This window comes from Oricola cellulosilytica, from assembly GCF_019966575.1.
Classification (GTDB): Bacteria; Pseudomonadota; Alphaproteobacteria; order Rhizobiales; family Rhizobiaceae; genus Oricola; species Oricola cellulosilytica.
The window spans coordinates 513,758-571,428 of the sequence record NZ_JAINFK010000001.1; the positions used below are offsets into that span (position 1 = coordinate 513,758).

Annotated in this window: 53 protein-coding genes and 1 tRNA gene (1 of these 54 cut by a window edge); 19 read left to right on the forward strand and 35 right to left on the reverse strand. The window is 62.5% G+C overall.

Translation table 11 applies throughout. From position 1 onward, the window contains the following. Positions 1-56: 56 nt before the first annotated feature. From urtE to LC298_RS02425, 8 genes are all read right to left on the reverse strand, one after another. Positions 57-752: an urea ABC transporter ATP-binding subunit UrtE gene (urtE, locus tag LC298_RS02390; RefSeq protein WP_131565003.1), complete on the reverse strand. Its 696-nt coding sequence runs from the start codon at positions 750-752 to the stop codon at positions 57-59. A 9-nt stretch (positions 753-761) separates the two neighbouring features. Continuing rightward, complete coding sequence (urtD, locus tag LC298_RS02395; protein ID WP_131565001.1) at positions 762-1,523, reverse strand: urea ABC transporter ATP-binding protein UrtD; 762 nt, start codon at positions 1,521-1,523, stop codon at positions 762-764. Then, entirely contained in the window at positions 1,520-2,668 is a 1,149-nt protein-coding gene (gene urtC, locus LC298_RS02400) for an urea ABC transporter permease subunit UrtC (RefSeq protein ID WP_131564999.1), read from the reverse strand. The genes urtD and urtC overlap by 4 nt, the downstream gene beginning before the upstream one ends. Further along, the gene (gene urtB / locus LC298_RS02405; protein WP_131564997.1) at positions 2,665-4,284 is read right to left on the reverse strand and encodes an urea ABC transporter permease subunit UrtB; all 1,620 of its coding nucleotides are present in this window, start codon (positions 4,282-4,284) and stop codon (positions 2,665-2,667) included. The genes urtC and urtB overlap by 4 nt, the downstream gene beginning before the upstream one ends. A gap of 87 nt (positions 4,285-4,371) precedes the next feature. Further along, positions 4,372-5,610 (reverse strand): urea ABC transporter substrate-binding protein, encoded by a 1,239-nt coding sequence (gene urtA / locus LC298_RS02410; protein WP_428977526.1) that lies wholly within the window; start codon positions 5,608-5,610, stop codon positions 4,372-4,374. 333 nt (positions 5,611-5,943) lie between these two features. Next, entirely contained in the window at positions 5,944-6,354 is a 411-nt protein-coding gene (locus LC298_RS02415) for a Fur family transcriptional regulator (protein ID WP_131564993.1), read from the reverse strand. Then, the gene (locus tag LC298_RS02420; protein ID WP_131564992.1) at positions 6,351-7,193 is read right to left on the reverse strand and encodes a metal ABC transporter permease; all 843 of its coding nucleotides are present in this window, start codon (positions 7,191-7,193) and stop codon (positions 6,351-6,353) included. The genes LC298_RS02415 and LC298_RS02420 overlap by 4 nt, the downstream gene beginning before the upstream one ends. Further along, positions 7,186-8,034: an ATP-binding cassette domain-containing protein gene (locus LC298_RS02425; protein ID WP_131565858.1), complete on the reverse strand. Its 849-nt coding sequence runs from the start codon at positions 8,032-8,034 to the stop codon at positions 7,186-7,188. Before LC298_RS02425 ends, LC298_RS02420 begins: the two co-directional genes overlap by 8 nt. A 91-nt stretch (positions 8,035-8,125) precedes the next feature. Between LC298_RS02425 and LC298_RS02430 the strand changes: the two genes are divergently transcribed. Then, positions 8,126-9,079, forward strand: a complete 954-nt coding sequence (locus LC298_RS02430; protein ID WP_131564990.1) for a zinc ABC transporter substrate-binding protein — start codon at positions 8,126-8,128, stop codon at positions 9,077-9,079. A gap of 86 nt (positions 9,080-9,165) precedes the next feature. On the opposite strand, the gene LC298_RS02435 is transcribed toward LC298_RS02430, so the two are convergent. From LC298_RS02435 to LC298_RS02465, 7 genes are all read right to left on the reverse strand, one after another. Beyond that, entirely contained in the window at positions 9,166-10,797 is a 1,632-nt protein-coding gene (locus LC298_RS02435) for an alpha-D-glucose phosphate-specific phosphoglucomutase (protein WP_131564989.1), read from the reverse strand. Between the two features lie 10 nt (positions 10,798-10,807). After that, a complete protein-coding gene (gene malQ, locus LC298_RS02440) occupies positions 10,808-12,718 on the reverse strand; it encodes a 4-alpha-glucanotransferase (RefSeq protein WP_131564987.1) in 1,911 nt (636 codons plus the stop codon). Further along, positions 12,715-14,805, reverse strand: coding sequence for a glycogen debranching protein GlgX (glgX, locus tag LC298_RS02445; RefSeq protein WP_131564985.1), 2,091 nt, complete (start codon positions 14,803-14,805; stop codon positions 12,715-12,717). The genes malQ and glgX overlap by 4 nt, the downstream gene beginning before the upstream one ends. Next, positions 14,802-16,235 (reverse strand): glycogen synthase GlgA, encoded by a 1,434-nt coding sequence (glgA, locus tag LC298_RS02450; protein WP_131564983.1) that lies wholly within the window; start codon positions 16,233-16,235, stop codon positions 14,802-14,804. The genes glgX and glgA overlap by 4 nt, the downstream gene beginning before the upstream one ends. After that, positions 16,232-17,494: a glucose-1-phosphate adenylyltransferase gene (gene glgC, locus LC298_RS02455; protein WP_131564982.1), complete on the reverse strand. Its 1,263-nt coding sequence runs from the start codon at positions 17,492-17,494 to the stop codon at positions 16,232-16,234. Before glgC ends, glgA begins: the two co-directional genes overlap by 4 nt. A gap of 19 nt (positions 17,495-17,513) precedes the next feature. Then, positions 17,514-19,712 (reverse strand): 1,4-alpha-glucan branching protein GlgB, encoded by a 2,199-nt coding sequence (gene glgB, locus LC298_RS02460; protein ID WP_199223172.1) that lies wholly within the window; start codon positions 19,710-19,712, stop codon positions 17,514-17,516. A 64-nt stretch (positions 19,713-19,776) separates the two neighbouring features. Beyond that, positions 19,777-22,149 carry a glycogen/starch/alpha-glucan phosphorylase gene (locus LC298_RS02465; RefSeq protein WP_131564980.1) on the reverse strand — a complete coding sequence of 791 codons (2,373 nt, stop codon included), beginning with the start codon at positions 22,147-22,149 and terminating at the stop codon, positions 19,777-19,779. A gap of 240 nt (positions 22,150-22,389) precedes the next feature. On the opposite strand from LC298_RS02465, the gene LC298_RS02470 reads away from it, so the two are divergent. Next, positions 22,390-23,019, forward strand: coding sequence for a ribonuclease D (locus tag LC298_RS02470; protein ID WP_131564978.1), 630 nt, complete (start codon positions 22,390-22,392; stop codon positions 23,017-23,019). Positions 23,020-23,038: 19 nt separating this feature from the next. Continuing rightward, positions 23,039-23,731 (forward strand): HAD family hydrolase, encoded by a 693-nt coding sequence (locus LC298_RS02475; RefSeq protein WP_131564976.1) that lies wholly within the window; start codon positions 23,039-23,041, stop codon positions 23,729-23,731. A 6-nt stretch (positions 23,732-23,737) separates the two neighbouring features. On the opposite strand, the gene LC298_RS02480 is transcribed toward LC298_RS02475, so the two are convergent. Beyond that, entirely contained in the window at positions 23,738-24,079 is a 342-nt protein-coding gene (locus tag LC298_RS02480) for a DUF6665 family protein (protein WP_131564975.1), read from the reverse strand. A 187-nt stretch (positions 24,080-24,266) separates the two neighbouring features. Between LC298_RS02480 and LC298_RS02485 the strand changes: the two genes are divergently transcribed. Next, positions 24,267-25,244, forward strand: a complete 978-nt coding sequence (locus LC298_RS02485; protein ID WP_131564973.1) for an SDR family oxidoreductase — start codon at positions 24,267-24,269, stop codon at positions 25,242-25,244. Between the two features lie 62 nt (positions 25,245-25,306). Here LC298_RS02485 and rpsA read toward each other — a convergent pair whose 3' ends face one another. From rpsA to aroA, 3 genes are all read right to left on the reverse strand, one after another. Next, a complete protein-coding gene (gene rpsA, locus LC298_RS02490) occupies positions 25,307-27,007 on the reverse strand; it encodes a 30S ribosomal protein S1 (protein ID WP_131564971.1) in 1,701 nt (566 codons plus the stop codon). A gap of 139 nt (positions 27,008-27,146) precedes the next feature. After that, positions 27,147-27,782: a (d)CMP kinase gene (cmk, locus tag LC298_RS02495; protein ID WP_131564970.1), complete on the reverse strand. Its 636-nt coding sequence runs from the start codon at positions 27,780-27,782 to the stop codon at positions 27,147-27,149. Then, positions 27,779-29,137, reverse strand: a complete 1,359-nt coding sequence (gene aroA, locus LC298_RS02500; RefSeq protein ID WP_131564968.1) for a 3-phosphoshikimate 1-carboxyvinyltransferase — start codon at positions 29,135-29,137, stop codon at positions 27,779-27,781. Before aroA ends, cmk begins: the two co-directional genes overlap by 4 nt. 265 nt (positions 29,138-29,402) lie before the next feature. On the opposite strand from aroA, the gene LC298_RS02505 reads away from it, so the two are divergent. Continuing rightward, positions 29,403-29,858: a TIGR02300 family protein gene (locus tag LC298_RS02505; protein WP_131564966.1), complete on the forward strand. Its 456-nt coding sequence runs from the start codon at positions 29,403-29,405 to the stop codon at positions 29,856-29,858. Between the two features lie 88 nt (positions 29,859-29,946). Beyond that, positions 29,947-30,022, forward strand: a tRNA-Ala gene (locus LC298_RS02510). Positions 30,023-30,057: 35 nt separating this feature from the next. Here the strand turns inward: LC298_RS02510 and LC298_RS02515 are convergent. The 4 genes from LC298_RS02515 to LC298_RS02530 form a co-directional block, all read right to left on the reverse strand. Continuing rightward, entirely contained in the window at positions 30,058-30,507 is a 450-nt protein-coding gene (locus LC298_RS02515) for a cupredoxin domain-containing protein (protein ID WP_131564964.1), read from the reverse strand. Between the two features lie 343 nt (positions 30,508-30,850). Then, on the reverse strand, positions 30,851-31,417 hold the full coding sequence (locus LC298_RS02520) for a methyl-accepting chemotaxis protein (RefSeq protein WP_131564963.1): 567 nt from the start codon (positions 31,415-31,417) through the stop codon (positions 30,851-30,853). A gap of 4 nt (positions 31,418-31,421) precedes the next feature. Continuing rightward, a complete protein-coding gene (locus LC298_RS02525; protein WP_158284666.1) occupies positions 31,422-32,570 on the reverse strand; it encodes a surface lipoprotein assembly modifier in 1,149 nt (382 codons plus the stop codon). Positions 32,571-32,787: 217 nt separating this feature from the next. Next, positions 32,788-33,828 carry a transferrin-binding protein-like solute binding protein gene (locus LC298_RS02530; RefSeq protein WP_131564959.1) on the reverse strand — a complete coding sequence of 347 codons (1,041 nt, stop codon included), beginning with the start codon at positions 33,826-33,828 and terminating at the stop codon, positions 32,788-32,790. 642 nt (positions 33,829-34,470) lie between these two features. Between LC298_RS02530 and LC298_RS02535 the strand changes: the two genes are divergently transcribed. The 12 genes from LC298_RS02535 (at position 34,471) to LC298_RS02590 (ending at position 47,719) form a co-directional block, all read left to right on the forward strand. Continuing rightward, a complete protein-coding gene (locus LC298_RS02535; RefSeq protein ID WP_131564957.1) occupies positions 34,471-34,824 on the forward strand; it encodes a hypothetical protein in 354 nt (117 codons plus the stop codon). Between the two features lie 171 nt (positions 34,825-34,995). Beyond that, positions 34,996-36,567 carry an AMP-binding protein gene (locus LC298_RS02540; protein ID WP_158284665.1) on the forward strand — a complete coding sequence of 524 codons (1,572 nt, stop codon included), beginning with the start codon at positions 34,996-34,998 and terminating at the stop codon, positions 36,565-36,567. Beyond that, positions 36,564-38,054: a hypothetical protein gene (locus LC298_RS02545; protein ID WP_131564952.1), complete on the forward strand. Its 1,491-nt coding sequence runs from the start codon at positions 36,564-36,566 to the stop codon at positions 38,052-38,054. The genes LC298_RS02540 and LC298_RS02545 overlap by 4 nt, the downstream gene beginning before the upstream one ends. Further along, the gene (locus LC298_RS02550; protein WP_131564951.1) at positions 38,051-38,302 is read left to right on the forward strand and encodes a phosphopantetheine-binding protein; all 252 of its coding nucleotides are present in this window, start codon (positions 38,051-38,053) and stop codon (positions 38,300-38,302) included. The genes LC298_RS02545 and LC298_RS02550 overlap by 4 nt, the downstream gene beginning before the upstream one ends. Before the next feature lie 21 nt (positions 38,303-38,323). After that, positions 38,324-39,382 (forward strand): hypothetical protein, encoded by a 1,059-nt coding sequence (locus LC298_RS02555; RefSeq protein WP_131564949.1) that lies wholly within the window; start codon positions 38,324-38,326, stop codon positions 39,380-39,382. Between the two features lie 153 nt (positions 39,383-39,535). Next, a complete protein-coding gene (locus LC298_RS02560; RefSeq protein WP_131564947.1) occupies positions 39,536-40,576 on the forward strand; it encodes a BMP family protein in 1,041 nt (346 codons plus the stop codon). Beyond that, a complete protein-coding gene (locus tag LC298_RS02565) occupies positions 40,573-42,123 on the forward strand; it encodes an ABC transporter ATP-binding protein (RefSeq protein ID WP_131564946.1) in 1,551 nt (516 codons plus the stop codon). Before LC298_RS02560 ends, LC298_RS02565 begins: the two co-directional genes overlap by 4 nt. Beyond that, positions 42,113-43,162, forward strand: a complete 1,050-nt coding sequence (locus LC298_RS02570; RefSeq protein ID WP_131564944.1) for an ABC transporter permease — start codon at positions 42,113-42,115, stop codon at positions 43,160-43,162. Before LC298_RS02565 ends, LC298_RS02570 begins: the two co-directional genes overlap by 11 nt. Positions 43,163-43,164: 2 nt before the next feature. After that, on the forward strand, positions 43,165-44,106 hold the full coding sequence (locus tag LC298_RS02575) for an ABC transporter permease (RefSeq protein ID WP_131564942.1): 942 nt from the start codon (positions 43,165-43,167) through the stop codon (positions 44,104-44,106). Beyond that, a complete protein-coding gene (locus tag LC298_RS02580) occupies positions 44,103-45,389 on the forward strand; it encodes an amidohydrolase family protein (protein ID WP_131564940.1) in 1,287 nt (428 codons plus the stop codon). Before LC298_RS02575 ends, LC298_RS02580 begins: the two co-directional genes overlap by 4 nt. Before the next feature lie 100 nt (positions 45,390-45,489). Continuing rightward, complete coding sequence (locus LC298_RS02585; RefSeq protein WP_131564939.1) at positions 45,490-46,551, forward strand: sugar phosphate isomerase/epimerase family protein; 1,062 nt, start codon at positions 45,490-45,492, stop codon at positions 46,549-46,551. Positions 46,552-46,564: 13 nt separating this feature from the next. Then, the gene (locus LC298_RS02590) at positions 46,565-47,719 is read left to right on the forward strand and encodes a Gfo/Idh/MocA family protein (protein ID WP_131564937.1); all 1,155 of its coding nucleotides are present in this window, start codon (positions 46,565-46,567) and stop codon (positions 47,717-47,719) included. A gap of 15 nt (positions 47,720-47,734) precedes the next feature. Here the strand turns inward: LC298_RS02590 and LC298_RS02595 are convergent, their stop codons facing one another. The 11 genes from LC298_RS02595 to LC298_RS02645 form a co-directional block, all read right to left on the reverse strand. Further along, positions 47,735-48,070: a hypothetical protein gene (locus LC298_RS02595; protein ID WP_131564935.1), complete on the reverse strand. Its 336-nt coding sequence runs from the start codon at positions 48,068-48,070 to the stop codon at positions 47,735-47,737. Beyond that, complete coding sequence (locus LC298_RS02600) at positions 48,054-48,590, reverse strand: chemotaxis protein CheD (RefSeq protein ID WP_131564933.1); 537 nt, start codon at positions 48,588-48,590, stop codon at positions 48,054-48,056. The genes LC298_RS02595 and LC298_RS02600 overlap by 17 nt, the downstream gene beginning before the upstream one ends. Next, a complete protein-coding gene (locus LC298_RS02605) occupies positions 48,587-48,976 on the reverse strand; it encodes a response regulator (protein WP_131564931.1) in 390 nt (129 codons plus the stop codon). The genes LC298_RS02600 and LC298_RS02605 overlap by 4 nt, the downstream gene beginning before the upstream one ends. Then, the gene (locus tag LC298_RS02610) at positions 48,963-50,009 is read right to left on the reverse strand and encodes a protein-glutamate methylesterase/protein-glutamine glutaminase (protein WP_131564930.1); all 1,047 of its coding nucleotides are present in this window, start codon (positions 50,007-50,009) and stop codon (positions 48,963-48,965) included. Before LC298_RS02610 ends, LC298_RS02605 begins: the two co-directional genes overlap by 14 nt. Beyond that, entirely contained in the window at positions 50,006-50,884 is an 879-nt protein-coding gene (locus LC298_RS02615; protein WP_131564928.1) for a CheR family methyltransferase, read from the reverse strand. The genes LC298_RS02610 and LC298_RS02615 overlap by 4 nt, the downstream gene beginning before the upstream one ends. Further along, the gene (locus tag LC298_RS02620; protein ID WP_158284664.1) at positions 50,881-51,057 is read right to left on the reverse strand and encodes a hypothetical protein; all 177 of its coding nucleotides are present in this window, start codon (positions 51,055-51,057) and stop codon (positions 50,881-50,883) included. The genes LC298_RS02615 and LC298_RS02620 overlap by 4 nt, the downstream gene beginning before the upstream one ends. Before the next feature lie 5 nt (positions 51,058-51,062). Then, positions 51,063-53,228 carry a chemotaxis protein CheA gene (locus LC298_RS02625; RefSeq protein WP_131564926.1) on the reverse strand — a complete coding sequence of 722 codons (2,166 nt, stop codon included), beginning with the start codon at positions 53,226-53,228 and terminating at the stop codon, positions 51,063-51,065. An 18-nt stretch (positions 53,229-53,246) separates the two neighbouring features. Then, positions 53,247-53,612 carry a response regulator gene (locus LC298_RS02630; RefSeq protein ID WP_131564924.1) on the reverse strand — a complete coding sequence of 122 codons (366 nt, stop codon included), beginning with the start codon at positions 53,610-53,612 and terminating at the stop codon, positions 53,247-53,249. Further along, positions 53,605-53,943, reverse strand: a complete 339-nt coding sequence (locus LC298_RS02635; protein ID WP_131564922.1) for an STAS domain-containing protein — start codon at positions 53,941-53,943, stop codon at positions 53,605-53,607. The genes LC298_RS02630 and LC298_RS02635 overlap by 8 nt, the downstream gene beginning before the upstream one ends. A gap of 3 nt (positions 53,944-53,946) precedes the next feature. Beyond that, positions 53,947-55,866: a methyl-accepting chemotaxis protein gene (locus tag LC298_RS02640; protein ID WP_223385503.1), complete on the reverse strand. Its 1,920-nt coding sequence runs from the start codon at positions 55,864-55,866 to the stop codon at positions 53,947-53,949. A 216-nt stretch (positions 55,867-56,082) separates the two neighbouring features. Next, positions 56,083-56,913: a helix-turn-helix transcriptional regulator gene (locus LC298_RS02645; protein ID WP_223385504.1), complete on the reverse strand. Its 831-nt coding sequence runs from the start codon at positions 56,911-56,913 to the stop codon at positions 56,083-56,085. Between the two features lie 230 nt (positions 56,914-57,143). Here LC298_RS02645 and LC298_RS02650 point away from each other — a divergent pair, with 230 nt between their 5' ends. After that, a complete protein-coding gene (locus LC298_RS02650) occupies positions 57,144-57,551 on the forward strand; it encodes a hypothetical protein (protein ID WP_131564918.1) in 408 nt (135 codons plus the stop codon). Between the two features lie 39 nt (positions 57,552-57,590). Here the strand turns inward: LC298_RS02650 and LC298_RS02655 are convergent, their stop codons facing one another. Next, on the reverse strand, positions 57,591-57,671 hold the 3' end of the coding sequence (locus LC298_RS02655) for a hypothetical protein (protein ID WP_131564916.1). 381 nt of this gene lie beyond the right edge of the window; the window shows 81 of its 462 coding nt (coding positions 382-462); the start codon falls outside the window, past its right edge; its stop codon occupies positions 57,591-57,593.

Genomic DNA, 57,671 nt, shown 5'->3' on the forward strand with positions numbered 1-57,671 from the left:
GGGAACGCGTGTCGGGCCAGTCCCGCCGATTGAGGGCCACCGCGCTCCGGTCAAGATCAGACCGTGAGATGCGCGCGGACGTCGGCCCGGTCGAGCGATGCAGCGTCGCCCGAATGGACCACTGCGCCCCGATCCATGACATAGACGTAGTCCGCCAGTTCTCGGCAGAAATCGAGGTACTGCTCGACGAGAAGGATCGCGATTCCCTGACTGTCGCGCAGGAAGCGTATCGCCCGGCCGATATCCTTGATGATGGACGGTTGAATGCCTTCCGTCGGCTCGTCGAGAAGCAGAAGTTGCGGGCGTGTGACCAATGCCCGGCCGATGGCCAATTGCTGCTGCTGGCCGCCGGAAAGATCGCCGCCCCTGCGCCCGAGCATGTCTTTCAGTACCGGGAAGAGTTCGAAGATGTAATTCGGCACCACGCGTTCGGAGCGTTTGAGACCAGCATAGCCTGTCTCGAGATTTTCCCGCACAGTGAGGAGAGGGAATATCTCCCTGCCTTGTGGAACGTACCCGATTCCGCCGCGCCCGCGATCATGGGACGGCATTTTTCCAAGCGTTCTCCCGTCAAGGCGTATCGCTCCATTCGAGGGAGCCTGATGCCCGACAATGGCACGCAGCAGCGATGTTTTCCCGACGCCATTGCGCCCGAGGAGGCAGGTGATCGCGCCAGGCGCAACGTCAAGCGAAACGCCCCGCAGTGCCTGTGCTGCCCCATAGTGAAGGGAGAGGTTTTCGATCGTCAGCATGACAGCAACCTAGCGCCCCAGATAGACTTCCACGACGCGCGGATCAGACGAGACATGTTCGAGTGTCCCGTCGGACAGGACGGAGCCCTCGTGAAGGCATGTCACGCGAACGTCCAGCTCCCGTACGAAGCCCATATCATGCTCTATCACGACCACGGAGTGACCCTCGGCAATGTCGCGCAACAGCCGCGCCGTTTCTTCGGTCTCCGCATCCGTCATTCCGGCGACCGGCTCATCGACGAGAAGCAGCATCGGGTTCTGGGCAAGCAGCATGCCGATTTCCAACCACTGCTTTTGGCCATGCGAGAGGCTGGACGCCATCTGGCCGCGCAGATGCGCGAGTCGGGTAACGTCCAGCACCTCTCGTATGCGGCCTTCCCCCGTCCGCGAGCTGTTGTGAAAGAGCATCGGTAGGACACCCCGAGGCCCGGACAGCGCCAGTGCAATATTGTCCTCGACCGTATGGCTTTCGAACACCGTCGGCTTCTGGAACTTGCGGCCGATACCCATCATCGCAATGTCCGCCTCGTCATGCTTTGTCAGGTCGTTCGAACCGTCGAATATGACGTCGCCCGCGTCTGGCCGCGTCTTGCCGGTGACGATGTCCATCATCGTCGTCTTGCCGGCGCCGTTCGGTCCGATGATCGCCCGCATCTCGCCGTGGTTGAGAACGAAGGAAAGGTTGTTGATCGCCTTGAAGCCGTCAAAGGAAACGGAGACGCCGTCCAGATACAGGAGCGAATTGGTGACATCCGTGGATACAGTGGTCATGCGTTCTGCTCCCGGACGGCGTCCGCCCGAACCTTGGCGTCGGTCGCGCGCGAACGTTTCGGCCAATGTCGGGAGATCATGCCGACAATCCCTTTCGGCATGAAAAGCGTGACCGCGACGAACAGACCACCAAGGGCGAACAACCACAGTTCGGGCAGCGCGCCGGTGAACCAGCTCTTGCCAGCGTTTACGACCAGCGCGCCGACGATCGGGCCGATGATCGTTCCGCGTCCGCCGACCGCCGTCCAGACGACCAGCTCGATGGAATTGGCCGGCGCGAACTCGCCCGGATTGATGATGCCGACCTGGGGCACGTATAGGGCGCCGGCGACGCCCGCCATCATCGCGGAGACAGTGAATGCGAATAGCTTCACCCTCTCCGGACGGTAACCGAGAAACCGTGTGCGTGCCTCCGCATCGCGCACGGCGATCATCAGCTTGCCGAAATGCGAGCCGGTGATTGCGGCAGTGATCAGCACGCCCAGCGCTAGGGTAACAGCGCTTGCGGCAAAAAGAGCCGCCCGCGTCTCGTCGGCCTGGACCGAGACACCCAGAATATCCTTGAAGTCGGTCAGGCCATTGTTGCCGCCAAATCCCATGTCGTTTCGGAAGAAGGCAAGCATCAGCGCATAGGTCATCGCTTGGGTGATGATCGACAGATAAACTCCGGTCACGCGGCTACGGAAGGCGAACCAACCGAAGGCGAAGGCAAGCAGACCGGGAACCGCAACGACCATGAGAGCGGCGAACCAGAACTGGTCGAAACCGTGCCAGTACCAGGGCAGCTCCTTCCAGTTCAGGAAGACCATGAAATCCGGCAGTTCCGGATGGCCGTAAACGCCGCGCGAGCCGATCTGGCGCATCAGATACATGCCCATTGCGTAACCGCCGAGCGCGAAGAACGCGCCATGTCCGAGCGAAAGTATCCCGCAAAAGCCCCATACGAGATCAAGCGCCAATGCCAGCAGCGCATAATTCAGATACTTGCCGAGCAACGCCACCGCATAGTTCGGGACGTGAAGAGGGTGGGACGGCGCGAAGAGGAGGTTGGCGACCGGAACGAAGATTGCCACGGAAAGAATGAGCGCGAGCGTGACTGCGATCCGGCGATCCAGCCCGCCCTGAAGGAAGCGGGCCGCGATCATGCTTCCACCGCCCGGCCGCGCAGCGCGAAGAGGCCGCGCGGTCGCTTCTGGATAAAGAAGATGATGAGTACGAGAATTAATATCTTGCCGAGCACCGCTCCGGCGTAGGGTTCGAGCAGCTTGTTGACGACGCCGAGCGACATCGCCCCGACCAGCGTGCCCCAGAGATTGCCGACACCCCCGAACACGACCACGAGGAACGAGTCGATGATGTAGGACTGGCCGAGATTTGGCGAGACGTTGTCGATCTGGGACAGCGCCACGCCGGCAATGCCCGCCACGCCGGAGCCAAGCGCGAATGTCATCGCGTCGATCCAGGGCGCGCGGATTCCCATGGCAGAGGCCATCCGGCGGTTCTGCGTGACCGCGCGCATCTGCAAGCCGAGCATCGTCCGGTTCATCGCCCACAGGAGGACGGCGAACACCGCCATCGCGAATAACAGGATGTAGAGACGGTTCCAGGTAATCATCATTTGGCCCAGTTCGAACGCGCCGGACATCCAGGAAGGATTAGAAACCTCGCGATTGGATGGGCCGAAAATCGAGCGTACGGCCTGCTGGAGGATCAGCGAGACCCCCCATGTCGCGAGAAGCGTCTCGAGCGGGCGACCGTAGAGGAACCGGATCACGCCCCGCTCGATCAGCATACCGACGAGGGCAGCCGCGAGAAATGCCAGCGGCAGTGCGATCGGCAGCGACCAGTCGAGTAGACCAGGCGCGGACCGGCGGATCACTTCCTGAACGGCGAAGGTCGTGTAGGCACCGATCATTACCATCTCGCCATGGGCCATATTGATGACGCCCATGACTCCGAAGGTGATGGCAAGACCGATGGCCGCCAGAAGCAGGACCGAACCCAGCGAGAGGCCATACCAGAAATTCTGAGCTATCGACCAGCGGGCGAGTGACCCCTCGATCCGTTCCATAGCCGCCGCAGCCTGCAGCTCCAGTGCCCCGGTCGCGCCGGTCCTGAACTGCGAGAGCAAGCCGAGCGCCTCGCGCGTGCCCAGCGCCGCTACCGCTCCGACAGCTTCGGATTTTTCAGCATTGGAGCGATCCGACAGCAGGAGCGATGCAGCGCGGGCGACCTCCATTCCGCGCCTGACATCGGCATTGGTTTCCCGTTCCAGCGCGGCCTCCACCGCTTCGAGCGCATCGGGATCGGGGTTGGCGAAAAGCGTTTCGGCGGCGCGCATGCGCACGGCGGGGTCGGCGGCGGTCAGCGTCAACGCCCCGATCGCATCGCGAACCGTGCGGCGAAGACGATTGTTGACGCGGATCTTCTTCAAAGAGGCCCCGCCAGCCTCGCCCGCGGTGTCGCCATTCACCGGATCGATCAGACGCACGGAAGCGGCCGATCCCCGCACGATGAAGACACCGCCGTCCGCCTCCCGCACCTTCAGGTCGCCCTCGCCCAGGGCCGCAAGCACGCGCGTTGCCCGCGGATCGCCGAGGACGACAAGCGCGTCGATGACTGCGCCAATCTGCTGGAATCCCTCGGCGGTCGCGAAGCCGGCCACGGCGCCGCGAAGCGCCTCGTCGTCCTGCGCGCGTGCCGAGAGGCCGGAAAGAACGAGAAAAACGAGGCAAGCAATGAAAGACGCTATCCGTCGCATCAGCAACCGCTCACTGTTCGAAAATCGCGGGAAGGAGGCAGGGCTGCGGGCGGCGCGGAACCGCCCGCAGCTATCGGCCAAAGCCACTCAGTTGCCCACTTGGGCCGTGCCGAGACATCTGTTCGTCTCGGTGTTGAAGTTGCCGCATTTGAGATCGACCCAGTCCGCCTTGAGCGGTTTGGATTCCGGCAGGTAGTCCGACCAGGCGTCGCCCGGCACCAGCCCCCCGGTTTCCCAGACCGTCTCGAACTGACCATCGTCCTGGATTTCGCCCACCAGAACGGGCTTGGTGATATGGTGGTTGGCGAGCATGACCGACGTGCCACCGGTGAGGTTTGGCGCCTCGGTGCCCGGCAACGCTTCGATTACCGCGTCCGCATCGGTCGTCCCGGCGGCCTGGACCGCCTTCACCCACATGTTGAAGCCGATGTAGTGGGCCTCCATGGGATCGTTCGTCACCCGGTTCTCGTCGCCGATGAAAGCATGCCAGGTGTCGATGAACTCGGCGTTGGCCTCGCTTTCTGCGGACATGAAGTAGTTCCATGCCGCGAGATGGCCGACAAGCGGCTCGGTATCGAGACCGGCCAGTTCCTCCTCGCCGACCGAGAAGGCGACCACGGGTATGTCCTCGGCCTTGACGCCCTGATTTGCAAGTTCCTTGTAGAACGGAACGTTGGCGTCGCCATTGATGGTGGAGACGACAGCCGTCTTCTTCCCGGCGGCGCCGAATGTCTTCACATCAGACACGATCGTCTGCCAGTCGGAATGGCCGAACGGCGTGTAGTTGATCATGATGTCCTCGGGCGCGACGCCCTTCGACTTGAGATAGGCTTCGAGGATCTTGTTGGTCGTGCGCGGATAGACATAGTCCGTTCCGGCAAGCACCCAGCGCTCGACACCTTCCTCTTCCATCAGATAGTCGACGGCGGGGATCGCCTGCTGGTTCGGCGCGGCGCCCGTATAAAATACGTTACGCTGGCTTTCCTCGCCCTCGTACTGGACAGGATAGAACAGGATCGAGTTCAGTTCCTCGAAGACCGGAAGAACGGACTTGCGCGAAACGGAGGTCCATGCGCCGAATACGGCGGCCACTTTCTCCGCCTCTATCAGTTCTCGCGCTTTCTCGGCGAAAAGCGGCCAGTCGGACGCGGGATCGACAACCACCGGCTCGAGTTTCCTGCCGAGCAAGCCGCCCTTCTTGTTTTGCTCCTCGATGAGCATCAACATCGCATCCTTGAGCGTCGTCTCGGAGATCGCCATCGTGCCGGAGAGGGAATGGAGAATACCGACCTTGATGGGTTCCTCCTGCGCGCTGACAGGCGTCATCGCAGTCGCGGCCGCAAGTGCAGCGAGAGCTGCAATGGATATCGTGCGTTTGGGGAATTTCATGAAGCCCTCCTGTGGCATTTCCTTTGCACTGCAGCATGAGAAAAGCACGTGCCGTGCCAGCCGGGGCGAGACCTTGGCACGAGGAGGGAACGTCGCGTATTTTCAATGTCTTGACTCGCGACGCTAGTGGCAGGATCGATGCGCCGCATCCATGTGCACCGCAACGCAATTAGGCACCACGGCGTTCAAAACGGCTAATTTTTAGACGCAAAATATTTTTGCTTAATTATTAATCATACTGACGAGCCGAGGCGACGCCGGCTGCTTCGGTCAGTTGTTGCGGCACGCCGCACAGGTCCCGCGAAGTTCTACCGTCGACCTCGTCAACGCAAAGCCGGTTCCCGAGGCGAGTGCGCCGAGTTCGCGTCCCAATTTCTCGTCGGCGATCTCGGACACATGCCCGCACGTCTCGCAGATGGCGAACGCCATTGTTTCATGGGACTCGCATTCGGGATGGCTGCAGGCGACGAAAGCATTGAGGCTTTCGAGTCTGTGTACCATGCCGAACTCGACCAGCTTCTCCAACGCACGGTAGACCTGCAGCGGCGCCCGGAAGCCTTCGTCCCGGAGCCGGTCGAGTATGGTATACGCGCTGAGCGGCGCGTCAGAGCCCGACAGCGTGTCGAAGACCAGGGTCTGGTTCCTGGTCAAATCGGGATGGGAATCGACTTGGCCGCTCATTTCCCGGCTGCTCCTCTTTCAGACATTGGAGTGCTATTTTTCTTGACCGACGCCAGACGAGCGAGAGGCGTGAGGCTCGCCACGAACAGGCCCAGAGCCGCGACCACGATGCTCGGCCCCGACGGCGTGTCCCATTCCAGAGAGCCGAACAGACCGCCGGCGACCGACAGCGCTCCGAATACCGCCGCGAGCACCGCCATATGCTCGGGTCCGCGCACGAAACGCCTCGCGGCAGCAGCAGGTATGATCAGCATCGCGGTGATAAGGAGCACCCCGACAATCTTCAGCGCGATGGCGATAACGACCGCCATCAGCAGCATGAACACCACGTCGGCACGGTCCGGGTTCATCCCCTCCGCTTCGGCCAGTTCCCGGCTAACCGTCGCCGCGAAGAGCGGATGCCAGATCATCGCCAACACAGCGATGACGAGCGAGCCGCCCAGATAGATCACAAGGATGTCGGCCCGGGAGACCGCCAGGATGTCGCCGAACAGAAGGCCCATCAGGTCGATCCGCACCCAAGTCATGAAGGCAAGCACGACGAGCCCCAGCGCCAGCGCTGAATGGGATAGAAGGCCCAGCAGCGCATCCGATGACAGCGTCGCCCGCCGCTGCAGGGCCACGAGCGCAAGCGACACGCAAACCGAAACCGCAAAGACCGCCAGCGTCGTGTCGACTTCGAAGAGAAACGCCAGCGCCACCCCGAGCAGCGCCGCATGAGAGAGCGTGTCGCCGAAATAGGCGAGACGCCGCCAGACAACGAAACATCCAAGCGGGCCGGCAACCAGTGCCACCCCGACGCCCGCAACCAATGCGCGGATGAAGAAGTCATCAAGCATCGCCGGCTCCCGTCGCGTCATGGCGACCTCGATCCCGATCCTCCCCCTGATGCTGACCGTCGCCGGGATGGCAGTGATCGGTGATCGTGCCGTCGGCGTGGCGTACCCTGCCATCGGGGAGATGGGTATGGTCGTGCTGGTGCTCGTAGACGGCCAGTGCCGGGCCGTCGCGCGCGCCGAACAGCTGCTTGTAGGCGTCGCTCGATGCCACCGCCGTCGGCGTGCCCTCACAACAGACGTGGCCGTTCAAGCAGATGACCCGATCGGTCGCAGCCATCACCACATGAAGATCGTGGGAAATCAGAAGCACTCCGCAACGCAGTTCATCGCGGAGGCGGCCAATCAGTTCGTAGAGCGCGATTTCGCTGGAGAAGTCGACGCCCTGCACCGGTTCGTCCAGCACGAGCAGATCCGGTCGGCGGGCGATCGCTCGCGCCAGCATAACCCGCTGGAACTCGCCGCCGGAAAGATTACGCACCTCCGCGCGGCGAAGATGCCCGATCCCGGTGCGGGCAACGGCAGCCTCGATGTCGTCCCGTGCGACCCTCGCGATCAGCCGCAGGAAGCGCTCAACCGACAGGGGCAAGGTCCAGTCGACCGATAACTTCTGCGGCACGTAGCCCACACGCAGTCCATCGCGCCGTCTGGCGATGCCGTGGTCCGGCTTCAAGATCCCGAGAGCCAGCTTCGCGGTCGTGGACTTGCCGGACCCGTTCGGTCCGATCAGCGTGACGATTTCGCCTGGCCGGACCGAAAGATCGACCCCGCGCACGAGCCAGCGCCCATCGCGCCTTATGCCGGCATTGTCGAGAGAGACGAGTGGTTCGGCCGGTTTGAGCATGTTCATTTCGCATCGAGGTGTCTTGCGGCCCGGTATCGCACACGTTATACCATTACACAAATGTGTAATACTATAACATGACGGAAAAATCATGCCCGGTTTACGTACGCTGGTCGCAGCGGTCATCGCCCTTTTCCTCCCTTATGCAACTGCATCCGCAGAGGTGGCGGTCGCCACGTCCATCAAGCCGGTTCACTCCCTTGTCGCTGCGGTCATGGAAGGCGTGGGCACACCCGCCCTGCTCGTCGACGGCGCTGGATCTCCGCACTCGTACAGCCTGAAGCCCTCGCAAGCGGCGGCACTTGAAAATGCCGAAGTCATATTCTGGGTTGGTCCCGCCCTCGAGAGCTTTCTCGCCAAGCCCCTTGCCACGATCGCGGCAGAGGCCCGGGTGACCGAACTGATGGAGGTTGAAGGCCAGACTCTTCTGGGCTTTCGCGAAGGCGGTGAGTTTGAAAGTCATGACGATGCCGAAGGCCCAGAACACAGTGCCAACGATCCGGACATGCATGCAGAGGAGGGCGCCTTCAATCCTCACATCTGGCTCGACCCCAGGAACGCGATCGTGCTCGTCGAACAGATAGAAACCGTGCTTTCCGAGGTCGATCCCGAACAAGCGACCCAATACCAGGCAAATGCCAATAAGATCGTGGCGAAGCTGGAATCGCTCACTGAGGAGATCGGCGAGATGCTGGAGGCGGCCCGCGAAGGTAAATTCATCGTCTTCCACGACGCCTATCGCTACTTCGAGGAGCGCTTCGATATCCATGCGACCGGTTCCGTCACGGTCAGCCCGGAGGTTGCACCTGGTGCGGCGCGCATCGCGGAAATCAAGGGCAGAATCCGCGAAACCGAGACTGTCTGCGTCTTTTCCGAGCCTCAGTTCGAGCCAAAACTCATCGCGACGCTGATCGCGGACACAAACGCCAAATCCGGCGTCCTCGACCCCCTAGGCGCCGGTCTGGCGGATGGACCTGAGCTCTATTTCGAGCTGATGCGAAATATGGCGACCACACTTGTCGACTGCCTGGCAGACCGGGGATAGCGGAGCCCGAGGGTCCGCGATCACGATGTACCGGCCGACCGGCTCCATCAAGTGGGATAGCCCCGAGCCTCCAACACCGCTCCTCGCTATGTACGGACATCGGGCTCGCTGCGCCCGGTGTGCTCACGGATGCCCGCGATGGCCTCTGCGGCGGCGATGACATCGCCGAGCGCCTCTTGCGCGTCGCGGTTCATGCGCGCCGGATCGGTCTCAACCGTTTCCAAATAAACGCGAAGCGTCGCACCGACGGTGCCGGTGCCGGAAAGCCGGAAAACGGCGCGAGACCCATCCGAAAAACCAATCCGAATGCCCTGGCCTTCCGAACGCGAGCCGTCGATCGGGTCGTCATAGGCGAATTCGTCTGCCGCCTCGACTGTCCGTCCCGAAAACGTCTTTCCGGGCAGTTCGGCCAGGCTGTTTCGAAGCACGGTCATCATTCCGCCCGCGCGGTTCGCATCGACGCCCTCATAATCGTGCCGGGAATAGTAATTGCGCCCGTAAGTGCGCCAGTGCTCGTTCATGATCTCGGCGACCGGCTGCTTGCGCGCCGCAAGAATGTTGAGCCACAAAAGAACGGCCCAAAGCCCATCCTTCTCGCGGACATGGTCGGAGCCCGTTCCCGCGCTCTCCTCGCCGCAGAGCGTCGCTTTTCCGGCATCGAGAAGGTTGCCGAAGAATTTCCAGCCGGTCGGCGTCTCGTAGCAATCGAGCCCTTTGGCCTCCGCCACGCGATCGAGGGCCCGGCTCGTCGGCATGGAACGCGCGACTCCCTTCAGTCCGCCGGCGTATCCCGGCGCCAGATGCGCATTGGCGGCCAGCACGGCGAGACTGTCGGACGGGGTCACATAGAGCCCACGCCCAACGACCATGTTGCGGTCGCCGTCGCCGTCGGAGGCCGCGCCGAAATCGGGCGCGTCATCGCCGAACATGGCGTCCATCAAATCCTTCGCCCAGATCGGGTTCGGATCGGGATGGCCGCCGCCGAAATCCGGCAACGGAACCGCGTTCACCACACTCCCGAAAGACGCGCCCAGATCGCCCTCCAGAAGCGCCTTCGCATAGGGGCCCGTCACCGCGTGCATGGCGTCGAACCTGATCGAGAACCCGGATGCGAGAAGCGATCGGATTGCGCCGAAGTCGAACAGCTCGCGCATGAGGGCCGCGTAGTCCGCAACGGGATCCACGATCTCGATCTCCATGCCGGCAAGTTCCGTCACTCCCGGCTTCGATAGATCTACATCTTGGGTTTCGATGATCTCGTAGGAGCTGATCGATTTGGTCGCCTCGAAAATACGGTTGGTGACGTCCTCCGGCGCCGGGCCGCCGTTCGGCGTATTGAACTTGACGCCGAAATCCTCATCAGCGCCGCCGGGATTGTGGCTTGCTGACATGATGATGCCGCCATCGGTCTTGCGCATGCGGATGAGGTTGGAGGCGGCCGGCGTCGACAACAGCGCACTTTGCCCGACAATAATCTTCCGGGCGCCGGACGCGGCGGCCATGCGCAGGATCACCTGCGCGGCACGGTCGTTGAAGTAGCGTCCGTCGCCACCCAAAACGAGCGTCTTCCCGGCGACACCGCCGATCCCCTGCCAGATCGCCTCGATGAAGTTTTCGAGATAATGCGCGCCCATGAAGACCCGCGTCTTCTTTCGCAGGCCAGACGTGCCCGGCTTCTGGTCGTCGATGGGTTCGGATTGAATCGTGATGCGCTGCATGGCCTCTCTCCTATCGTCCGGCCTTCTTCATTATCTCCGCCGTGACGGCGAGACGATCGTCGTCGGCGAATTCGGACGCCTTCAGCGGCAGTCTTCTTCGCCAATTCGGATGCTCCAGCACGGTGCCAGGCAGGTTCGCCTGCTCCTCCAGCCCGAAGATATCCTCGATTTGGGCGGCTGCCAGAACCGAGGAAGTTCTTGCCAGGAAACGATGCATCGCCTCGGCCTTCCCGTCTGAGCTTCCCACAACGGCGTCAAAAGCGGAAACGTCGGCCTGTCGCTGCGCCATTTCGGTTTCCGGGAAAGCGCTTCGCGCGCCGGAGAGCCGGTGACGCCACGCGATATCGGCGCCCTTCCGCCAGCCGCGCCATGTCGGCAGATCGTGCGACCCGAACGAGGCAAGCGCGTGCTCCGCATAATCATCCGGCGGGAGGAATGCTGCCGAATCCTCCCACTCGCGCTCGAACATGGCGACCCGGCACCCGAGGATGCCGGAGGCCTCGAGATCGGCCCGAAGCCCTTCCGGGATATTGCCGAGGTCCTCGCCCACAATGCTGGCGCCGGCACGAGCAGCCTCGATCCGGACAACCGCCAGCATCGCCTTCTTGGGCATGTTCACATATAGACCGGGCAATCCGTCCGGCGACCAAAAGGTCCGCTCAAAGCCGAGAATGTGATCGACCCGCAAGAGCCCGCAGAAGGTCAGTTGCCGGCGAAGCGTTTCGGCGAGAACGGCAAATCCGTCCCGAACCAGCGCCCGCGGCGACAGCGGCGTGACCCCCCACACCTGCCCATCAGGAGAAAACGCGTCGGGCGGTGCGCCAAGCGAAACACCCCGCGCGAACATTGCCGGATCCATCCAGGTCTCTGCGCCGGCCGGGTGCGTGCCCACGGCGAGATCGAGATACAGTCCGTGGCGCATTCCGGCCTCGCACGCGGCGCGATGGGCGTCGGAAAGCTGGGTCTCCGCCTGCCACTGCAGCCAAGCGTGGAAGCGCACATCCTCGGCATGCTTCGCGACGAAACGGCTGACGGCGGGACTTGCGATGTCGCGGTATTCGGCGGGCCAGTCCGGCCAGTAAGGCCCGAACGCGTCGGAAAGCACCTGATGAGCCGAAAAACGCGACATTAGCGCGCCGCGCTCGTGCAGCCACTGCTTGAAGTCGTGTTTCTCGCCGCCTTCGCGCCAGCCGGCGAACCGCTTTTCCTGAGCGGCGCGCTTCGAGACCAGAGCCGTCTCATAGTCGACTAACGGCTTGTCAGAACACACCGGTTCGCCGGTGATCCCGATATGGGAAGTATTGAAATGCCTGCGGCTGGACGGCGCGTAGGGGCTGAAATTGAGCGGATCCAGCGGGAAACCGGAATGGACGGGATTTACGCCGACGAAGGATGCGCCCCGCGAGGCCAGGGCCCGCGCCGCCCGTTCGAGATCGCGATATGTGCCGATGCCGCCCCCATGTTCCGGAAGAAGGCCATAAAGCGGAAGGGTGACGCCCCAGGCGCGGTCCGGGGTTGGCAACCGGTCCGGGACGGCCAGAAGGGTGGTCTCGTGACCGTCCTCGAGCGTCAGCCGATGCCGCCCGACGGGCAGTGCGTCGAGAGCGACTTCGCGTTCGGCGCGCCCTTCGCGGATTTCACCGCTCTCGAGTTCGAGGCGCCATTGACCGGCGTCCCCGCCAGTTGCCGGCAGCCGGAGAGGTTCGCCGTCGCGCACTACGATCCATGCAGCAAGTCTTCGCCGCGCCTCCTCGGCGTCGAGCGCTACCAGTTGCTCGCCCGCCTCTGCGTCGGTCGCCGCACGGAACCCAAGCGCCGCGAGGACCGCCCGCCTGCTCTCGACCGGCGCCTCGCACATACAGCCGGCGCCGTCCTTGAACCGCCAGACCAATCCGGCCCTCGCGGCAAGGGCATCGATCACTCCGGCGTCTCCAGCACCAGGAGCACGACGGAGTCCGCGGCGACCGAAAGTGTGCCGGATTCGATCTTCGCCGGCTCGCGGTTCGGCTCGGCGGTATCCAGATGCACACACCACTTCTGGCCTTCGGGTGTGCCCGGCACCACCACGTCCGCTTCCGGCCCTGCATTGAACACCGCGAAGAGCGCATATTCGAGAGCCGCGTATGGCGGCGTGCCGGACGCGGTGCGGAGCTCGACGCAAAGGAGCTTCAATTCAGGATCGTTCCAGTCGTCCTCGCGCATGGGATCGCCATCTGCTCTGCGCCAAAACAGGTCTTCCTTCCCGTCCAGCGCCCGTTCCCGGCTGTGCAGGAAGAGCTTTTGCCGCAAAACCGGATGCTTCTTGCGGAACGCGATCAGCCGCCGCGTGAATTGAAGAAACGCGTCATCGGCGCTTTCCCAATCAATCCAGCTCGTCTCGTTGTCCTGGCAATAGGCGTTGTTGTTGCCGCCCTGGGTGTGTCCGACTTCGTCTCCGGCGAGAATCATGGGCGTTCCCTGCGCCAGCAGCAGCGTCGCCATCATGTTGCGCCGCCGGCGCGCGCGCGCAGCGTTCACCGCCTCGTCGCCGGTCTCGCCTTCTTCGCCCATATTGTCGGAGAAGTTCTCGCTGTGGCCGTCGGCGTTCTCCTCGCCGTTCGCCTCGTTGTGTTTCTCGTTATAGGAAACGACGTCCCGCAGCGTGAAACCGTCATGGGCGGCGATGAAGTTGACCGAGGCCGTTGCCGGGCGTCCCGAATGATCGAACTGCAGGGCCGACCCGGTCAACCTGTCGGCAAGATCGGGCGTCATGCCGGGATCGCCGCGCCAGAACCGCCGAATACCGTCGCGGAAACGGTCGTTCCACTCCAGAAAAGGCGGCGGAAAGGCCCCGAGCTGATAGCCGCCCGGCCCAATATCCCACGGTTCGGCGATAAGCTTGGTCCTTGCCAGCGTCGGATCCTGCCGGATGGCGTCGAAGAATGCCGCGCCGCGATCGAAGCCTGCGTCGGTTCGCCCCAGGGTCGAACATAGATCGAAGCGAAACCCGTCGACATGCATGATTTCGGCCCAATACCGCAGGGAGTCCATGACCATCCGCAGAACCATGGGATGATCGACATTCAGCGTGTTTCCGGTGCCCGTATCGTTGATATAGAAACGCGGGTCCTCCGCGAGCCGGTAATAGCTGCGATTGTCAAGCCCGCGGAAAGCAAGGGTCGGGCCGAGTTCGCTGCCTTCGCATGTGTGGTTGTAGACCACGTCCATCAGCACTTCGATGCCGGCGGCGTGAAATCTGGCGACCATCGCCTGAAATTCGGCGATATCACCCTCGTGCAGATAACGCGGGTCAGGCGCAAAGAAGCCCAGTGTCTGGTATCCCCAATAGTTCGTCAGACCCTTTTCGACAAGAAACCGGTCGTTGAGAAAGGCCTGGGACGGAAGCAACTCGATCGCGGTGATGCCAAGCTTGACGAGATGGTCCAGCATCGGCTCCGACGATAGACCGAGGAACGTTCCTTGCGGGGCGGCGTCGGGATGGCGCATCGTCATACCCTTCACATGCGCCTCATAGATCACGGTGTCCGCGATCGCCCTATCGGGGGATACACCTTCGCCCCAGGAAAAGGCGGGATCAACGACCACCGACTTTGGCATGCAGGGTGCGCTATCGCGCGTGTCGAAACTGAGGTCGCCGCGCTTGGAAGCGACGTCATAGCCCATCAGAGCGTCCGACCAGTCGGGATGGCCGGTGAGCCGCTTTGCATAGGGGTCGATCAGCAGCTTGTTCGGGTTGAATCGGTGACCCTCGGCCGGCTGATAGGGCCCGTGGGCGCGGTAACCGTACAACTGTCCCGGACGGAGACCGGGAACATATCCGTGCCACACGTCGCCGTCGCGCTCGGGCAGGTCGATCCGCGCGACTTCCTTTTCACCCTGGTCGTCGAAGAGGCAAAGTGTCATTCGGTGCGCATGTTCGGAGAACACCGCGAAGTTGACGCCGTCGCCATCGAAGGTCGCGCCGACGGGCGCCGCCCTGCCGGCGGCGATCTCGAACTCGTTTGTCATTCAACTGATCCGATTTTTTCGTAGAGCGCGGCATATCGGGGTGCGGAAGCTCCCCAGCCGACATGCTGTTTCATAGCCTTGCGCTGCATCCGGCTCCACACCTTTCTTTGGGCGAAAAGGTCGCACAGACGCGTCATCGCGCCGGTCAGTTCCTGGGCCGTCACGGGATAAAACTGGATGCCTGTTGCGACACCCGCCGAGAGTGCCGCATCGTTTGCATTGATGACCGTGTCGGCCAGTCCGCCGGTCAGCGCCACCACCGGAACGGTTCCGTAACGAAGGCCGTAAAGCTGGGTCAGTCCGCAAGGCTCGAACCGCGAGGGGATGACGATCGCATCGCCGCCGCCGATCATGCGATGCGAAAGCGCCTCGTCATAGCCGATCCGCACACCGACATTGGGGTAATCCCTGGCGGCCTCGAGCCAGGCCGTCTCCAGTGCCTTGTCGCCTGATCCGAGAAGCGCCAGCCTGCCGCCACGGCCGCAGTAGGCGGGCAGCGCCTCTAGAAGCAGATCGAGGCCCTTTTGTTCGGTCAGGCGCGAGACGACCACCGCCAGCGGCCCGTCACCGGGCGGCAGATCAAATTCTTCGGCAAGTGCGAGCGTATTGGCGGCCTTGCGCTTCGGCGTTCTGTAGCCGGCTATCTCCTTGTCGGTCTCGGGGTTCCAGACAGTTTCGTCGATGCCGTTCAGTATCCCGACCAGATCGGCCGCACGCGCGCGCAGCACGCCATCCAGCCCCATGCCGAATTGCGGGCGCATGAGTTCGCGGGCGTAGGTCGGACTGACCGTGGAAAGCATATCGGCATAGACCAGCCCGGCCTTTAGCGCGTTGATCTTGCCGTAATATTCGAAGCCTTCGTGGGTGAAGCCCCACTCGGGAAGATTCAAGGCTTCGAGTTTCTCCGCAGGTGCAAGTCCGTGAAAGGCGATGTTGTGGACCGTCAGCAAGGTCGCCACCTCTCCGGTGGCTCCCAGGGCGCGCAGATAGACGGGAACAAGCGCCGCCTGCCAGTCATGCAGGTGCAGCACCTCTGGTTTCCATCCCGCCGCCCCGTCAACCGCAATTTCCGCCGCGACCCGGCTCAGCGCCGCGAAACGCTCCGGATTGTCGGGCCAGTCGAGACCGTCCGGCCCGAGATAGATCGAGCCGGGACGGTCAAAGAGATGCGGCGCGTCCAGGACAAGCATGTCGAGGCCGCGCGTCTTTCCGGCAAGAACCCGCGCCGGGCCGCCCATCAGGTCGGCATCGTGCCAGACCTCCGTCACCCGTTTCAACGCCTTCATGACCGCGGGATATCCGGGCAGCAGCGTGCGCATGTGCCACCCTTCGGCGGCAAGAGCGGAAGGCAGGGCTCCGGCGACATCGGCAAGCCCGCCTGTCTTGACGAGCGGGGCGCACTCCGACGCCACCGACAGGACCTTCCTCATCCGGCTTCTCTCCGGTCAAGCATGTCCTGGGTGATGAGGGTCACTCCCCCTTCGGTCACGCGGAACCATTTCGCATCTTCCTCGGGGTCCTCGCCCACGACGAGGCGCTCGGGAATCTGCACCCCGCGATCGATCACGACATTCTTCAACCGGGCGTGGCGGCCGACATTCACATAGGGCAGCAGCACCGCGCCCTCGAGCGAGGCGTAGGAGTTGGTGTGCACCTGTGTGAACAGCAGCGAATCGCGGATGGATGTTCCCGAGATGATGCATCCGCCCGACACCAGGCTCGATACCGCGGTGCCGCGCCGGTCCTCCTCGTCGTGCACGAATTTCGCCGGCGGCACGCTTTCCGAATAGGTCCAGATCGGCCATTGCCGGTCCCAGAGATCGAGTTCGGGGGTAAAGTCGCACAGATCTATGTTGGCCTTCCAGAAGGCGTCCACGGTTCCCACGTCGCGCCAGTAAACCGGGGCATCCGGGGAATGTCGCACGCAGCTGTCGGAGAAACGATGCGCTACAGCCTTCCCGTTCCGCACGATCAAGGGAATTATATCTCCGCCGAAATCGTGTTTCGAATTCGGGTCTTCCGCGTCGTCGATGAGCAACTGGCGAAGGAACGGCCATGAGAAAACATAGATTCCCATCGACGCCAGCGTGACGTTCGGATCGTCGGGCGTGCCGGGTGGATCCTTCGGCTTTTCGAGAAAGCTGGTTATCCGGCTCGACTTGTCGATCGCCATCACCCCGAAGGCGGAGGCCTCCTCGCGCGGTACGGTGAGACAACCGACGGTGACGTCCGCACCGCTTTCGACATGCTGACGCAGCATGACTTCGTAATCCATCTTGTAGATATGATCACCCGCCAGGATGAGGACGAAATCGACATCATAACTGTCGACAATGTCGATGTTCTGCGTAACCGCGTCAGCCGTCCCCATGTACCACTTGTTCTCGGCTACCCTTTGCGAGGCCGGCAGAATGTCGAGATATTCGTTGCGCTCGGCGCGGAAGAAGCTCCATCCGCGCTGACAATGGCGGATCAGCGAGTGCGCCTTGTACTGGGTAGCAATCGCCATCTTGCGAATACCGGAATTGAGCGCGTTCGACAGGGCGAAATCGATGATGCGTGTCTTTCCGCCGAAATACACGGCGGGCTTGGCGCGTTTGTCGGTCAACTCCATCAACCGGCTGCCGCGCCCCCCCGCCAGCACGAAGGCCATGCTTCGGCTGGAGAGCCTCGTTACGGGCGTATTCATCAGTCCTCCCTGCGTGTTGTCAGTCCTCGTATGTCAGAATGATCGTGGACAATGGCGGCAACGTCACTCGTGCCGATGCCGGCTGCCCGTGGCTCTCCTCCTGCCTTGCAATAATGCCGCCCATATTGCCGCGGTTCCCGCCGCCATAGATTTCGGCATCGCTGTTGATCGCCTCGCGCCAGCGGCCCGGGCTCGGCAAGCCGCACAGCCAGTCGCGCCGTTCCACCGGCGTGAAATTGCAGATCACAACAGCCGGCTGGTCCTGCGGCCCGCCACGCCTGATCCATGCATAGACCGAGTTCTCGGCATCGTTCGCCTCGATCCACTGAAACCCGTCGGCGTCGCAATCCTTGACGTGCAGGGCCGGCGTCGCCCGGTAAAGGGTATTGAGATCGCGAACATAACGCTGAATCCCCTTGTGTGCCGGCCGTTCGGCGATTTCCCAAGGGACTTCACCCGACTGTTGCCATTCCCCAGGCTGGGCGAATTCACACCCCATGAAAAGAAGCTTCTTTCCCGGATGGCCCCACATGAACCCGTAATAGGCGCGCAGATTGGCAAAGCGTTCCCAGTCGTTACCCGGCATACGGTCGAGCATCGAACCCTTGCCGTGAACGACCTCGTCGTGGCTGATCGGCAGAATGAAATTCTCCGAAAACGCGTAATGGAGGCCGAACGTCATCTGATGATGATGATGCTTGCGGTAAACCGGCTCGCGCTGAATATAATTCAGCGTGTCGTTCATCCAGCCCATGTTCCATTTGTAGCCGAAGCCCAGGCCGCCCGTGTCGACGGGGCGCGAAACGCCCGGAAAGCTCGTACTTTCCTCGGCCACGGTCATGATACCGCCCACCTCCCCATAAACGGTCGTGTTCATGCGCTGGAGCATGGAGATGGCTTCGAGATTCTCACGCCCGCCATGGATGTTGGGCACCCATTCGCCTTCCTTGCGCGAATAGTCGCGGTAGAGCATCGAAGCGACCGCATCCACCCGGAGGCCATCGACGTGGTACTCCTCGAGCCAGTAGAGCGCGTTGGAGATCAGGTAGTTGGAGACCTCGACGCGTCCGTAATTGTAGATCAGCGTGTTCCAGTCCTGATGGAAACCCTCGCGCGGATCGGCGTGCTCGTAGAGCGCCGTTCCGTCGAACCGGGCGAGACCGTGAACGTCCGAGGGGAAATGGCCCGGAACCCAATCCAGAAGGACACCAATGCCGCGCTTGTGCGCCGCCTCGACCAGATCGCGGAACTCATGAGGCGGTCCGTGGCGGATGGTCGGCGCGTAGAGCCCCACAGGCTGATAGCCCCAGGAGCCGTCGAACGGATGCTCGCTGAGCGGCAGGAACTCGATGTGCGTGAAGCCCATTTCGTCGACATAGTCGACAAGATCCTCGGCCGCCTCCTTGTAGGAAAGCATGCGCCCACCCTCCTCGTGGCGCCGCCTCCACGAGCCGAGATGAACTTCGTAGACGGATATCGGCGCGGTTCTGGCGTTGCGGCCCCTGCGCTCCTCCATCCACTTGGCGTCCTTCCAGCCATAGCCGGATATGTCGCGGACGATGGAGGCCGTTTCGGGCGGGTGTTGCGAACCGAAGCCGACCGGATCGGCCTTGAGCGGCAACAAGCCATCCGGTCCAACGATCTCGTATTTGTAGGCGGCGCCCTCGCCGACACCCGGCAGGAATATCTCCCACACGCCTGTCGATCCCCTGCGGCGCATGACATGCCTGCGCCCGTCCCAGGAATTGAAGTCGCCTACCACGGAGACCCGCCTTGCGTTGGGCGCCCAGACCGCGAAATGGGTCCCGCGGGTTCCTTCGTGTTCGATCACATGGGCGCCGAGGGCGGTCCACAACCGGCGATGCGTGCCTTCGCCGATCAGGTACTCATCCACCTCGCCTATGACCGGGCCGAAGCGATATGGGTCATCGTAGGTGTGGGCGTCGCCACCGGATCTGCTTCGCAGGCGATAGGGTCCCTCGGGTATTTCGCCGGAAAATATCTCGGGCTCCTCCGCAAGCGGGGCAAGATCGAACGCCTTTCCGCCGACGAGAGCGCTCAGGCTTCCGGCGCCCGGAGCGAAGGCCACCACGACCGTCTTCTTGCCGATGCGCCGCGGCCCCAGAACCGAGAACAGATCGTCGTGTTCGCCCTGCGCGATCCGGTGCGCAGTTTGCGGGGAGACGACCTCCTTGCTCGGCATTTTCTGGGCTCTCATTCCGGCAAGCGTATTATCCCCGGGAGGAATAGCAACCGGATTTCTCGTTTCCGGCAGCTCGGCGTCAAAGCGCCGAACGTGCCATCCAGATGTCGTTCATGTATCCGCGGATCGTCCGGTCCGAGGAGAACCAGCCGCTTCTTGCGGTATTAAGCGCTGCCTTTTGGTTCCACTCGTCCCGGTTGCGGTAGGCCGCGTCGACCTCGCGCTGCTTGTCGTAATAGGACGAGAAATCGGAGCAGACGAGGAAGTAGTCGGCGCCGCGAAGGTTCTGCGCGATGTCGCGATAACGTTCGGGATCGTCCATCGTGAAGACGCCGTCTTCGATGTCGCCTATGGCCCGGGCCAGTTCCGGACTTTCGGCGATCGCCTTTTCCGCGTGGTTCGCGACGGTGCGGCGGGCGACGACTTCCGGCGCCGTCATGCCGAACAGGAAGAAGTTCTCGGCGCCCACCCGCTCGCGGATTTCGACGTTGGCGCCGTCGAGCGTGCCGATCGTCAGCGCGCCGTTAAGCGCGAACTTCATGTTGCCGGTGCCGGACGCCTCCTTGCCCGCCGTTGATATCTGCTCGGACAGATCGGCGGCCGGGATCAGCCGCTCCGCCAGCGAGACATTGTAGTTGGGAAGATAGACGATCTTCAGGAAGCGGCTGGTGACCGGATCGTCGTTCACCATCCGGGCGACGTCATTGACCAGGTGGATGATCTTCTTGGCAAAGACGTAGCCGGGCGCGGCCTTGCCCGCGAAAATCTTTACCCGCGGAGTCCAGTCGCGGTCCGGATTCTCCTGGATGGCGCGCCAGTATGCGATCGTCTCCAGGATGTTCAGGTGCTGGCGCTTGTATTCGTGAATGCGCTTGATCTGGATGTCGAACATCGCATCGGGATCGATCTCGACCCCTTCGGTCTCGCGGACGAAGCGCGCGAGCTCACGCTTGTTGCTCGCCTTCGCCTCGGCGAAGGCCTCGCGGAACCCGTTGTCCTCGATATGCGATTCCAGTTCGGAGAGCCGCTCGAGATCATCGACCCAGCCATTGCCGATCGTGTCGTCGATGAGACGGCTCAGACCCGGGTTGGAGGAGAGCAGCCAACGGCGCGGCGTGACGCCGTTGGTCTGGTTGACGATGCGGTCGGGATGCAGCCGGTTTAGTTCGGCGAACACGGTCTCCTTCATAAGACCGGTATGGAGCGCCGACACGCCGTTCACCTTGTGGGCCATCATGAAGGACAATTCGCCCATCTTGACCTCGCCGTCCTCGATCGCCGTTACCTTGCGGCCGGGGTTGGCCTTGGCATGCGCCTGGTCAATGCGCTCGATCAATTGCATGTGGCGGGGCAGGAGCGAGGCCATCAACTCCTCCGGCCAGCGTTCCAGCGCCTCGGGCATGAGCGTATGGTTGGTGTAGGACAGACAGCCGCGCGCAGCCTGTTCCGCGTCTTCGAAAGGCAGGCCCTTCTCGTCATGAAGCAGGCGCACCAGCTCCGGCCCGGCGATCGCCGGATGGGTGTCGTTTAACTGGATCGCCACCTTTTCCGGCATTGCGCGCAGATCGTCATGTTCGCTCAGGTAGCGGCGCACGACGTCCCGCAGCGACGAGGCGGTGAAGAAATATTCCTGCTTGAGTCGCAGCGCCTTGCCCTGCTCTGTGGTGTCGTCGGGGTAGAGAACGCGGGAGATCGTGCGGGCGAGAGCCTCGGGCGCGGCCGCCCCGACATAATCGCCGCGGTTGAAGCTTTCGAGGTCGAAGGCGCGGACCGGCTTCGCCGACCATAACCGCAGCGTATTGGCCCACCGGCCCTGCCAGCCGACGATCGGTGTGTCGTAGGCCGCCGCGACGACCATTTCGTCCGGACGCCACACGGCTCGCCGTCCGCTTTCGTCGACCGAACCGCCAAACCCGATCTCGAACGCCGCTTCAGGGCGCTGGAATTCCCAGGCGTGCGGCTGCAGGAGCCAGTCCTCCGGTTCTTCGACCTGGCGCCCGTCCACGAATGACTGCCGGAACAATCCGTGTTCGTAGCGGATGCCGTACCCATAGGCGGGGCAGCCGATCGTCGACAGGGAATCGAGAAAGCAGGCCGCGAGCCGGCCGAGCCCGCCATTGCCGAGCGCCGCATCGGGTTCGTTCTCCAGCACCTCGGTGAAATCCACACCGAGATCCGCAAATGCGTCGCGTGCGGTCTCGAGCAGGCCCAGATTGACGATCGCGTCCTCCAGCAGGCGTCCGATCAGGAACTCCATCGACAGATAATAGACGCGCTTGTGGCCCCCGGCGTATGTCTTGCGGGTGGCGTCGAACCACGGATCGACGATCCGGTCGCGCACCGCCAGCGAGAGCGCCATCCGCCAGTCCCGTATATGTGCGTGCTCGGGATCCTTGCCGAACGAGTAGGTCAGATGGCGCAGCATGTCTGCGCGCAAGTCGGCGTGTGTCATGGTATGTCCTCCGTCAGGACGGGCGAGCGTGGTGGAAGGATTATGGGCGGCGCGGCACCAATGCGGATTCAACCGATTGTATCGTGTATTACCAGTTCATTCGCAACAAACATTCACTGTTATCAAAAGGTTCCCCGGCGCCATCGCCGCTTCCTGATTCGCACTCCGCACCGGCGCGCTTGCGTTGATGAACCGTCGAACCTACAAGGCGCGAGGTTTCGGAAACGGGAAAAGTGAAAGATGGCCGACAACAACATCCGGTTGCATCACGGGGATCTCTCAGCGGACGCGCTCGCGCGCTACGGCGCCCGGGTCGCGATCGATACGGAGACGCTCGGCCTCAATCCGCATCGCGACCGGCTATGCGTGGTCCAGCTGTCGCCGGGCGACGGAAGCGCGGACGTGATACAAATCGCTCAAGGCCAGACGGATGCGCCGAATCTGGTCAAACTGCTTGGCGATGCCGGCAAGACGAAGATTTTCCATTTCGGACGCTTCGACATCGCCGTGCTCAAACATGCGTTCGGCGTGTCCGCATCTCCGATCTTCTGCACCAAGATCGCCTCGCGGCTGACGCGCACCTACACCGACCGGCACAGCCTGAAGGACCTGACCAGGGAACTGATCGGCATCGATCTTTCCAAGCAGCAGCAATCGTCGGACTGGGCGGCCGAGACGCTGACCGACGCCCAGCTCGAATATGCGGCGTCCGACGTGCTGCACCTGCACGCCCTGATGGACGCCCTCGTGGCGCGGCTCGAGCGGGAAGGCCGCACCGCCATCGCCCGGGCCTGCTTCGAGTTCCTCCCGACGCGAGCCGAACTCGATCTGGCCGGATGGCCGGAAGCCGACATCTTCGCCCATTCCTGATCCGAAACCGGCCCGCGCCATGCAGAAGCCGTTGCTCATCTTCGATTGCGACGGGGTCCTGATCGACTCCGAGGCGATTTATCTCGACGTCGAGTTCGCCTTCCTTGAAGGCAAGGGCGTGCGGGTCGACCGGGAATGGTATGTACGGGAATTTCTCGCGCTGGCGCAGGATTTGTGGCGCGCAAAACTCTCCGATCTCGTCGCTGAGCACACCGGAAACCCGATGAGCGATAACGAATACACCGCGCTCAAGGCGGAGTCCCGGCGGCGCGTGGCCGAGGAAGTCCGGACGATCGCGGGGGTCGAAACACTGCTCGAACGCCTGAAGGCGACCCGATGCGTCGCCTCGAGCACGCAACTGCCGTTCCTCGGTCCCAAGTTGGAGCGGGCGGGCCTCGCGCGGTATTTCGGAGACGGAGTCTACTCGGGCGACATGGTCGAGAACGGAAAACCCGCCCCGGACCTGTTCCAACATGCCGCGTCCGAAATGGGTTACCGGGCGGACGACTGCATCGTGGTCGAGGACAGCGCCAACGGCGTGCGCGGAGGCAAGGCGGCGGGCCATCACGTCATCGGGTTCACCGGCGGGACGCACTGCCTCGGCAACCACGCCGAACTCTTGCGCGGCGCAGGCGCCGACATCGTGGTTTCGAGCCACGTCGAACTCGCCGAATGGCTGGCGGAAAACACCGGGGCCTTCGACGCCCGCTAACGCCGCCTACCTCTCCGGAGGCCGCGCGCCGACGCGGTTGAGCACCTCCTTTGGGATGTCGTAGGCGGCGAACAGGTGGTGATCGCTCTTAAGCCCGAGATAGTCGCGCTGGATGAACATCACCCACGCCCGGTCGGCGGCCTCCTGCAACAATTCCTCGCGGTCTCGGTTCGAGCCCGGCGTGGCGTCGTGCCGGCGGATGGCTTCCAGCGCCTCTTCCAGCTTGCGGCCGATCCGTCCGAGCGCCTCGGCGGTCTCGGCCATTGCCTCGTAGGCAAGCGCATCGAGCCCGGCATTTGCGCCGGAAGCACTGGCGCGGCTGAAGGAACGGGGAGGTCGCAGCGACATGATCCATCCGTGTTGTTTCACGCAATCTGGGAACCGCCCACCTTCCGGTCAACCGAGAGCCGGCGCAAAAACATCTTTGCAGGTGCGCTGGAACGAATGACGGCTCGCGGGGATTGTTTGCAGACCGGACAGGTTCGATCGTTCCCAGTGCCGATCGGGCCTCGCCACCAGCAACGGAGTTCATGTCATGGGTACGAAAACGAGCAAATCCGTCCGCGAGGCGGTCGCGGATCAGAAAGGTATCCAGCAGCAGGTAGACCGGGCCGACGAGCGCAAGTCAGATTCTGACGAAAAGGGGGCGATGCAGGCGGGCGCGCGACGCTATCCCGAACCGCCCTTCCCGCAAGGCCACCAGGAAAAGCCGGGCGCTGAACACGCGCTCGACCCCGAGCCCATGCATGACGCGCCATTCTATATCGGCTCGAAGAAGCTGGACGGAAGGGTCGCGCTTATCACGGGGGGTGATTCAGGTATCGGGCGGGCTGTGGCCGTACTCTTCGCCCGGGAAGGCGCCGACATCGCCATCAGCTATCTCAGCGAGTCCAAAGATGCGGAAGAGACCCGCGAGGCAGTCGAAAGGGAGGGCAAGCGGTGCCTGCTGTTGCCCGGCGACGTTCAAGAGGAGGAGTATTGCCGCAGCGCGGTCGAAAAGACCGTGCAGGAGTTCGGTCAGCTTGACGTTCTCGTCAACAACGCCGCGTTCCAGTATCACGCGTCCGATTTCGAGGATCTCACAACCGATCACTTCGACACGACGATCAAGACGAACCTGTACGGCTATTTCTTCATGTGCAAGGCGGCGGTTCCGCATCTGAAGAACGGTTCCGCCATCATCAACACCGGATCGACCACCGGAATAGACGGGAGCGGCAGGCTCGTCGACTACTCGATGACCAAGGGCGGAATTCACGCTTTCACGAGGGCGCTGTCATCCAATCTCATGGACAAGGGAATCCGCGTCAACGCGGTCGCGCCCGGACCGGTGTGGACACCGCTCAACCCATCGGAACGCCCCAGCGACCAGGTTTCCGAGTTCGGTTCTAAGGCGCCGATGAAGCGGCCCGCGCAGCCGGAGGAAATCGCGCCGGCCTACGTCTTCCTCGCCTCGCCGCACTGCTCCAGCTACATCACCGGAGAGATCCTGCCGATCATCGGCGGCTACTGAGAAAAGAAAAAGGCCGCCGGGAGCTTGCGTCCCGACGGCCTTCCATTTGCAGTCGAGGGCGGTTATTCGCCGTCGCGGTTCTTCAGGGCCGCGCCCAGAATATCGCCCAGCGAAGCGCCGGCGTCGGTGGAACCGAACTGCGCGACGGCTTCCTTTTCCTCGGCGATTTCCAGCGCCTTGATCGAGACGGTAATGCGGCGCGTCTTCTTGTCGAAGGAGATCACGCGGGCATCGACCTTCTGGCCGACCGAGAAACGCTCGGGACGCTGCTCGTCGCGATCACGCGACAGGTCGGAGCGCTTGATGAATGTCTCAACGTCGTGGTCGACGAGCTTCACTTCGAGACCCCCATCGGTAACGCCGGTCACTTCCGCCGTCACGACGCTGCCCTTGCGCAGTTCGCCGGAGCTGGCAGCCTCGCCGACCGCGTCGCGGCCGAGCTGCTTGATGCCGAGCGAGATGCGCTCCTTCTCGACGTCCACGTCAAGAACGACGGCCTTGACCACCTCGCCCTTTTCGTAGTTCTCGATCGCCTGCTCACCGGGCATGTTCCAGTCGAGATCCGACAGGTGAACCATGCCGTCGACATCGCCTTCGAGGCCGATGAACAGACCGAACTCGGTCTTGTTCTTGACCTCGCCCTCGACGATCGCGCCGGAGGGATGGTTCTGCGCGAAGGCTTCCCACGGATTTTCCAGCGTCTGCTTGAGGCCGAGCGAGATGCGGCGCTTCTGCGGATCGACTTCGAGAACGACGACCTCGACTTCCTGCGTCGTGGACAGGATCTTGCCGGGGTGAACGTTCTTCTTCGTCCATGACATTTCGGAAACGTGGATCAGGCCCTCGATGCCCGGCTCGATCTCCACGAACGCACCGTAGTCGGTGATGTTCGTAACCGTGCCGGTGATCTTCTTGCCGACCGGGTAGTTCGTGCCGATGCCGTCCCAAGGGTCGGCCTGAAGCTGCTTCATGCCGAGCGAGATGCGGTGGGTTTCCTGGTTGATGCGAATGATCTGGACCTTGACGGTCTGGCCGATCTGCAGGATTTCCGACGGATGATTGACGCGGCGCCATGCCATGTCTGTGACATGCAGAAGGCCGTCGATGCCGCCGAGATCGACGAACGCACCGTAATCGGTGATGTTCTTGACCACACCCTCGACCGTCTGACCCTCTTCGAGGTTCTGAACGATTTCCGAACGCTGCTCGGCACGGCTCTCCTCGAGAACGGTGCGGCGCGAGACCACGATGTTGCCGCGGCGCTTGTCCATCTTGAGGATTTCGAAAGGCTGCGGATTGTGCATCAGCGGCGTGACGTCGCGCACCGGACGGATATCGACCTGCGAACGCGGCAGGAAGGCCACGGCGCCGTCGAGATCGACTGTGAAGCCGCCCTTGACCTGGTTGAAAATCACGCCCTCGACGCGTTCGCCGGCCTCGAACTTCGCCTCCAGCTTGACCCAGCTCTCTTCGCGGCGCGCCTTGTCGCGCGAGAGAACGGCTTCGCCGAGTGCGTTTTCGATCCGTTCGACATAGACCTCAACGGTGTCGCCGACCTTCAGCGTACCGTCCTTGGCCTTGGCGCCGAATTCCTTCAGCGCGATGCGGCCTTCGACCTTGAGGCCGACATCGACGATTGCCATGTCTTTTTCGATGGCGGTGATGGTGCCCCTGACGACCGAACCTTCGCTGGTGTCGCGGTCCTCAAAAGATTGCTCGAGGAGGCTTTGGAAGTCCTCCCGGCTGGGATTCATTTCTGACATTGATACTCCTGGCGTGTCCGGAATGTTTTCCTTCGGACACAAGCGCCGGCGGGTTGGTGTTTCGTTGCTCCAAACGGCAATCCGGCCCATCTTTTGCGTGCGGGCCAAATCCGGCGCGGGGATCGCTGTTCGGAAGCTGCTAGTCGTTGTCCAGGGCGGCGTCGATATATTCGCGTGCCGCCCGGAACGCGGCTTCTATAGTCATTTCCGATGTATCGATCAAGTGCGCGCCGTCCGCCGGCTTGAGGGGCGAGTCGGCGCGGCCCATGTCGCGCTCGTCGCGCTTGAGGATATCGGCGAGAATCGCCTCTTCATCGGCCTCGCCTCCGTTCGACAGTATCTCGTGATAGCGGCGCCGCGCCCGCACTTCCGGCGAGGCGGTCACGTAGAGCTTTACCGGCGCATCCGGGCAGACGACGGTGCCGATGTCGCGCCCGTCCAGCACCGCCCCGCGCGATTGCGCTGCGAAATCGCGCTGCCGCGCGACAAGCGCACTCCGGACGCCGGGCATAACCGCCACCTTCGATGCCGCCTCGCCGATCTCGTGGGCGGCCAGCACGTCTCGGCGCATATCCGAAATATCAAAGGTCCGCGCAGCGTCGATCGCGGCCTCTTCATCGTCGAGCGGCTGCCCCGCGTCGATCAGCGCCTTGGCCACGGCGCGGTAGGTCAGGCCCGTGTCGAGATGGCGATAGCCGTAATGGGACGCGATCCGACGTGACAGCGTACCCTTCCCCGATGCCGCCGGACCGTCGATGGCAATCGTCAGGCTCATTCTGCCGCCTCGATCTCCGCGCCCAGCCCCGCCATCAATTCCATGAATTCCGGGAAACTGGTGGCGATGATGGCAGCATCGTCAACCTTCGTTCCGTGTTCCGCAGCAAGCCCCATCACGAGAAAACTCATGGCGATGCGATGATCGAGATGGGTTGCCACGACCGCCTCCCGTGACGCAGCGCCCAACCCCTTGCCGCCCGGTTTGCCCCGGACCGACAGCCAGTCCTCGCCCTCGGAGCAATCGACCCCGTTTATCTCGAGTCCGCGCGCCACGGCGGCCAGCCGGTCACTCTCCTTGACCCGCAATTCATCGAGGCCCGGCATCATGGTCTCGCCCTCGGCGAAGCTCGCTGCCACCGCGAGCACGGGATATTCGTCGATCATCGCAGGTGCGCGGTCCGCGGGAACGGTCACGCCCTTCAAGTCCGACGCCCGCACGCGCAGATCGGCGACATCCTCGCCGCCGGCCTGTCGTTCGTTCGTGATCTCGATCGACCCGCCCATCTCGAGCAACGTCGTAATCAGGCCGGAGCGCGTGGGGTTCATCAGTACGTTCTCAATGGTGACGTCAGAGCCAGGCACGATCAGCGCGGCGACCAGCGGAAATGCGGTCGAGGACGGATCGCCGGGTACGGCGATGGTCTGGCCCGACAACCTGCCCTGGCCCTCGATGCGGATGTGGCGCACGCCATCGCCATCCGTCTCGACCTCGAGTTCGGCGCCAAACCCGGCAAGCATCTTTTCGGTGTGGTCGCGCGTCATCACCGGCTCGATCACCGTGGTCACCCCCGGCGTGTTCAGGCCGGCCAGGAGCACCGCCGATTTCACCTGCGCCGACGGCATCGGCACGCGATAGCTGATCGGATTGGCCGTCCGCGGTCCGCGAAGCGTCAGCGGCAGCCGGTCTCCTTCGGCTGCGCCAACCTGCACGCCCATTAGCCGCAGCGGATCGAGCACCCGGCCCATCGGGCGCTTGACCAGCGAGGCGTCGCCAGTGAAGCGCGTCTCCATGTCGTAGACGCCTGTCAGTCCCATGGTCAGGCGCACGCCGGTCCCGGCATTACCGAAATCGAGTTCGCGTTCTGGCTCGAGAAGGCACCCGTTGCCGGTACCATGGATGATCCATTCGCCTCCTGACTTGCGGATGACAGCGCCCATGGCCTTCATCGCCTCGCCGGTCGCGAGAATGTCCTCGCCCTCCAGAAGGCCGGAAATACGGGTCTCTCCCGAGGCGAGGCCGCCGAACAGGAAGGAGCGGTGGGAAATCGACTTGTCGCCTGGAATCCGGACCGAGCCGGAAAGGGCTGACGACGGACGCGCAGTGGCGGGCTTCAGCGAGGTGGAGTGGGACATGATGGAAAACTGGACAATGGATTGGTGTGAAACACGCGGCGGCCTAACACACACCTGCGGCAAAATCACCACACCTCGGCACTGCATTTGTGGCATTTTCATCATCCAGCCACGCAACCTCGCCGCTCGGCGAATTGGCCTTTGACAGGCTTTTTCTTTGTGGCTATGGACCGGCGACCAATTTTCAGGAAAAACGAGTGCCTGTCCGCCGCCGGTTTTCGCGGGGCGGGTGGATATCCACCGTATCAGAAACAAGGACGCGACCGTGGCGAAACCAGAACTTGGCACCAAGCGCATCTGCCCGGAGACAGGGCGGAAATTCTACGATCTGAACAAGGATCCGATCGTGTCGCCCTACACGGGCAATTCCTATCCGCTCTCCTTCTTCGAGGAGACCAAATCGGATGCGGTCGAGGAAAAGGAGGTCGAAGAGGCGGACGAGACCGCGGATGAGACCGAAGAAGCCGTGGAGGCGGACGGCGCCGAGGTCGTTTCGCTGGAAGATGCCGAGGACGACGAGGACGATACCGGCAAGAAGAAAAAGGCCGCGATGCCTGATCTCGGCGACAATGCCGACGACGAAGACGACGACGATCTGGGCGTCGATCTCGACGACGACGATGACGACGACGACACCTTCCTCGCGGATGACGATGACGATGAGGACGACGACGTCGCGGGAATCATCGATGTCGCCGGCGGGGACGACGACGAAAACTGACGAAATGCGCGCCGCGGGGACTTGATCTCCGCGCGGCGCAAATGTATCGAACCGCGATCCGCGCCACATACCTCGCGCGGTTACGGTCGGGGCCATAGCTCAGCTGGGAGAGCGCCTGCATGGCATGCAGGAGGTCAGCGGTTCGATCCCGCTTGGCTCCACCAACCAACCTCCACCATCATGGGTCGCCGGACGGTCCTTATTTGATCGTCGCCGACGCGCGCATACCGGCCTCGAGATGACCGGGAAGTTCGCAGGTGATTTCGGAGGCTTCCATCGTCTGAACCGGGACAATGTACCAGTCGACGGTCTTGCCCGGCCCGACCTCCACCTCGTTGATGTGCCCCTTGACCTCGGCGATCAGATTGCCGTCGGGATCGGTCGCCTCGATCTTGCGGGTGAAGACTCTTTCGCCCATCTCATTGAGTGCGACCTCATGCTTGATCTCGTCGACATTGACCAGGATCAGCCGGTAGGCCTTGCCGGTCTCGAATTCGAGCACGTCCGGCTTCATGTACATTCCATCATCGCTGCTGCCGAGCTCTATGGTGACGTCGACTACATTTTCGCGGCTCAGATCGCCTTCCGCCAGAGCCGGATTTGTTATCGCTACTGCAAGCAGCGGAACGGCGGCTATAAACGGTTTCATGATCGCTTCCCTTCTCTTTTACAGCGCACCGATGCTCTCGATGCACTGATCAGGATCGCGAAGAATTCCCGGCTTCGCCATGACATCGATCAATCGGGCCGGGCTTCTGCGCGATCAAGGGTGGAGCAAGACCTCGGATGGGCATCGGACGATCGGTCCTGCCAGGTCCAGCGCCGGCAACCACAGCCGCCGCGCCGGGCAATTCGGCCGAAACGGGTTACTGCACGATCAGCAGATGCAGCGAGGCCTGCGCATGGCGCCAAATTTCAACATTGCTGGTTTCTTGCAACAATCGTTTTCCGCCCATCCGGACAACGAGGCGCTTGTCGCGGAATCCGAGGGGTTACGCCGCTCTCTGTTCGTGAGATTGGACAGCGCCGTGACCACGGAATCGTGCAATCGCCCCATCGAGTTCCTCGATCTCCTCGACCAGCGCGTGGATAGCCGCGGTCGTCTCCTCGGCCATCGCCGCGTTCTGCTGAGTCACCCTGTCCATGTCGTGGACAGCGCCGTTCACCTCTCCGATTGAGGTCGATTGCTCACTCGACGCGGCTACCAGCGACGCCACGTTACCATTTATCGTTTCGACCTGCTTTCCTATCTCCTGAAGGGCCTCACCCGTTCTCGTGACGAGATCAACGCCCCGCCCAACGGACTGCGTGGATGTCCGGATGAGACGTTCGATTTCTTGGGTGGCGGTGGCAGAGCGTTGCGCCAGTTCGCGAACCTCCTGCGCCACCACCGCAAATCCTGCGCCTGCATCCCCTGCCCTGGCTGCTTCCACTCCGGCGTTGAGAGCGAGGAGATTGGTCTGAAACGCTTCGAGATCCGGTAAGGTCAGAGGCTCTTGGCATTTCCGAATTGTGCACTTTGAGTTTGGAAGTCCCTCAGGGCCGGCGTTCCCAGGCATCCCTTTAGAATTGCCTGTGCGCCCGCAGGACGAGGTCTGTGCTCGAGAAGCGATAAAGCGGGACGTTCGAGCCGTGTTTCACATAGCGCGCACCCACGTAGGGAATTGTGCCAAAGAGCTTAAGCCGTTCATGAGCGAAGCCGATTTGCAGGCTCGCCTCACGGTCCTTTCTTGGCTCGGATATCAGCGGAAAGTCCGCATCGTAGAACTTCTCCTCCCAGGAGAACGAGAAATCGGCATACAGCCCGCTCTGCCACGTCCTTCCCAGCGTTGCACTTGCCCGCCCGCCCCTGAAGCTTAAGTGTCCAGCGCGCGTAGTCTCCCGCGTAAACCCAGCTCCGAGCGTGAGCACAGAAGAACCTGGCAGCTTTCGCTTCCATGCCATGTCGGCTTTGATCCGTGTTCCATCCAGATACGGCCTGTCACGGGAATCTTGCTTGACCGCTTCCGTCGTCACATCGAGGCGATCCGACGGCGAGAGAAACAGACTGGTTCCTGCTGCCATCCCCCATCGCCTGGCATAAGGACGTCCCCCCTGCCACTGAAGTTCCGAGACGGGGCCAACCCAGAAGTTGTTCGCTCCTCTGTAGACGACAAACCGAAGGCGCGGCGATAGCGTCAGAAGATCTGTTTCGGTCCCGTAGATCCCTCGCTCCACTCCCGCCGTGACCGACGCCATCAGTTCGTTGAGCTCCCCAGTCTGAAATCTTCTGAAGGCAGTCGCCGACGCTGTGGCGGTGATCCCGGCCCCTTGCTGGGCCTCAGGTGCGATCGCGAAAGGAAGGTCGTTCAGGTAGACGGTGTCCATCGCGGTTCCCTTCGTGACATTGGTAGAAGGGATGACGCCGCCAGCCATCGAGATGCCACCGTCGGGATGCATGCGTTGGTACATGGCGACCGCACGGCCGTACTCGGCTCGTATAACAGGGTCGTCTACGGCACCCATGTTGCGCCTGATCCAATAGATGGACTGTCTACTCTTGCCTTGTGCAAGAAGGGTGTTGATCAGAAGGTGTCGAATTCGCACGTCATGAACGCCAATGTCTTCTAGGCGTCGGGCCAGGGATTCAGCGTCTTTCGCGTTGCCGGAAGCGAGAAGCGCGTATCCGCGTACGTAGTCGGGCAGCCAACCGAGGCCCGTCTTCGCGGCCATGCGAGATGCCATTACCGCAGCCTCTGGAAAATTTTTCCGTCCGATGGAGCGATCGATCTCAGAGATACTCTGCGCGTGCGCGGAATAGATTGTGCAGGCGAAGACAAACAAGATCGGGATGCACGCCAGTAATCTCATCGAATACCCGGAAATTGGGGCGGACCGGACCAGCGGCCCGCCTCGGATTACATCTGGGTGGTCTGCATTTCACTGCAGATCAGGGTTGCTTGTACCCGGTAACTGCGCCGGTAATCACGTGGGAGGTACCTTCGCCGGCAATGACTGCGCCAACCTCGCCCGCTCCGGTTCCGTAGAACCGTCCCACTGCCACCGCCTCGGTATCGGCGCTGATTCCATCGGCCGCTAAACTCGTCTCCGCTGCAGCGTTGAGCGAAAGATCTGACGCGAAACCGTTCTGCACAATCGCCGCGGAATCCAGCAAGACCGACGCACCCTGGCCCGAGATGTCCGTCCGTGTTTCACTGAGCCCTCCGCTGCCATCGGTTATCCTACGACGCGCCTCGCTGAGATCGACCCGACCCGATACGGTTCCGGCCCCGAAGTCCGCTTCAAGAGTGCTGTCACCGCTGTAGACGCGCCGGTTTTCGTTGCCCGCCACGCTAAAGTCCACCTGCTTGTTGTAGGCGTCGATCCGACCGTAGCCCTTGTAAACAGCCGCCCCCGTTTTCGGCATGTCCGACGGGGCCGTTTCCAGCCCGACAAAACCGAAACCATTAGAGAACCCATCCGCATCGTCTGCCGTGACGGTTCCTTTGGAGTTGGTCCGCACTCCGAACCCGATGGGTACCATCGCGGAATCCGGGGCTGAAAGCGCGTCAGGGGTGGTACCGGCAACCAGAGCGAACAGGTACCCGATCGTGCGCGGTGTACCGCTCGAGTCGTTCATTTTCTGCTCGTAGAAACCGCCTGTCTGAAGATCGGTCGCGGTAAATGTCACTTCCTCGCCGGCATAACGGAGAATATAAGCGTCAGCGGTCTTTTCGATTTCGACTTTGGCAGGAGCCTTAAGGCTAACGATACTAGGGCCCCCGAATGCCTCGGCGGATGTGACTGCCCCGCCCTCAAGTTTGTCGCCCGGGTTCACGAGGTGCTTGGAAATCGCGTCCACCACCACAGAGGCGTAGGTAGCGTCATAAGCACTTGCATAAGGCGCGAGCGCGGGTGTGGAAGTGGTGCCGCATCCGGCTAGTCCCGTACCTGCTGCCAGAAGGCAAACTAACGTGTTCCAGTATTTCATGAGCGTTCTCCGACGTATGGTTTTTTCAACTACCGACCGGATCACTAGTAGTCGCGCCTGAGAGCCCCCGCATGACCCATTTGTACTATGGGAAACTTGGCGCACCGATCTCCGAGATCGACCAAGGAGATTGGGGCCGTGCAGTATTTTTTCGCGACTTCGGCCTGCCGCGGAACGGGTTTTTCATTTGCCGGTACGAGCTATAGCCTCTTTGGATCATGCAACATCGCCCGTATGGGCCCATCATAGACGCCGATTCTCGACAAAACTCCTTGGGTTTTGCGGAAGGATACATCGATCCACGTCCAGCCTTTGCTCGAGGTCCCTCGCGCCTCCTGAATCGGTTCTGATTATGCCAAGGCAGTTAGGAAGTCAGATGCGCATTCGATTGGGCCCGAGGGCTATAAACCGCACAGGGGTGGGGGTGACCATCAGGACCGGCGTTGTTCCTTCCATGTGTGCGGGGAAAGTAAACCGCGTTGCAGCGGGCCGCCACAATCACCGACAAGGAAACCGGAATGATGTCAGGCCAAGCACCCAATATATCCGGACAGGGTGTGACACAGTGGGAATCTGCATCTGACGATTACCGCAGCACATGTGTTCGGTTCCAAGATGAGAGGCCCCGGACAGGAGACCATCGTGACACAGGACCAGAGAAACTTTCTTAGCATGGCTCGGTTGTATCAGTACGGCAATATTATGCGCACAACGATCTTTGCATATATTGCTTTGGCCGCGATCATGGAACTTGGCCCAAGCGGTTATTCGGCTCCGCTGACTGTGCTGGTAGTCGCGGTAGCTGCTTACGGAATCCTCGGGGGCGGGGCCGCGCTCGATGACGTCAGCAATCTACGGGATGCCATGGACGAAGACATGGCCGCCACAAGCTTCGGAAAGGCCGTGAAATCCAGAAATATGCGGGCCCTGAAGATGACTTCTACGGCGGTGCTGGCGCTAATCGGCATCGCCGAGCTCTATGCACTGTTCGCTTAGGTAAAGGCACACCGCGTTCAACGAAGTGCGCTTGGCTAAATTCTCTAGAACATTTACTATTCATCGCCGACTTAATTTAACTTATATCGATTAAGGTAAACAACTACTTTCCCTTCTCGCTTCAGGACCTCTTTGTTACTGCATAGTCAGCAGATGCAGCGAGGCCTGCGCATGACGGCGAATTTCAACATTGCTAGCTCCTTGCAAGAATCGTTTTCCGCCCATCCGGATAACGAGGCGCTTGTCGCCGGAGCCGAGCGGTACACCTACCGGACATTGCGCGAAAACGTGCGCCGCCTCGCCGGGGCGATCCGACCCTGCCTCACCCATGGCCGGGTAGGCATAGCCGCATCGCGCAGCGCCGAAGCGTGCATCGGGATCCTCGCTACCGCCTGGGCGGGCGGAACCTATGTCCCCATCAACCTGAAATCCCCGGAAGCACGCCTGATCGAGCTGTTCGAGAGGCTCGAACTGGACGCCTTGATCGTCGACTGGGCCGGCGAGAAACTGCTGACGCCCGAGGTGGAGAAGGCGGCTCCGGGTAAGATCTTCCGGCGGGGTGCCGATCGGGGCGCGTTTCGGACGCTGGAGGCCGAGATCGATGCGCCCCATGAGAATGATGCCGACGGGCCCGCGCATGTCGGTCCGGATCATCTCGCCTATATCGAATTCACGTCGGGAACCACGGGCAAGCCAAAGGGCGTCATGGTCCCCACCGGAGCGGTTGAGAGTTATCTCGATGCGATGACAGCGTGGTACGATTTCGGACCGGACGACCGCGCTGCGGAAACCTGCGACATCACATTCGACCTCTCCGTGCACAACATGCTGACAACATGGAAGGCCGGTGCGACCCTGCATGTCTTGCGGCCGCTCGACATGGTGGTGCCGGCCCGCTTCATACGGGCCCACGGGATCACCACCTGGCTCTCGGTGCCTTCCGTGGTGACAATGGCCCGCAAGACCGGCGGGCTCGCGCCGGACAGCCTGCCGTCGCTGAGGATTTCGCTGTTCTGCGGAGAACCGCTTCCCGTCGAGACCGCCGAAGCATGGAGCCGGGCCGCGCCCAACAGCATCGTCGACAACATCTACGGCCCTACGGAAGCGACCATCGCCTGCCTGCGCCAGCCATGGACGGAGGGCGGCCTCTCGACCCGCGAACGGGGGATCGTCGCAATCGGCCGACCTTATCCCGGCATGGAAGCGCGGATCGTCGATGCCGGCGGCCGAACCGTCGCCGACGGAGAGCGCGGCGAAATCGCGCTCGCCGGCGCACAACTTGCGCGTGGATATTTCGGGCAACCGGAACTGACCGCTGAACGTTTCCCGGTCATCGACGACAAGCGGTGGTACCTCACCGGAGACCGGGGCTATCGGGACGCCGACGGCGTGTTCCACCATCTCGGGCGCCTCGACAACCAGATCAAGCTGCATGGCCACCGTATCGAACTGGAGGAAATCGACATGGGACTGCGGGACGCGGCCGAAACGGACACGGCCGCCGCCGTCGCATGGCCTATGGCGAACGGCACGGCAGAGGGTGTCGTCGGGTTTTATGTGCCCGGTGAAAGAAACGGTGACCGGATTCGCGAGAGCCTGCGCAAGATTCTGCCGCCCCACATGGTGCCGGGACGCATCCAATCCATTGACGCGATGCCCCTCAACGCCAACGGCAAGATCGACCGGAATGCGCTGACTGCCCTGCTCCAGCAGGAAAACAGCGGATCGGCGGCAGCATCATGACCTCGGTCGACACAGCGCGTCCGCAAGCTTCCGTCACGCTCAATCCACTCCGGTGGCGGCGCAAATGGCTCGACATGGACCGCAACGAGGCGGTGTTGCGATGGGCCCAGACGGGCTGGGGGCAGACGATCCTGCACGTCGCGTTTCTAGGCGTTCTGTTCCTGCTTCCGGCGGTGCGCACCAAGCATTTCGTGCTGATCGCCATCGCACTGGTCCTGTCTGCAGTCCTCCCCGCCCGGCGGATGGCCGTTCTGACTGCCGTTGGCGCGGTCTATTTCCTGCTCAGGCCGCTGAAACACGAGGAGCATTATCTCGTCTTCGACGAGCTCTGGACTTCCTACGGAACTTCCGCTCCGACCCAGATCGGTTTCGTCCTCTTTGGGCTTGTCTTCATCGCTTTTGCTGCCGCGATGATCAGAAACCAGGTGACCCGGAAAGCGGGTTTCATCGCACGGCGGCCGATCCAGTTCATGCTCTTCCTTTGTGTCGGTCTGTCGGCGGCAACCATCGCCCTTCCCGACACTCACCCGCTCTTTCCTCCCGCGTGGATATTTCTCGCCTATCTGACGGGGAGCTTCTTTTTCCTCGGTTACATTCTGCTCGACAGCCGTTCCAAGTTGGCCCTCCCGATCGGTCAGCAACTCGGCTTTCTGCGCCCCGTCTGGGCAGCCACCTCTGTTCCGTTCAAGGGGCCGGCCTACTTCCGGAAGTTCGAAGCCGGGAACGCGGACGAACTGGCAATCTCCCGGTTGAAAGCGCTCAAGCTGGTTGTCTGGGCGACCATTCTCTACTGGGCGTGGGACATCGTCTTCAATCGCATCCTGTACGGCGGGCTCGAGTTCCCGCAGCTCGATGACGCAATCGCCGCCACGGCGGCCGGAGCGGACCAGGCCGTGGCCGTCCGCTGGGCGATCGTGGGCGCGGCCTTCCTGGCGCAGATCATTGTCTTCGGGGCGTATATTCACGCCTTCGTCGCGGTCATAAGAATGGCCGGGTTCAAGGTTCCGCGCGGCATGGCGAAGCCTCTCGCCTCCCGGACGATTTCCGAGTTCTGGGGCCGGTATCTGTTCTACTTCAAGGAACTTCTCGCAGATTTCTTCTTCTATCCGGCGTTCCAGCGATACTTCAAACGCTTTCCGCGCCTGCGCATCGCGTTCGCGACCTTCGCGGCTGCCTTCGTCGGAAACATTCTGTTCGACGTAATCAGCAACTCGCCCTATTTCGCGACCCGCGGTTTCCTGTCGATGATCGAGGATTTGTCTTCCTACATCATTTACGCCGCCGTTCTGACGGTGGGTCTGATCTGGTCGCAGATCGCTCAAAAAAGACCGAAGCCGGAGGACGGCTGGTGGCGCTACGACGTGCTGCCGCGCGTCCAGGTCATCGTCTTTTACGCTCTCCTTCAGGTCTTTGACGACACCAGCGGCGTCGTGCCCGCCGGTGAACGCATCACTTTCTTCTTCAGCCTCTTCGGAGTGACCCCATGACCTCGATGAACATCCAATCCGTGCGGGAAACCATCGCTGACCTGTTGGCCGAACGCGGGCAGGGGACCGAGTTCAGGGACGATGAATCGCTGTTCGACAGCGGCCGTCTCGACTCCATTGCGGCCGTCAACGTCTTGCTTGCTCTTGAAACGGAGTTCGGCGTGGATCTCAGCGATCCGGATTTCGACGTGTCACGCATCGATTCCCTCGATGAAATCAAGGCGCTTCTCGGCGCGACGACATCGTGACCGCAACGCGGGAGATTGCACATGTTCGTGGATAGTTACAGCCCGGATACCAAACTGCCTCTGCGGGTATGGCTGCTCGCTACGGCCGCTGCCTGCGTCATTGCCTCGCTGATAATCGACCTGACGCTGTTCGACCGGACATTTCTTTACGAATCCCCGCCAGACTGGGAGGTCAGCGGTCTCATCCGCCTGACGCTAAGCCTGATCGCCGGTATCGCCTTTGCCTACGCCGTCATGCCGGCGGAGGCTCCGGGCTACGGGGCGCGCCGGAACCTCGGAATGCAGCCAATCGCCTTCTGGGCGATCTGCCTCTTCACCTACGGAGTCCATATTTGGGCGGCGACCGTGCTGATCGTTGCCCCGGCCGCGCTCACGGCGGCTGTCACCGAACTAGGATCGATCGCGCTCCTCCAGGAAGGCGCGATCGCGCTGGCTGCTGCTCTCCTTTTGCTGACGGCGATCACTGGCGACGGGCTGCGCAGCCGCCGGGTTTTCGGGTTGCCGGCGCGGCTCCTCACACTTGGGATGACGCTCGCCGTTCTGATCCTCCTGCTTGAGGAGACGTCCTACGGACAGCATTATTTCGGGTGGGAAGCGCCGCCGGCCTTCGAGGGCAACCTCCAGCAGGAAACGAACCTGCATAATTTCTATACCATTCGCTTCGAGATGATCTATTACGGCGGGGCGTTCGCCGCCTTCATCGCGATGCCCCTGCTGCTCCCGAACCTGCCTGGCTTGCTTCGCGATCAGTTGGCCCGCTTCGTTCCTCCGGGCGGATTTGCGCTTCTCGCAATGCCTCTGGTCGGGGGAATGTACGCGTCCTGGAACATCATGCCGCAGCAGGTCATGTTCATCGCCGGCATTGCTGTCATGGTGCTCTTTCTCTCCCGTTCGCACGCGAACCGACTCCCGGTCCTCGCCGGCCTCGGCATCATTGCCGCCACACAGGTGCTTTACCTCGCGCAGGGGATCAATCAGGTCGAAAACTACGAAGTCGCCGAAATCCGGGAAGCCAGCATCTGTCTGGCGCTTCTGGGCTATGCGGTCTGGTTCTGGCAGCGCAATCGCACGGCGGACTGAACCCTCGCCATGCCGGAGTGGCGGAATGGCAATTGAAAGCCTCCGCCGTCAGTTGCACCTGCCATATTGCCACATCCTCCCGCCCGGTTTACCGTTCGATCAAAAATAACGGGCGGGATTCAAACCGGAAGGTCTTCAACAGGAGGGTGTGCGATGTCTCACGAGAAATTTTTCGGCAAGGGTCCGGCCATCGACAGACGGCGGCTGATCAAAACGGCTGCGGCAGGCGCGGGCCTGCTGGCGATGCCCGGCATCATCGGCAGGGCAAGCGCGCAGACGCCGCTGAAGGTGGCGGCGATCTATACGGTGCCGGTCGAGCAGCAGTGGGTCAGCCGCATCCACAAGGCCGCCAACGCCGCCGTCGAGCGCGGCGACATCGAATATGTGTTCTCCGAAAATACGTCGAACAACGACTATGAGCGCGTCATGCGCGAATACTCCGAGGCGGGTCACGACCTGATCATCGGTGAAGTCTTCGCCGTCGAAGATGCCGCCCGGCAGGTCGCGCGCGACTATCCGGAAAAAGCCTATCTGATGGGTTCGAGCTTCAAGCCGAAGGACGACACGCCGAACTTCGCCGTGTTCGACAACTACATTCAGGACGCGTCTTATCTTTCCGGCATCATTGCCGGGGCGATGACGGAATCGAAGAACATCGGAATGGTCGGCGGCTTCCCGATCCCGGAGGTGAACCGCCTGATGAATGCCTTCATGGCGGGCGTGCGCGAAGTCGCTCCATCGACCGAGTTTCAGGTGGCCTTCATCGGTTCCTGGTTCGACCCGCCGAAGGCCAAGGAAACCGCTTTCGCGCAGATCGATGCCGGCGCCGACATCATGTATGCGGAACGTTTCGGCGTGTCCGACGCCGCGCAGGAACGCGACGTGCTTGCCATCGGCAATGTCATCGACACGCAGGCCGACTATCCCGAAACAGTCGTCGCGTCGGCGCTCTGGCATTTCGAGCCGACGCTCGATACCGCCATCGCCCGGGTCAAGGCCGGCGAATTCAAGGCGGACGATTACGGCATTTACTCCTTCATGAAGGAGGGCGGCTGTTCGCTTGCGCCACTTGGCACCTTTGAAGGCAAGGTGCCCGAAGATGCCCTCAAGCTCGTGGCCGTCAAGGAAGAGAAGCTGAAAGACGGCTCCTGGGCCGTCGAGATTGACGATTCCGAGCCGAAATCGAGCGCATGACGCCATCATCGGGCGGAGAGGCGGAAACGGTTCTCCGCCTCTCCGGCATCACCAAACGGTTCGGTCCACTCACGGCAAATGACGCCATCTCGCTGGAACTGAAGCGCGGCGAGGTCGTCGCGCTGCTCGGCGAGAACGGTGCCGGCAAGACCACGCTGATGAACATCCTGTTCGGTCACTATGTCGCCGACGAGGGGTCCGTCGAGGCGTTCGGGAGGCCGTTACCGGCCGGAGAGCCGCGCGCGGCGCTGTCCGCCGGGATCGGCATGGTGCATCAGCATTTCACGCTTGCCGATCAGATGAGCGTGATCGAGAACATCGCGCTCGGCACCCAGCGCCTTTTTTCTCCGCGCTTCGACAAGGCCAAGGCAAGACAACGCATCGAGACGCTTTCGAGCGATTTCGGACTTGCCGTTCATCCGGACGCGCTGATCTCCGATCTATCCGTCGGCGAGAGGCAGCGCGTGGAAATTCTCAAGGCGCTCTACAGAGACGCCCGCATTCTCATTCTCGACGAACCGACCGCCGTGCTTACGCCGCTGGAGACAGACGCGCTGTTCGCGACACTGAAGAAGCTGGTCGCCTCGGGCCTTTCCATCATCTTCATTTCGCACAAGCTGCATGAAGTCATGGCCGTCAGCGACCGGATCGTGGTGCTGCGCTCCGGGCGGATTGCCGGAGAACGGCGGACCTCCGACACCACACGGCCGGAACTCGCGGCGCTGATGGTGGGAGGTGACATCGCAGCGCCGGCGGTGACAGAGCACGCGCCCGGCGGTACGATGCTCGAACTTGAAGACATCCATACTGCGGGCCGTGCGGGCGGCGCGCCGCTCGACGGCGTTTCGCTGAGTTTGCGCGCCGGCGAAATCACCGGTCTGGCCGGTGTGTCGGGCAACGGCCAGGCGGCGCTCGCCGCGTTGATCGCGGGGACGCTCAGGCCGGAACGCGGCGCGATGCGGATCGGCGGCGAAACCATCAACCGCTGGTCGGCGCGCGAAGCTCTTCGCCGCCACATCGGCCGTATCCCGGAGGACCGTCATGCGGTCGGCATGATCGGCGACATGAACGTGACCGAGAACGTGATCTCGGAACGCTACCGCACACGCCGGTTCAGCCGCAACGGATTTCTCGACTGGCGTTCCGCCGAAACCTTCGCGCGCGGGATCATCGACGACTACGACGTCAAATGTCCGTCACCGGACGCGCGCGTGCGTCTGCTTTCCGGGGGCAACATGCAGAAGCTGATCCTCGGCCGCGCCCTCGACGGCGATCCGCAAATCATCCTCGCCAACCAGCCGACGCGCGGCCTCGATGTCGGCGCGGTCGCCTATGTTCACTCGAAACTGCTGGAGGCGCGCAAACGCGGCGCGGCCATCCTGCTCATTTCCGAAGACCTCGACGAGGTGCTGGCGCTTTCCGACCGGCTGGTGGTGATCTCCAAGGGGCGGCTCTCGCCACCCTCGAAGCGCGGGGAACTGACCGTTCAACAGATCGGCGAACTGATGGCCGGCCACGGGCTGGAGGATCCGTCCCATGCGGCTTGAAGCAAAGCCGGCGCCGGGCCTCGCCGCCACGCTTGCCTACCCTCTGGGCGCGATCCTCGCGACATTGCTGATCGCGTCACTGCTGGTACTGATCGCCGGCGCGTCGCCCTTCAACGTCTTCTGGCTCGTCCTGAAAGGCGCGGCAGGCTCGCAATTCGCGCTGGTCGAGACGCTGACGCGCGCGACGCCGCTGATCTTCACCGGCCTTGCCGTCGCTGTCGCCTTCAGGGCCAAGCTCTGGAACATCGGCGCGGAGGCGCAACTCTATATCGGCGCGGTGATGACCGTGGTGCTAGGAACCGGAGCGGTCGCCGCGCCGTCGCTGGCCCTCATCCCGCTGATCATGATGTGCGCCATGCTGGCGGGCGCGCTGCTGCTGCTCGGGCCGGCGATCCTCAAGACCCGCTTCGGCGTCGACGAAGTCGTCACCACGCTGCTTCTGAACTTCATCGTCATCCTGTTCGTCTCGATGCTGCTGGAAGGTCCGCTCAAGGACCCGATGGGTCTCGGCTGGCCGCAATCGAAACGCGTCGTCGCCGAGGCGCAACTGCCGCGCCTGATCCAGGGCAAGCGGCTGCATTTCGGTTTCGTGATCGCCATTGTCAGTGCCGTGGCGACTTGGGTGATCCTGAAGAAAACCGTGTTCGGCTACGAGATGCGCGCCGTCGGCCACAATGCCGAAGCGGCGCGCTTCGCCGGCATCCCGGTCAACCGCGTGCTGATGAAGACCGCGCTTCTCTCCGGAGGCCTGGCCGCGCTGGCGGGGTTCTCCGAAGTCGCCGGGCTGAAGGGCAACCTGACGCTCGATCTGTCGCCCGGCTACGGCTACACCGGCATCGTCGTCGCCATGCTGGCGATGCTCAATCCGCTCGGGGTCATCGTCGCGGCGATCTTCGTCGCCGGCATTTTCGTCGGTGCCGACGCGATGAGCCGTTCGGCCGGCGTGCCGAGCTACATCGCCCAGGTGATGGTGGCGACCGCACTCCTCACCATGGTCACGGCGATCATGCTGTCGCGATTCCGGATCCGGTGGAGGTGATGATGGAAGCCTTCGAGATCCTCTGGCAGACGAGCTTCTGGGTGGCGGCGATCCGCATCGCCTCGCCGCTGATCTTCGCCACCATGGGCGAACTGATCTGCGAGCGCGCCGGCGTCCTCAATCTCGGCATCGAGGGGATCATGACGGCGGGCGCATTCGCCGGCTGGATCACCGTCTATGCCGGCGGGGACCTGTGGACCGGCGTTCTGGTTGCCGCGCTGACGGGTGCCGCCTTCGGCCTGCTCCACGGCGTCCTGACCGTGCCGCTCGGCCTCTCGCAGCATGTCACCGGCATCGGCATCACCCTGCTGGCGACCAGCCTCACCTATTTCACTTATCGGGTGGCATTGCCGGAGGTCACCTCGCCGCCGAAGATCGAGCCGTTCCAGCCATGGGCGATCCCCGGCCTCTCCGAGATCCCGCTGGTCGGACCGGCGCTGTTCAACCAGACGCCGCTCACCTATCTCGCCTATGTCGTCGTCGCCGTCGTCGCCTGGATGCTCTATCGCACGCCGGCGGGTATCGCGGTGCGCGCCGTCGGCGAAAACCCGGCGGCCGTCGAGGCGCAGGGGATCAGCGTGACCATGATCCGCATCGGCGCGGTGATGGCCGGATCGGCGCTGATGGCGATCGGCGGCGCCTTCCTGACGATGAGCGCCTTCAATTCGTTCTTTTTCGAGATGATCAACGGGCGCGGCTGGATCTGCATCGCGCTGGTCGTGTTCGGCTCCTGGCGGCCGGGAAAAGCGCTGGTCGGCGCGATCCTGTTCGCCGCCTTCGACGCCTATCAGGTGCGGCTGCAGCAGGTCACCGGCGGAGTGATCCCCTACCAGATCTTCCTGATGATGCCCTATGTGCTGTCGATCCTGGCGCTGATCGCGGTGGCGCGGCGCGCCACCTATCCGAAGGCGCTGATGGTGCCCTACCAGAAAGGCGAGCGATGAGCATCGACCTCCTCCTGAAACGTGGCGTCCTGCCGGACGGAACGACCGCCGACATCGCGATTTCGGGCGACCGGATCGCGGCGATCGAGCCGTCGATCGAAGCCGAAGCCGGCGAGACGATCGACATTTCCGGCAACCTCGTCTCGCCGCCCTTCATCGATCCGCATTTCCACATGGACGCGACGCTGTCCTACGGTCTGCCGCGCATCAACAGGTCGGGCACGCTGCTGGAAGGCATCGGTCTCTGGGGCGAACTGAAGCCGCTGCTCACCGAAGAAGCCGTCATCGATCGGGCGCTCCGCTATTGCGACTGGGCGGTCTCGATGGGGCTGCTCGCCATCCGCAGCCACGTCGATACCTCAGACGACCACGCCATGACCGGCGTGCGCGGGCTGCTCGCCGTGCGCGAGCAGGTAAGGCCCTATCTCGACCTGCAACTCGTCGCCTTCCCGCAGGACGGTTTCTACCGCGCCCCGAAGGCGCGCGAAAACACGCTCGCCGCGCTCGACATGGGTGTCGACATCGTCGGCGGCATCCCGCATTTCGAGCGCACCATGGCCGATGGCCGCGCCAGCGTCTCCGAGCTTTGCGAGATCGCCGCAAAGCGCGGCCTGATGGTCGACATGCATTGCGACGAGACCGACGATCCGATGTCGCGGCACATCGAGCAGCTCGCCTTCGAGGCGCAGCGGCTCGGCCTGCAGGGCCGCGTCGCCGGCTCGCACCTGACGTCGATGCATTCGATGGACAATTATTACGTCTCCAAGCTGCTGCCGCTGATGGCCGAAGCCAAGGTCGCGGCGATCCCCAACCCGCTGATCAACATCACCATCCAGGGGCGGCACGACACTTATCCGAAGCGGCGCGGGCTGACGCGGGTGCCCGAGATGCTGGACCATGGCATCAAGGTCGCCTGGGGCCAGGACTGCGTGCTCGACCCGTGGTACCCGCTCGGCACCGCCGACATGCTGGACGTCGCCTTCATGGGCCTGCACGTCGCGCAGATGACCAGCCCGGCCGCGATGCGCAAATGCTTCGACATGGTGACGACCGAAACCGCGAAGATCATGGGGCTGACCGATCTCGGCCTCGAAAAAGGCAAGCGCGCCAGCCTCGTGGTGCTCGACGCCGGCGATCCGGTCGAGGCGATCCGGCTGCGCCCGGACCGGCTGCTCGTCATGTCGCACGGGAAGATCGTATCGCGCCGCGCCCAGCAGACCAGCGCGCTGTCCCTGCCCGGCCGCCCGGCTGCCGTCAGCCGCCGGTTCGATCCGCCAAACTGATCGCTCCCGATTGACAGGCGCACCATTGCTTGTCTGAACTGCGGACGAGCGCAGGCGCGGGCAGTCACGCCACTGCCGGCGCGACAGGGAGGACAATCCGATGAGGACGATCAAGGGACCGGCGCTGTTTCTCGCCCAATTCGCGGGCGACGAGGCGCCCTTCAACTCTTGGGACGCGATCACCCGATGGGCCGCCGATTGCGGCTACAGGGGCGTCCAGGTGCCCAGCTGGGACGGCCGTTTCATCGATCTGGAGAAGGCGGCGTCATCGAAGGATTACTGCGACGAGTTCAAGGGCGTGGCCGCGAACAACGGCATCGAGGTGACGGAGCTTTCCACCCACCTTCAGGGCCAGCTCGTCGCCGTGCACCCGGCCTATGACGAGGCGTTCGACGGGTTTGCCGCCGAGAGCGTGCGCGGCGATCCGAAAGCCCGGCAGGAATGGGCGGTCGATCAAGTGAAGATGGCGCTGGAGGCGTCGAAACACCTCGGCCTCGGCGCGATGGCGAGTTTTTCCGGCGCGCTGGCCTGGCCTTATGTCTATCCGTGGCCGCAGCGTCCGGCGGGCCTGGTCGAGGCGGCTTTCGACGAACTGGCGAAGCGCTGGCGACCGATCCTCGACCACGCCGACGAATGCGGCGTCGACATCTGCTACGAGATCCACCCGGGGGAGGACCTGCATGACGGCGTCACCTTCGAGATGTTCCTTGAGCGGGTGAACGACCATGCCCGGTGCAACATGCTCTACGACCCATCGCACTACGTGCTGCAGCATCTCGATTATCTCGCCAATATCGACATCTATCACCGGCGCATCAAGATGTTCCACGTGAAGGATGCGGAACTGAACCCGACCGGACGGCAAGGGGTATATGGCGGGTTCCAGGGTTGGGTCGACCGCGCCGGGCGCTTCCGCTCGCTCGGCGACGGGCAGGTCGATTTCAAGGGGATCTTCTCCAAGCTCACGGCCTACGATTTCGACGGTTGGGCGGTGGTGGAGTGGGAATGCGCGCTGAAGCACCCGGAAGACGGTGCGCGCGAGGGCGCGCAGTTCGTCTCCGACCACATCATCCGGGTCACCGAAAAGGCGTTCGACGATTTCGCCGACAGCGGAACGGACGACGATGCGAACCGGCGGATGCTGGGTATCTCGCGGCGATAATGGGAGAAGCATCATGGCGCGCATCAGACTGGGCATGGTCGGTGGCGGACGAGACGCCTTCATCGGCGGAGTGCACCGGATCGCGGCCCGCATCGACGATCGGTTCGAACTCGTCGCCGGAGCGTTCTCCTCGACCCCGGAGAAAGCGAGGGCATCGGCCGCTGATCTCGGCGTGGCGCAGGACCGCGCCTACGGCGATTTCAAGGAGATGGCGAAGCGAGAGGCGCGCCTGAAGACCGGCATCGAGGCGGTCGCAGTCGTCACGCCCAATCACATGCACTATCCGGTGGCCCGAGAGTTCCTGAAGCGCGGCATACACGTGATCTGCGACAAGCCGCTTACCTCGACCCTCGCCGACGCAAAAAAGCTCGCCAAGGCTGCCGATTCAAGCAATGCCCTGTTCGTGCTCACCCACAACTATACCGGCTATCCGATGGTGCGGCAGGCCCGCGAAATGATCGCGAACGGCGATCTCGGGACGATCCGGCTCGTTCAGGTTGAGTATGCCCAGGACTGGCTTTCCGAAAAGCTGGAAGACACCGGCCAGAAACAGGCCGGATGGCGCACCGACCCGGCCAGATCGGGTGCAGGCGGATCGACCGGCGATATCGGCACCCATGCCTTCAACCTCGCCTCCTTCGTGACGGGGCTGAAACTCGACTCGCTCTGCGCCGATCTCGACGCCTTCGTCGAAGGACGCGAGCTCGACGACAACGGTCACGTGCTGATGCGCTACGAGGGCGGCGCCAAGGGCATGCTCTGGTGCAGCCAGGTTGCCCCCGGAAACGAGAACGCACTTCGGTTGCGGGTCTACGGATCCGAGGGAGGCCTGGAGTGGGCGCAGGAGGACCCGAACTATCTCTGGCACACGCGGCTCGGCGAGCCGAAACGGCTGCTTACCAGGGGCGGCGCGGGCGCGGGCAGTGCGGCCGCGCGCGCGACCCGCATTCCGGCCGGACATCCCGAAGGATATCTCGAAGGATTCGCGACTATCTACAGCGAGGCCGCGAGGGCGATCGAGGCGCGGCGCGAAGACACACCGGTCCCCGGCGATGTGGTCTTTCCCGACATCAAGGACGGCGTCGCCGGCGTCGCGTTCGTAACCGCTTGTGTGGACTCGTCGCGACGAGGCGGGGCGTGGGTCAGACTGGAGCGTTATGCGGGTTGAACCGCCGCGGGGAGGTCAACCGGTGCGGCGGAACGTATCAAGCGTGTGCTCGAGACCGACGTCGATGAGAATTTCTTCCAGGTCATGCAACGTGGTCGCCGCGTCGGACCCGAACGCGTTCTGCATGATTTTCGTCACTTCCATCAGACGCTGACGGCAGAAGTCGATTTTCTGCAGGGCCACCATCTGTTCGAACGTCATCTCGGCTCCGCCGATCGGCAGTTCCTCGATCTCGCCCGCAATCAGCGCAAGTTCGCCGACCAGCAGCCCCACCAGTTCCGCCTGATGAATCTCGATTTCCTTTTTCGCATCCACCGTGGGCTCGTTGCGGTTCTCAGAAGAAATCGACATCGCCGGCACTCTCCAGTTCGGTTTTGATACTCTTCGGCTCTACCTCAGGCACAGCCATGCCGATAAATTTCTGCCGCGCCTTGCCGGTGTAGGGTTCGAATTCGATACGGCGTCCCTGCAATCCGCCGAGGCTTGTCGTCACAAGCTCCAGTCCCTCGTTGCGGACAAAGTTGGTCGCGAATTCGGCATTCTTGCGCCCCGTGTCGCTGCGGGCGTCGAGCACCTGCGCACCGCCGAACAGCTTCACCTGGATGCGCTTGCGAAGCGCGCCCTTCTCGAACATCGCATTTAGAAGCTTTTCCATCAGGAATACGCCATACCGCCGTGACTGGTCGGACCCGCCGCGATCGGGATTCCCCGGCAGAAGAAAATGATTCATTCCGCCGACCCGCGCAACGGGATCGTAGACGCAGGCGGCGACGCACGACCCGAGGACCGTCGAGATGACTGCGCCCTCCTGGTCCGATACGGCGAAATCGCCTTGTACGATCGGTATCCGTTTTGCCAACGCTATGGTCAATTGAGTTTTCCCACGACCGATTCGATTGATTTCTTCAGGACGTCCGGCGTGAAAGGCTTGGAGATGACGTTGTTCACGCCAAGCTTTACCGCCGTCTGCACGACGTTGCTGTCCTTCCGTCCGGTCAGGATAATGAAGCCGGTCTTGCCGATCTTCGGATGCGCCCGCACGGCCTTCAGGAGCTGGAATCCGTCGACGTCCGGCATGTAGAGATCCGAGATTGCCAGATGCACGGGTTCGGCGACAAGTTTGCTGAAGGCTTCGCGCCCGTCCTTGGCAACACTGATGTGCTTGATCCCAAAGGCCTGCAACGCCTCGACCGTGACCATTCTGCTCGAAATGTGGTCGTCGATGACCATCATCCTCAATACGTTAAGCACTGACACTTTGTCTTACCTCCGTATGGCCGCTCAGCAGGACCGATGCGACTTCAGCTAACGGTAGAATGTGGTTTGCCGCCCCCAGCCGGCTCGCGGCGGCTGGCATTCCGTAAACGAGACTTGTCGCCCGGTCCTGGGCGATCGTGTGGGCGCCGGCATTCTTCAGAGCAAGAAGACCCTGAGCGCCGTCGCTCCCCATTCCGGTGAGCAGGGCGGCCGCGGAGCGCTTTCCGTAGACCTTCGCGACCGATTCGAACATCACGTCGACCGAGGGCATGTGGCCCGACCGCTGCTCGCCCGGCGTGACCCTGCAGACCGACTGGGACCGGTCCGAAACGGTCAGATGCCCGACGCTGCCCGGAGCGATATAGACATGCCCGCGCTGCAGTCTGGTCATGTCGGCCGCTTCGAGGACAGTCGGGGCGCACAGCCTGTCGAGCCGCTCGGCGAAGCTTTTGGTGAAATGCTCCGGCATATGCTGCGTGACGATCGTCGGCGGACAATTGGCCGGAAAGCCCGTAAGGACTTCCGTCAGCGCCTCGACGCCCCCGGTCGAGGCTCCGATCGCGACGATGCTGAGTCTGGGAGACACCGCCTGCGTGGACTGGGCCACCGGACGGGCCGGCGATTTGCCGCGTCCGCGGATCGCGTCCCTGGCGGCCGCTGCCGCCTTGACGTGCTCGCACATGTCGCGAAGCGCGGCCTCGTCATCCATGCGAGGTTTCGGCAGGCAGGAGAAAGCGCCCAGTTCCAGCGCGGCGATCGTGGCGTCGGCGCCCTTGCGGGTCCAGCTCGAGATCATCACGACCGGCATCGGACGCAGCCGCATCAGCCGCTCGAGGAAGTCGAGTCCGTTCATGCCGGGCATCTCGATGTCAAGCGTGATGACGTCGGGATCGAGGGCCTTGATCATCTTGCGGGCCGCATCCGGATTCTCGGCGGTGCCGACAACCGTGATACCCGGATCCGTCTCCAGCACGGCTGAGATCAGCTTCTGCATCGAGGGCGAATCGTCAACGACTATTGCACGCGCGGTCACTTGCGGCCTCCTGCCGGAATGTGGTGGTAGGTGGTCACTCCGACCTGCTCCAGATGTTGCAGCGCCGGCCCGCTGGCGCGTTCGGAATGGCCGATATAGAGATAGCCGTCCGGCTTCAGGACGGAACAAAAACGCGCAATTAGCTGCGCCTGCAGATCCGGTTCGAAATAGATCAGCACGTTGCGGCAGAAGATGATGTCGAATTTCTGCTTGAACGGCCACTCTGTAAGCAGGTTCAGGTACCGGAAGGCGATGAGTTCACTGATTTCCCTGCCTGCCTCGACGCCATTGGCGCTTCGAACGAAGAACTTGTCGTGCACGTTCTTCGGCATCTTCGAGGCCATCTCCGCGTTGTATCTGCCGGCCTTCGCCGAAGCGAGCGACTTGTGATCGATGTCGCTGGCAAGGATCTTGAAATTGCGCTTCGCGGCGTCCGGCATCGCTTCCAGAACGGTACAGGCGATCGTGTAGGGCTCACGCCCGTCCGAACACCCGGCAGACCAGATCCGGCCCGGCTCCCCGGCCGCCATCCGCTTGACCATGTCGGGCACGGCAACCGACCTCAGATGGTCGAAGTGGTGCGGCTCCCGGTAGAAATTGGTGACGTTGGTGGTGATCGCCGAGATCAGTTCGCTGCGCTCGGAGGCCCCTTCCGGTGACGCTACCAGATCGATGTAGGTGCCGAATCCCTCCAGTTGCAGCGCACGCAGTCGCTTGACGAGGCGCGAATAGACGAGATCGCGCTTCGCTTCCGTCAGATTGATGCCCGCCTCGGTCTTCACGAACTTCGCGATCGATGCGAAATCTTTGTCGGATAGCGTGTACTCGCGCCCGAGATCGTTGCGCTTCGGCGCTTGCTGAAGTGCCGTGCTCATGCTGCCCACCCCATCCGGCGAGAGATCGCGTCGGGGAATATCCCGTTGACCGGACGGCGATCCGTGGCGGACGACCCGGCGGCGGCCGGTGCGCAGGGCTGCCCGGGATCGCCGATATTGAAGGCTGTGACCTCAGGGCGCCGGAGCCGCGACAGATTTTTTCCTTCACTCATCGACATCATCCTGCGATCGACCGGATCAGGCCGGCCCCCGGCTCGTTACTCTGATTGTTGACAATATGATCGACGTCGAGAATCAGCGCGATCTGGCCGTTGCCGAGGATGGTCGCAGCCGCGATGCTCGGCACGCGCTGGTAATTGCTCTCCAGGCTCTTGATCACGACCTGCTGCTGACCCTCGATGGAATCGACGAGGAAGGCCCCCAGGCCGTCCTTGCCGCCTTCGACCACCAGTATCGTGCCCTTCGAATAGTCGGACCGGCACTCGGAGAAGCCGAGTTGCTGGCCGACATCGATGATCGGCACCAATGTGTTGCGGAGCTTCACCACGCGGCTGTTCCTGCCGATGGTATAGACGTCGCCCGGCTTGAGCGTCGACGTTTCGAGGACCGAGGAGACCGGAAGGACCAGCGTCTGGCCCGCCTCCTTGACGATCATGCCGTCGAGAACCGCGAGCGTCAGCGGAAGGCTCATCGAGAACAGCGAGCCCTCTCCGGGACGCGAGGATATGTTGACGCGGCCGCCGAGCGCTTGGATCGACTGCCTGACGACATCCATGCCGACGCCGCGTCCGGACACGTCGGTGATGGTCTCGGCTGTCGAGAAGCCGGCGGCAAAGATCAGGTTGTCGATGTCCTCGTTGGACATCTTGGCGTCGGGCGACACGATTCCCTTGTCGATCGCCTTCTGGAGAACCCGGTCGCGGTTGATCCCCGCGCCGTCGTCCTCGATCTCGATGACGATGCGGCCCGAACTGTGATAGGCCGACAGCTTGACCGTGCCATTGGCCGGCTTGCCGGCCGCAAGGCGGGTTTCCGCGTCCTCGATGCCATGGTCGACCGCATTGCGGATCATGTGCGTCAGCGGGTCCGAGAGGCCCTCGATGACGGTCGTGTCGACTTCCGTGCTCTCGCCCTCCAGCGTCAGCAGGGCTTTCTTGCCGGTCGCGGCGCAAACCTCGCGGACGACGCGCGACATGCGCATGAAGACCGGTTTGACCGGCTGCGCACGGATCGCCATCACGCTGCTCTGGATCTCGCGGGTCAGGTTCTGCAGCTCGTTCAGCGCAAGAACCGTCGGCGCGGCCGATCCGAAGCCCGCCTGCCCGAACCGTTCGGCCAGCATCGCCTGGTTGATGACCAGTTCGCCCATCAGGTTGATCAGCCGGTCGACCTTGTCGGACTCGACGCGGATCGTGGGGCTCGGCTTCTTGATCTCCCGTTTCTCGGCCTTCGGGTCGTCCCCCTCGGGGGCGGGCGCCTGCTCTCCGGCCAGATCGGCGGATCCGAGTTCCTGGACGATGTTGTCCTGGCCGAAATCGTCGATGTCGACAACGGCATTTTCCTCGGCCTGCGGCTCGTCGCCGAGAAGGTTCAGGAAATCGTCGAGATCCACGCCATCGCCTCCGTCATCGCCGGGGCCGCCCATTTCCTCGACCGAAAGGACGCATTCGCCCTCGGCCCATTCGAACACCGCCTCGATCTCTTCCTGAAGACGCTCGGTGACGACCTCGAGCTCCCATTTCAGGTAACTCTCGTCCGGCGACAGCTCGGACAGCGACGGCAGGTCACCGGCATCGCATTTCGCCGTGACGGTTCCGATATCCGCCAGTTCGCGGAAGAAGCGGACCGGATCGTGCCCCTTGAGATAGAGGCTGGCATGCGGCGTGAAACCGACCTTGAAAGTGCGTCCCGCGGGAGCATCGGCGACGTCGATGGCGCCGAGATCGATCATCACCGGGGCGAAATCGGCGAGCGCGTCTTCCTCTTCTTCTTCCTCAGCACCGGGGCTCATGCCAAAAGCCGTCTCGAGTTCGCCGGCGAGCCCGGAGAAATCGGCAGCGTCCGTTCCTTCCCGCGATGTGTCGATGATGTCCGACAGCACGTCGACCGAGCGCAGCAGCAGATCCATGCGCTGCTCGTTCACCTGGGAGAGGTCGTTGCGGATGATGTCCAGCGCGTTTTCGAACACGTGGGCGAACGAAACCAGGGAATTGTAGCCGAAGGCGCCTGCGCCACCCTTTATCGAATGTACCGCGCGAAAGATCGAGTTGACCGTATCGAGGTCCGGACCGGAAGACTGGATTTCGTGCAACCCGGTCTCGAGATCCGACATCTGATCGGCACATTCGGCAAAGAATGTTTCTTTGATATCTTCAAGGCTCATGGCGTCTTCGTTCCGCTTTTATGGCATTACCCGGTTCACAGCCTTGGTGAGCTTTTCGGGATCGAACGGCTTGACGATCCAGCCCGTCGCACCCGCGCTTTGCGCGCGCTGCTTCTTTTCCGGGGCGCTTTCCGTCGTCAGGACGAGAATCGGCACGCGGCTGTATTCGTTGAGCTGGCGAACGTTCTCGATGAACTCGAAGCCGTCCATCACCGGCATGTTGATGTCGGTGATCACCACGTCGGGCTGCGTCTCCCGAAGCTTCTCGATGCCGTCCTTGCCGTCTTCGGCGGTCACGACCTCAAATCCCGCGCCCGCAAGACAATGGCGGAGCATTTCGCGCATCGTCCGTGAATCGTCTACGGTGAGTATCTTCTTAAGCATGCTTAGCGTCTCCCGCTTCGAGTTCCGTTGTTGAGAGGCCGAGGATCGACAGGGTTTCGTCCAGAGCGGCCGATTGGCCGGTGAACTTCATTTCCGAACCGTCCTCGCGCCACTGGCGCGCTGCGGACAGCAGGACCTGAATGCAAGGCGTGTCGATCCTTTCGACCTTGCTTGCATCGATAGAGAGCGATGAATCGCGCGCCGTCAGAACCAGATCGGCAACGCTTGCCGCACTTTCTCCCGGCAGGGTTTCCGGCAAGCTAAGAACGTACGCGCCGTTCTTTTTCTTGAGGCATTTGGAAAGCGGATTGGCGTTCACTTTTCTAACCATTGCTCAGAAATCCTCCCATTCGCCGGCAAGAGCGGCATTGCCGGCCGCGCGGGTCCGGAACGCGCCGCGGCCCTGCCTCGGCGCCTCGTTCGACCGTTGATGTCTTGCGGGCGGGCGTTGCCGCCGGGTCAAATCGTCATTTGCCACCTGCTCGCGAAAGCCGGCTTCAGCCAGCCGGAAACGGCCAAGAAGGTCGGCAAGGCTTTGGGCGTCCTCGGACAGTGCATGGCTTGCCGCGCTCGCCTCTTCCGCCATGGCCGCGTTCTGCTGCGTGACGGCATCCATTTCCCCGACCGAGGCGTTTAGCTGCTTCAGCGCTGCGAACTGGTTGGTGGCGCCGTCGGCGATCAGATCGACGACGTCCGAGATCTCGACGACCTGACCGGCGATGCGATGGAGCGTTTCGCCGGTGGCGCTCACGAGTTCGGAGCCGCTGGAAACTTGCTCGCTCGACTTGGAGATCAATTCCTTGATCTCCTTTGCGGCAGTCGCCGAACGCTGAGCCAGCGCGCGCACCTCAGAGGCAACCACCGCGAAGCCAAGGCCTGCGTCTCCCGCCCGGGCGGCCTCCACGCCGGCGTTCAGCGCCAGCAGGTTGGTCTGGAAGGCGATCTCGTCGATCACCGCGATGATCTGGTTGATTTCCTCGGCGGAGTTCTCGATGTCGGTCATCGCACCGAGCGCACGCTTGACGATATCGCCGCTGGTTTCGGCATCCCGCTTGGCTTCGGCGACAATGTTGCGCGTCTCCTGCGCGCTTTCGGAGGATTTCTGCACGGTGGCGGTAATCTCTTCGAGGGTCGATGCGGTCTCCTCGAGGGATGCAGCCTGCTGCTCCGTGCGGCGGGAAAGATCGTCCGACGCCCTGAAAATCTCCTGGCTGCCGGTCTCGATGCTCGCCGAGGTCATCGTAATCCGGCTGAAGACGCGGCCGATGCGACGGATCGCGACGTTGAAATCGTTGCGCAGGCGCTCCAGCTCGCCTTCGAACGGCTCATCGATGCCGCAGTCGAGATCGCCTTCGGCGAGATGGTTCAGGGCAGTCGCCAGGCGGGTGATCGCCCGCTCGGTCTCTTCGGCCTTGGCGGCAAGTTCGGCGTCCGCCACGGCCTTGGCCTGCGCCGTGCGGTCGCGCTCTTCGCGGGCTTGACGCTCGGCCTCCAGCTTTTTGGCGGCGGTTTCCTTGAACACGGTCAGCGCACGCGCAATGCTTCCGAGTTCGTCGCGCCGGCGCACATACGGCACTTCGTCGGTGGCGTGTCCATCAGCGAGATCTTGCGTGTATCCGGCGATCGTCACCATTGGCCGCACGACCTTGCGGCTCACGGTCCAGAGCAGACCGAAAATGAGCAGAAGGGACGACACGGAGATCGCCACATAAACCCACCCGAGCGTGTTCATGTGGGATGCTGCGTTCATCTCGACCGATTGCAGGTAGGTCTTCGCTTCCGCGGCGGCCGCTTCGGCGATCTGCTTGTGCTCGCGAAAGCGGGTGGTCAGCGTCTCGAGCGACTTGTTGATTTCGGCCGCACCGAGGCCGATGCCGCCGGAGTTTGCGAGGTTCGGGAAGAAGTTGTTCTCCGCCTCGATCCAGAAGCGATCGAGCACCGTGGGCGAATCGATCGTGATCATCGTGCGGATATGTTCGGGAATGTCCGCGCTCTTCCAGTACTCGAGCTGGCGGAAATAGGCGTCCTTGCCGGCTCGGTAAGCGGCGAAATGCGCGTCACGGTTCCACGGCTCGCGCGCGGCCTGGACGATGACCAGATATGTCTCCGAGATGAAGGAAGTGGGGGGCAGAATATCGGCAACGAGATCCTTGCCGGTAATGATGCGCTGGTAGTCTTCGCTTCCGATCTTTCCAGCCTCGTGGCGAAGATTGGAGATCGCATGCAGAAGCAGCAGCATCGCGGCGACGACCACCGCAAAAACTTTCAGACCCGTTAACAGACTAAGGCGACTTTTGGCCGGCTGACCGGCGCTGCCTCCTTTAACATCTGTATGCCCCATCACCCGATCAGCCCCGAAGTCGAAATATTCGAAAACATTCCGGATTTTCCGGGGCTTGGGCGGTGCATCATGCCAGGCTATTCGCCCCCAAGCATCACTTGTCCTAAGGCGTTTTACCTTAACGAAGCATTAAGCGGCATCGAGATTGCCATCGATGTTAAGGATACCAGTGCGAATAGCGATGGTGATCGCATGCATGCGGTTTGCCGCGTCGAGCTTCTTGGTTGCCCCAACAAGATAATGGTTCACCGTGTGCGCGGACAGCGAGAGTATCATCGCTATCTCCTCGCTGGTTTTCCCCTCCGCCGACCACGCCAGGCATTCCTTTTCCCGCGGCGTGAGCGGTGTCCCGTGCTCTGCCGCCGAACGGTGGCGCATCGTCAGATCGTCGAAAAAGACCTGGGCGAGCCCGTGGCAGGCCAGGAGTGTATCATGAGACGGGACCTCGCTCGCACGCCGTGCCTGGGCGATCAGTATCCTGTCCACACCGGCAGAACTGCGCCGGAAGAACACATAAAAGCGCGAAGCGAGAACGGCGGCTGCCACTTCGCTCTGCAATGCGGATATCCAGCGCCCCGTATCATCGTCGAGCGCGGGCTCCCAGACAAAGGGCAACCGCGCCGATCGCACATTGCTCGCGAAACCCGTGCCGCCCCGTCGCACAAGATCGCCGAAGAGTCTCCGCATTTCCTTTCCGAGCGCCGGCTCGCCTTCGCTTGAAAAGGCCCCGGTTTCCCGCACCATCCGGAATACGCCGATCCGGAATGCACCGCTCAGGCGGATGATGTCCTTCCCGATCTGGTCGCAATCGACACCGCCCGCCGAGCCAGCGTCGTCTTCCTGTCCACCAGCCGCATTATTTTCGGGATTGTCTGCCGGGCGGTCCGTCATCGCTGCGAGGTCATACCTGCCGTGCTGTCCGGGGTCCGATAGCGCTCCGCCCGCCGCTTTCGCGGTCATGTTGGGTGCCTTCAAATGCCATCGGTTACCGCCCTCGAAAAAAGAATCACTTTCGTCCACGCTAGCAGCAATGAGTCCCGACAGGAATCGTCTAACGGGAAAGCTCCGCGCAAGCACCTCCGACTATTTTCAAACGCCAGTCGCCACGACGGGAATTTGTTCCATGACGATCCCTGAAAACAAACGGTCCGCAGCGCACCGGGATCGTACACAGTGAGAGATAGCCGGTCATGAGCGTCGTCCGGTATGCGGTGGTCGGTGTAACCGCCTGCATTGCAGCCCTGACCGGCGTCACCGGTCACGCTCTTGTTTCGCAACCCGGCTCCAACGATGCCGCCCGGAAGGAGGTTCCTGCCAGCGAAATGAACGGCATCAAGTTTCCGCCGGTGCCTGTCGCCGTCTACACGAGAAAGGGCAGGATCGGGTATTGCGTCATGCGTGTCGAATATTACCGGGGGGACAATCCGGCTGGCGACGACGAGATCGCTCAGTCGCGCATCACCACCGAGTTGTATGCAGAATTCTCGAAAGTACTGAATGACGCGATGGACGGTCCCGTCGAGTGTGCGGAGCGGGTGGGCAAGCGGGCTTCGAACTTCAAGATCTACCAGGCCGAATTCTACGACAAGCTCGATTAGGTCCCGCTTCGCGGCCAACCGAGCCGGATAGTCGATGAGCTACCGGCTATCCGAAGGCATGCGCACTTCGTCTTTATTGAAGAAATCGAGCTGCTCGATCATCACCTCGGACACGATCTT

Bases quoted from the DNA above. Each gene is read 5' to 3' on its own strand.
- LC298_RS02565 (WP_131564946.1), top strand. From the start codon at position 40,573: ATGACGCCATCATCGGGCGGAGAGGCGGAAACGGTTCTCCGCCTCTCC.
- LC298_RS02515 (WP_131564964.1), bottom strand. From the start codon at position 30,507: ATGAAACCGTTTATAGCCGCCGTTCCGCTGCTTGCAGTAGCGATAACA.
- LC298_RS02425 (WP_131565858.1), bottom strand. From the start codon at position 8,034: ATGCTCAAACCGGCCGAACCACTCGTCTCTCTCGACAATGCCGGCATA.
- LC298_RS02480 (WP_131564975.1), bottom strand. From the start codon at position 24,079: ATGTCGCTGCGACCTCCCCGTTCCTTCAGCCGCGCCAGTGCTTCCGGC.
- LC298_RS02470 (WP_131564978.1), top strand. From the start codon at position 22,390: ATGGCCGACAACAACATCCGGTTGCATCACGGGGATCTCTCAGCGGAC.
- urtA (WP_428977526.1), bottom strand. From the start codon at position 5,610: ATGACGCCTGTCAGCGCGCAGGAGGAACCCATCAAGGTCGGTATTCTC.
- glgC (WP_131564982.1), bottom strand. From the start codon at position 17,494: ATGAATACGCCCGTAACGAGGCTCTCCAGCCGAAGCATGGCCTTCGTG.
- aroA (WP_131564968.1), bottom strand. From the start codon at position 29,137: ATGTCCCACTCCACCTCGCTGAAGCCCGCCACTGCGCGTCCGTCGTCA.
- urtE (WP_131565003.1), bottom strand. From the start codon at position 752: ATGCTGACGATCGAAAACCTCTCCCTTCACTATGGGGCAGCACAGGCA.
- LC298_RS02615 (WP_131564928.1), bottom strand. From the start codon at position 50,884: ATGAGCACGGCACTTCAGCAAGCGCCGAAGCGCAACGATCTCGGGCGC.
- LC298_RS02560 (WP_131564947.1), top strand. From the start codon at position 39,536: ATGTCTCACGAGAAATTTTTCGGCAAGGGTCCGGCCATCGACAGACGG.
- LC298_RS02545 (WP_131564952.1), top strand. From the start codon at position 36,564: ATGACCTCGGTCGACACAGCGCGTCCGCAAGCTTCCGTCACGCTCAAT.
- LC298_RS02585 (WP_131564939.1), top strand. From the start codon at position 45,490: ATGAGGACGATCAAGGGACCGGCGCTGTTTCTCGCCCAATTCGCGGGC.
- LC298_RS02630 (WP_131564924.1), bottom strand. From the start codon at position 53,612: ATGCTTAAGAAGATACTCACCGTAGACGATTCACGGACGATGCGCGAA.
- LC298_RS02650 (WP_131564918.1), top strand. From the start codon at position 57,144: ATGAGCGTCGTCCGGTATGCGGTGGTCGGTGTAACCGCCTGCATTGCA.
- LC298_RS02645 (WP_223385504.1), bottom strand. From the start codon at position 56,913: ATGACCGCGAAAGCGGCGGGCGGAGCGCTATCGGACCCCGGACAGCAC.
- urtB (WP_131564997.1), bottom strand. From the start codon at position 4,284: ATGCGACGGATAGCGTCTTTCATTGCTTGCCTCGTTTTTCTCGTTCTT.
- LC298_RS02625 (WP_131564926.1), bottom strand. From the start codon at position 53,228: ATGAGCCTTGAAGATATCAAAGAAACATTCTTTGCCGAATGTGCCGAT.
- LC298_RS02415 (WP_131564993.1), bottom strand. From the start codon at position 6,354: ATGAGCGGCCAAGTCGATTCCCATCCCGATTTGACCAGGAACCAGACC.
- LC298_RS02485 (WP_131564973.1), top strand. From the start codon at position 24,267: ATGGGTACGAAAACGAGCAAATCCGTCCGCGAGGCGGTCGCGGATCAG.
- LC298_RS02580 (WP_131564940.1), top strand. From the start codon at position 44,103: ATGAGCATCGACCTCCTCCTGAAACGTGGCGTCCTGCCGGACGGAACG.
- LC298_RS02590 (WP_131564937.1), top strand. From the start codon at position 46,565: ATGGCGCGCATCAGACTGGGCATGGTCGGTGGCGGACGAGACGCCTTC.
- urtC (WP_131564999.1), bottom strand. From the start codon at position 2,668: ATGATCGCGGCCCGCTTCCTTCAGGGCGGGCTGGATCGCCGGATCGCA.
- cmk (WP_131564970.1), bottom strand. From the start codon at position 27,782: ATGAGCCTGACGATTGCCATCGACGGTCCGGCGGCATCGGGGAAGGGT.
- LC298_RS02520 (WP_131564963.1), bottom strand. From the start codon at position 31,417: ATGCCTGGGAACGCCGGCCCTGAGGGACTTCCAAACTCAAAGTGCACA.
- LC298_RS02525 (WP_158284666.1), bottom strand. From the start codon at position 32,570: ATGGCCGCGAAGACGGGCCTCGGTTGGCTGCCCGACTACGTACGCGGA.
- LC298_RS02575 (WP_131564942.1), top strand. From the start codon at position 43,165: ATGGAAGCCTTCGAGATCCTCTGGCAGACGAGCTTCTGGGTGGCGGCG.
- glgB (WP_199223172.1), bottom strand. From the start codon at position 19,712: ATGAGAGCCCAGAAAATGCCGAGCAAGGAGGTCGTCTCCCCGCAAACT.
- urtD (WP_131565001.1), bottom strand. From the start codon at position 1,523: ATGACCACTGTATCCACGGATGTCACCAATTCGCTCCTGTATCTGGAC.
- LC298_RS02635 (WP_131564922.1), bottom strand. From the start codon at position 53,943: ATGGTTAGAAAAGTGAACGCCAATCCGCTTTCCAAATGCCTCAAGAAA.
- LC298_RS02540 (WP_158284665.1), top strand. From the start codon at position 34,996: ATGACGGCGAATTTCAACATTGCTAGCTCCTTGCAAGAATCGTTTTCC.
- LC298_RS02475 (WP_131564976.1), top strand. From the start codon at position 23,039: ATGCAGAAGCCGTTGCTCATCTTCGATTGCGACGGGGTCCTGATCGAC.
- rpsA (WP_131564971.1), bottom strand. From the start codon at position 27,007: ATGTCAGAAATGAATCCCAGCCGGGAGGACTTCCAAAGCCTCCTCGAG.
- glgA (WP_131564983.1), bottom strand. From the start codon at position 16,235: ATGAGGAAGGTCCTGTCGGTGGCGTCGGAGTGCGCCCCGCTCGTCAAG.
- LC298_RS02530 (WP_131564959.1), bottom strand. From the start codon at position 33,828: ATGAAATACTGGAACACGTTAGTTTGCCTTCTGGCAGCAGGTACGGGA.
- LC298_RS02620 (WP_158284664.1), bottom strand. From the start codon at position 51,057: ATGAGTGAAGGAAAAAATCTGTCGCGGCTCCGGCGCCCTGAGGTCACA.
- glgX (WP_131564985.1), bottom strand. From the start codon at position 14,805: ATGACAAACGAGTTCGAGATCGCCGCCGGCAGGGCGGCGCCCGTCGGC.
- LC298_RS02465 (WP_131564980.1), bottom strand. From the start codon at position 22,149: ATGACACACGCCGACTTGCGCGCAGACATGCTGCGCCATCTGACCTAC.
- LC298_RS02570 (WP_131564944.1), top strand. From the start codon at position 42,113: ATGCGGCTTGAAGCAAAGCCGGCGCCGGGCCTCGCCGCCACGCTTGCC.
- LC298_RS02555 (WP_131564949.1), top strand. From the start codon at position 38,324: ATGTTCGTGGATAGTTACAGCCCGGATACCAAACTGCCTCTGCGGGTA.
- LC298_RS02430 (WP_131564990.1), top strand. From the start codon at position 8,126: ATGCCCGGTTTACGTACGCTGGTCGCAGCGGTCATCGCCCTTTTCCTC.
- LC298_RS02595 (WP_131564935.1), bottom strand. From the start codon at position 48,070: ATGTCGATTTCTTCTGAGAACCGCAACGAGCCCACGGTGGATGCGAAA.
- LC298_RS02550 (WP_131564951.1), top strand. From the start codon at position 38,051: ATGACCTCGATGAACATCCAATCCGTGCGGGAAACCATCGCTGACCTG.
- LC298_RS02435 (WP_131564989.1), bottom strand. From the start codon at position 10,797: ATGCAGCGCATCACGATTCAATCCGAACCCATCGACGACCAGAAGCCG.
- LC298_RS02420 (WP_131564992.1), bottom strand. From the start codon at position 7,193: ATGCTTGATGACTTCTTCATCCGCGCATTGGTTGCGGGCGTCGGGGTG.